This is a genomic window from Novosphingobium flavum, assembly GCF_014230315.1.
Lineage (GTDB): Bacteria > Pseudomonadota > Alphaproteobacteria > Sphingomonadales > Sphingomonadaceae > Novosphingobium > Novosphingobium flavum.
The window spans coordinates 1-57671 of the sequence record NZ_JACLAW010000015.1 but is presented as its reverse complement, the minus strand read 5'-3'; the positions used below and the strand labels follow the sequence as shown (position 1 = coordinate 57671).

The window sequence follows — 57671 nt, the reverse complement described above, 5'->3', positions numbered from 1 at the left end:
GCCCCAGCACCATGTACATGATGCCGATCTTCTTGTGATCGACGCTGGTGAACCATTCCTTCCAGAGATAGGTCCACAGCTTGAAATAGGTCAGCGCGCCGAGCACCACCAGGCCGCCCAGAACCACGGCGGCGAAGGTCGCCAGGACGATCGGTTCGGTGGGAATGGCATCCCACCACAGGCGGCCCAGCAGCGGGCTCCAGTGCGAATGATCTACGGCTTCCATGTCGTCAGTTCCGGGAAATCAGGAGGGTGTGCGCCGGCGCGGCGGGGCCGGCGTGATCGCGGCTGTCGTCAAGCGTGATCGATTGGGGGGCGCTCAGACCGGCGCCGGTCAGCGACCTCATGGAGGCCGGGGCCGCCACGGTGTTGTCGGGGGCCATGCCGGGCTGCTGGTTGCACAGGGCGCGGACCCAGGCGAGTTCGCGCCGGGTGGCGGCGTCGGGGTTGGCATTGGCGGCGGCCGACGCCTGCCGGCCATATTTGTCATAGGACAGCATGGCCACGTTGCGGATGCCGGCCTTGCCCAGCCCGCCCCGCGCGTCGATCGCCATCATCTCGCTGCGGCACATCTTGCCCGGCTCGACGCACATGTCGAGCACGGCGCCATAGAGGTCAGGCTCGATCGCAGCATAGTGCGCCACGGGATTGTTCTCGCTCGGCTTTTCCAGATCGAGATAGGCCGCGCGGTCGAGCATCCCGGTGGCGCCGGACTTCACGCGGGCCGTCCAGCCGGCAAAGTCAGCCTCGCTGACCGAGCGGGTGGCAAAGCGCATGCCCGAGAAGCCCGCGCCCGAATAGTTGGCCGAAAAGCCGGCAAAATCGCCCGTCCGGTTCATCACGGCGTGCAGGCGCGTTTCCATGCCGGGCATGGCATAGATCTGGCCGGCCATGGCGGGCACGAAGAACGAGTTCATCACGCTGGATGACGTCAGCTTGAACTGGAGCGGCCTGCCCTGCGGCACGACCAGTTCGTTGACCGTGGCGATGCCTTGTTCGGGGTAGATGAACAGCCACTTCCAGTCGAGCGCGACGACATCGACCTCGAGCGGGCGGACATTGCCAGCGACCGGTGTATCGGCATCGATCCGGCCGATCGTGCGGTAGGGATCGAGCAGGTGCGTCCCCACCCAGGTCAGCGCGCCAAGGCAGATGATGATCAGCAGCGGCGCGGCCCAGATCACCAGTTCGAGCTTGGTCGAGTGATCCCAATCCGGCTGGTAGGTCGCCTCGGCGTTCGAAGCCCGATAGCGCCATGCGAAGAAGATCGTCAGGGCCATCACCGGAACGATGATGAGCAGCATCAGCATGGTCGACCAGACGACCAGGTCCCCCTGCTGCCGCGCAACATCCCCGGCGGGATCGAGCACCACGCTTTGGCAGGCCGAAAGCCCGCCGATCAGCGCAAGGGCGGAGGCGAACCGCGCAGAGCGGCGGACATCTGCCGCATTTCGAGGACGAAAGGGAGGACGCAGGAGCATCTCGGGAGACTCGGTGGAACTCATGACTCGCGCCTAGGCTCATGCTGCGAATGCGAACATAGGACATTTTGCCCAATGCCCTTGACCGCAATCAATGACAAAAGGGAGCGGAGAAACCGGGCGCGCCGCGCGCACCGCAAACGATTCGGTCCTGGCCGGGTAGCCCGGACCACAGACGAAGGCCGCGAACGACAGATGACCAGCACCTCCCCGACCGGCGACAGCACCGGAGAAGGCATCCGCGGCGCGCTCGGCCTGCCCCTGCTCACCGGCCACCACGAGCCCTCGCCCGGCGAAATCGCGATCGGTGTGATCATTGGCCGGACGTCGGAATTCTTCGACTTCTTCGTCTATGCGATCGCCTCGGTGCTGGTCTTCCCGAAGTTGTTCTTTCCCTTCGTCGATGCCCTGACCGGCACCCTCTATTCCTTTGCCATCTTCGCTCTCGCCTTCGTCGCCCGGCCCGTCGGCTCGCTGGTCTTCATGGCGATCGACCGGGCTTATGGCCGCGGCACCAAGCTCACCATCGCGCTGTTCATGCTCGGCGGATCGACCGCTGCGATCGCCTTCCTGCCCTCCTATGCCGATGCGGGCATGACCTCGGTCTGGCTGCTGTCGCTGTTCCGCCTCGGCCAGGGCTTCGCGCTGGGCGGCACCTGGGATGGGCTCGCTTCGCTGCTGGCGCTAAATGCCCCGGAAAACCGCCGCGGCTGGTATGCCATGATCCCGCAGCTGGGCGCGCCGTTCGGGCTCATCGTCGCCAGCGCCCTCTTCGCCTACATGATCACCGCCCTGCCCGCCGCCGACTTCCTTGACTGGGGCTGGCGCTATCCCTTCTTCGTGGCTTTCGCGATCAATGTCGTCGCGCTGTTCGCCCGCCTGCGCATCGTGGTGACGGCCGAATTCGAGCATCTGTTTCACAGCCGCGACCTGCAACCGGTCAGCGTGACATCCACCATCCGCAACGAATGGCGCACGATCGTCGTCGGCTCCTTCGCCCCGCTGGCCAGCTTCGCGCTGTTCCACATGGTCACGGTGTTTCCGCTGTCGTGGGTGTTTCTGTTCACCGATGAGACCCCTACCCGCTTCCTCCTGATCGAAGCCGTGGCCGCCGCCTGCGGCGTTGCCTCGATCATCGCCTCGGGGCAGTTGGCCGACCGTTTCGGCCGGCGGCGCCTGCTGGGCGCCTGCGCGGTGGGGATCGCGGTGTTCTCGGGCTTCGCGCCGCAATTGCTCGACGCCGGCACCTTCGGCGAAATCGCCTTCATGGTCTTCGGCTTCGTCCTCCTCGGCCTGTCGTTCGGCCAGTCTTCGGGCGTTGTCGCCTCGACCTTCGCGACCGAGCACCGCTACACCGGCTCGGCCCTCACCAGCGACCTGTCGTGGCTGCTCGGCGCCGGCTTCGCACCGCTTGCCGCGCTCCTCCTGTCGGTCAACTTCGGCCTGATCGCTTCGGGCGCCTACCTGCTGTCAGGCGCTGGCGCCACCCTCGCCGCGCTGGCGCTGAACAAGGGTCTTGCCAGCAGGAACTGAGCGCCGGTTCTCCTAGCCGATCTTCACGCGCAGGCCGCCCCATACGGTGCGGGGCGCGCCGAGGTCGATCGAGCCGGCCTGGTTGCGGGTGAAGACCATGCGGTCGGTCAGGTTCTCGGCCCGGAAGACCAGCGCCACGCCGGAGCCGAGCGGCAGTTCGGCATGGGCGTCCAGCGTGGTCGCGGCGGGCAGGACGTCGGTCTGGAGGTCGTCCTCGTACTGGGCGCCGACGTGCTTGAGCGTGAGCGAAAGCGCCCAGTTCCGCGCGGGATGCCAGCCGAGCGTGGCGCTGGCGGCGACCTTGGGGGTCTGGGCCGGGCGCATGCCGTTCAGCGCGGCCGAGGTGCCGCTGGCCTCGACCTTGGCGTCGGTCAGGGCGAGCGAGCCATCGAGGCTGACCTTGCCGAGGCGCAGCGCAGCGGTCGCTTCGATCCCGCGCGCGTGGATTGCATCGACATTGCGACGCTCGCGCAAGTTGGTTGCAATGGTGACATTGGCGATGGCGTGGCGCACTCGGTTGTCGAAGGCGGTGAGGCCGAGGGTGAGCGCCGGGATCGGGGTGAGGTCGAGCCCGACCTCGAAGCCCGCGAGCCGCTCGTTGCCGAGCGCGGCATTGGCGCGGGTCACGACCGGAAAGACCGTGAAGGGGCGGTACAGCTCGTTCAGCGTCGGCTGGCGGGTGCTGGTGTAGGCCGAGCCGCGCAGGGCGATGGTCTGGCTCAGGTGGAGCACGGCCCCGCCGCGCGCAGAGAGATCCCAGCCGGTGCGCGGGGCATAGGCGTTGCTTGTGGTGACCAGCCCGGCGGCATTGCTTTCGGTGAAGTTGCCATCCTCCACGGCCCAGCGGTCGGCGCGCAAGCCCGCGGTGAGGACCAGCACACCGAGCGTCCAGTCATCCTCGGCGAAGAGGCCAAGATCGGTGTTGCGCCCGCCGATCGCGCGGCGCGATGTGACCGCGCCGGTCGTCGCGTTGAGGCTGGCCTCGAAGGCCGTGCCCGAGGCTGCGCGCCAGTCCGCGCCGAGGCGCAGCAGGTGTTCGGCGGAAACGGGCGGGCGCAGTTCGAGCTTGCCGCCCCATCCGGTGGACGGGGTGGCATACTGGTTGAGCGAGGGGCGGAAGGTGGTCGAGGAGACGACGATATTGGTGAAATCGCGCGCCTGGAGATAGGCCAGCGCCTCGAAGCCCCAGCGGCCGCGCCCGACGAGACGCAGGCTGGCGTCCTGCCCGAGCGAGGTCGTGTCCGCCCCGGCAAAGCGCAGGGTGCGCTTGTCGCCATAGGCGGAAACCCGCGCCTGCAGTTCGATCTCGGGCGTGAGCGGGGCGACGGATCGCAAGCCGGCCGTCCAGTTGCGATAGGCCGCCTTGACGCTGGCGGGTACGCGCTGGCTGAGCGGCGTGGTCCAGAACCCCTCGCCCCGGTCCCACTGGCCCGAGACGACGGCGAAGCCTTGTCCGAGGCGCGGGGCGAGGCTGGCCGAAAGGTCGGTGTCGCCCCGGTCGTCGGCGAGGAGGGAGCCCTGCGCGACGCCAAGTTCATCCGGCCCGGCGCTGAGCAGTTCGATCGTGCCGGCGACGGCCCCGGCGCCGAAGCCCCCGGTCCCCCCACCGCGCGTGATCCGGGCGGCCGAGAGCAGCGAGGGATCAATCGCCGAGAGGGGGATATAGCCGAAGAACGGATCGGCCTGCGGCACCCCGTCGAGCAGGACGAGGGTGCGGCTGGTGGCATTGCCGCCCAGCGCGCGCAGGGTCACCCCTTGCGCCGAAGGATTGGCCGAGCGGCTGTCCGAGCGGCGGAACTGCTGGAAGCCGGCGACGGCAGACAATGCATCCTCGATCCGGCCCGAGCCGGTCTGCTCCAGCCGCTCGCGCGGCAGTTCGACCCGGTCATAGGCCGCCGCTGCCGGCGGAAGGTCAAGACCGCGGCCGGTGACGACGATGGTCTGATCCGCTCCCGCCGCGGCATCGCCTGCCGTATCGGCAAGAGCAGGCGTGCCGGCAAGGCCGGACCACGCCACGGCAACCAAGGACACTGCGAAAGCGGAACGATCAGGCAAGACTCTATCCCCAACAAGCATTGCTGCCGATTTCGGACCGCCATATCGCAGGCTGCCTGAGAATGGCCAGAACCATTCCGGAATTGCCGATGGCCGGTACGACCACATCACCCCCTGCCGAGCGGCGCTCCCGCAGACAGACGAATGGCCAGGCGAACCATCGCCTGGCCATTCGCATTCCGGATCGCGCCGACCTGTCGGCGCGCCGCGGTCAGAACTTCACGCGGACCGAGGCGTAGTAGGAACCGCCCTGAACGTCGAGGCCCTGGCCAACCTGCTCGTAATTGGCGACGCCGGCAAAGACGGTCTCGGCCGGGGCGCGGTTGGGATAGGCGTTGAACAGGTTGTTCGCCCCGAGCGCCACGCGGATGCGGTCGGTCGGGTTGGCCGACAGCTCGAGGTTGGTCTGCCAGCGCACGTCGTTGTGGAACGGGTAGAACACGGTGATCGAGTTGGCATTCGGGCCGGAATAGAACTGGCGCTGGGTCCACGAGGGGCCCCAGCGGATTTCCTGCAGATTGATCCCGAACTGGCCGAGCTTGGCGTTCATCCCGAAGACGAACTTGTTCTTCGGGAAATAGGTCGAGATGTAGGCAGCGGTCTGAGTGTTGAGCAGCGGCGAGCCCAGCAGGTTGTTGTAAACCTTGAGCACGTCGGTGTGGTTGAAGTTGGCCGCGACGCTGAAGTCGATCGAATTGCCCGAGCCCAGCGGCAGGTGGTAGGAGCCGGTGAAGTCGAGACCACGGGTCTTGGTGTCCGCCGCATTGGTGAAATAGCTGACGGTGACCGCGGTCGAGCCGGCGTTGACCTGGATGCCCTGCGCCGCAAGCGCCGCGATGGCCGTGGCGCCGCTGACCGTGCCGGCATTGACGATGCGATTGCGGATCGTGATCTCGTAGGCATCGACCGCGAAGTGCAGGCGGCTCGACGGATTGATCAGCAGGCTGGCGCTGTAGTTCATCGACTTTTCGGGCTTGAGCGCGGGCGCGCCGAGCAGCTTGCCGCCCGGGGTGCTGTAGCCCAGGGTGCCCGAGGCACCGAGCGAGGTCACGCCGACCTTGGTGAAGTACTGTTCGCCCATGCTCGGCGCGCGGAAGCCGTTGCTGACCGTGCCGCGCACGGCAAAGACCGGGCTGAAGTCATAGCGCAGCGAGGCCTTGCCGGTGAGGACGTTGCCCGAGATCGTGTAGTCTTCGTAGCGACCGGACAGTGCGACCTGCAGGTCTCTCAGCGGCTTGGTCGACACGTCGACATAGGCTGCCTTGACCGTGCGGCTGGCGCTGACCGCGTTGCTCGGAGAAAGACCGGAGACGCCGTCGGTGCCCGCGCCGTAGTAGGAGTTGGGGTCGCCCGCCGTGGTGCGGTACCAGTCCTTGCGGTACTGACCGCCGACGGTGATCGAGAGCGGAGCGGCAAGGCCGAGGTCGAAATTGCGGCGCAGCGAGGCGTCTGTAGTCCACTGCTTGGTCGCATAGCCGGCGACGTAGAAATAGAACGGGGTGGAACCGGTGGCCTTGTAAAGCGACTGGTTCATCGAATCCTGCAGGGTGTAGTTGTTCCAGTCCCCGCCGTAGGTGGAGCTGATATCCCAGGCCCAGTCACCCATCTCGCCCTTGATCCCGGCGGTGATGCTGAAATCGTCCTCGAGGTCCTTGACCAGCGGGTTGAGGCCATTGGGGATCAGCGCCGGGGCCTGAGAGGGCAGGCGGTAGTTCTGGTAGGATTCGCCGTAGCGGTGGCCGAAGGTGCCGAAGGCATAGGCATGGATGTCAGACGAAAGGTCGTAGCCGGCGTTGAGGCCCAGGGTAATGCGGTCAGACGCGGGCATGCCGAAATAGCGCGAGACGTCCTTGCCGACGCGGGTGTCGGTTTCCGAGCGGTTGGTATGGTCCTGGTGGCGGTATTCCGCGCTCAGGCTGACGAAGCCGCCGGCGCCGAGCTTCATCCCGTAGTTGACGCTCTCCGACGAGCTGAAGCCATCGCCGCGGTAGTAGAGGCCGTTCTGGGCGTTGAATTCACCGCCTTCGGAGTTCGACTTGAGGATGATGTTGATCACCCCGGCAATCGCGTCGGACCCGTAGATCGCGGCGGCGCCGTCGAGCAGTATCTCGACATGGTCGATCGCCGAGGTCGGGATCATGCCGAGGTCGACCGGCGAGGAACCGTTCTCAATGCCGGGGGTGTCGGCAACGACCGCCGTGGTGTGGCGGCGCTTGCCGTTGACCAGGATCAGGGTCTGGTTCGACGAGAGCGTGCGCAGGTTGATCTTTTCGACGAGGTTGCCGGCACCGTTGGAAATGCGCGGGCGCGTGATCGAAGGGGAGAGCTGGACCAGCGCATCCTGCAGGTCGGCCTTGCCGGTCGAGCGCAGAGCATCGCCGCTGACGACCGAAATCGGGCTGATCGAGTTGCGCACCGTCTGCGAAGGGTCGCGCGTGCCGGTCACCACGATGACGTCCTGGCTGTCTGCGCCGTCCGTGGCCTCGGCCGGGGCGGTCTGGGCTTGCGCATGGCCCGGAACTGAAAGCGCGGCGGCCGCAGATCCGAGGAAAAGCGCAGTCATTCGGTTGATTCGCACGGTGGAAACCCCTTCGATGAAGATTGTTGAATACAATATTCGTATGAGCCGGGTGTCAAGCCGCTTTTCGCAGGTGCACGAAATGCCCCTGCCCCGTGTCGCGCAGGACACAGGCGATGAACATGGTCGCCCGACTTTGGCCATAAAACCAAGGATTCACGTCATTTCTGATCGTTGCGGCTGGCACGCCGACGCGAAGACACAGGTTGCCAACAGAGGATGACAAGCCTTGTCCTGACCTGATCGACCCGGAAACAGTTCGATACAATCAGACAATTTACGCAGGGCCGGACAGATTGTCGCTACGCCAGCGCTATCTATATGGTATTATATCATTTTACAGGACGACCCAGCCATCACGAGGTGTTGGAAGGTTGCCCGACCCCTCACCTTTCGCGCCGCGGCCTCGCTGCCGATGGGCGATCGGACGGCAGCCGCCCCAGCTGGCAGGGGGATCGCCATCCCCTTAAAAAAACCGCTGATTCGTTGCGCTTTTTGAGCGCAATCCCGCCCGGAGAACAAATTACCGAACCGGGCTTGACGCCTTTGTAATACTGTATTCAACTTTTCCCGCAGCCATCCAGCGGGAAAGTCGATTCGTGATGCACAGCGGTTTCAGGGCTTTTCCGGCATGGCGCGCGATCTTGCGAACCGCCGCGCTGGCCCCGCTCGTGGCAGCCGGACTCTCGGCCGCGCCCTTCCCTTCCGCTGCGCAGGTTGACGACCGGGCGATGGTTGAAGCTGACCGAAGGCCGGGCGAATGGATGGGTTATGGGCGCACTTACGACGAGCAGCGCTTCAGCCCGCTCGACCAGATCAACGCGGGGAATGTCTCTGCGCTGGGCCTCGCCTGGTATGCCGATCTTGGCTCTACCCGCGGGCTGGAGGCAACGCCGCTGATGGTGGACGGCGTGGTCTACACGATCCAGCCGTGGAACATCACGACCGCCTTCGACGCGCGCACCGGGCGCAAGCTGTGGCAATACGATCCCAAGGTGCCCGAGAGGTTCGGCCGGCTCGCCTGCTGCGACATCGTGACGCGGGGCCTCGCCGCGTGGAAGGGCAAGATCTACCTCGCCACGCTCGACGGGCGCCTGATCGCGCTCGATGCCAAGACCGGCGCGCCCGTCTGGTCGACCGAGGTGTTCGACGACGGCCAGCCCTTCGCCCAGGTGATCACCGGGGCGCCGCGCGTGTTCGACGGCAAGGTGCTGATCGGCAATTCCGGGGCCGAGGCCGCCGCGCGCGGCTATGCCACGGCCTATGACGCCGAAACGGGCAGGAAGCTCTGGCGGTTCTACCTGGTTCCCGGAGATCCGGCCAAGCGCGGGGCCGAGCCGGCCAACCAGGCCGCAGCCGACGCAATTTCGGCACCGACCTGGCGCGGCAAGTGGTGGGAGTTGGGCGGCGGCGGCACGCCGTGGGATTCGATCGTCTATGATCCGAAGCTGCGGCTGGTCTACATCGGCGGAGGCAACGGCGGCCCGCGCGTGTGGAGCTATCGCAGCCCCGGCGGCGGGGACAACCTGTTCCTCGCCTCGATCGTGGCGGTCAACGTCGATACCGGGGCCTATGTCTGGCATTACCAGCAGAACCCCGGCGAGGAGTGGGACTATACCGCCACCCAGCCGATGATCCTGGCCGACCTGAAGATCGGCGGGCGCCTGCGCCATACCCTGATCCAGGCGCCGAAGAACGGGTTCTTCTACGTGCTCGACCGGGCGACGGGGAAGCTGATCTCGGCCAAGCCCTATGCCCCGGTGAACTGGGCCAGCGGGATCGACATGAAGACCGGGCGGCCGATCATGAACCCGGCGGCGCGCTATGGCGAGAAGCCGTTCCTGCTGACACCCAATGCCGCGCACAACTGGTATCCGATGGCGTTCAGCCCGAAGACCGGCCTCGCCTATTTCCCGGTCACCGAGAACTACCGCATCCTCGCGGTCGACCCGGCCTTCAGGCTGGAGCCGGGCGAGATGTCGCAGATCGGCACCAGCCTGGGCGGGCCGGCGAACGCGGAACTCGCCCGCCAGCTCGAACAGACCGGCCGGGCGAACGTCAAGTCCTACCTCCTCGCCTGGGACCCGGTGCGCCAGCGCGAGGCCTGGCGCGTGCCGATGCGCGGCGCCAGCAATGGCGGGACGCTGGCGACGGCGGGCAATCTCGTGTTCGAGGGGACCAGCAGCGCGACCTTTGCCGCCTTCGATGCGCGCAGCGGAGCGAGGCTGTGGGAGATGCCGGTGCAACAGATCCCGATCGCCGCGCCGATCACCTACGCGATCGACGGGGTGCAATATGTGGCGATCAATGCCGGCTATGGCGGCGGAGTGGCGCACGACAACCTGAGCGGGCCAAGCGTCAGGATCGGCGACTATGGCCGCCTGCTCGTGTTCAAGCTGGGCGGGACGGCCAAGCTGCCGCCGCTGGTGGACGTGCCGACCACGCTGAGCCCGCCGCCGGACATGGCCTACACCATGGGCGACGTGAAGGCCGGCGAGGCGTTGTTTGCCCAGAACTGCGCCGTCTGCCACGGCGACAACGCGCGCGGCGGGATCAAGGACCTGCGCAAGATGTCGCCCCAGACCCACGCCGAATTCCTCGACATCGTGCTGGGCGGCAAGCGGGCCAAGAACGGCATGGCCCCCTTCACCGACAAGCTCACCCCGGCCCAGGCCCAACTCGTTCACAAGTACCTTGTGGCCCGGGCGCGCGAGGACTGGGCCGAGATCAAGCGGGAACCCGCGCCATGAGAGCCCGAAAGCCCGCTTTGCGCCCAAGCCCGAACTGTGATGTGATCCCCCAATCCCCCACGAGGATGCGCCGATGAACCGCGACGAGAGACCCACGGTACTGGATTCGGCAGGTTCGTGGTACGTGCTGATCCTGCTGACCACCTCCTATGCGCTGGCCTATGTCGATCGGCAGTTGCTCAACCTGCTGGTCGATCCGGTCAAGCGCACACTCGACATCAGCGATACCCAGTTCAGCTTCATCCAGGGCTTCGCCTTCATTTCCGCCTATATCGCGGCTGCCCCGCTGTTCGGGCGGCTGGTGGACGTGACCAATCGCCGCAACATCCTGCTGGGCGGTGTGACGGTGTGGAGCCTGTGCACGGCCCTGTGCGGCATGGCCGACAACTTCTGGGAACTGGCGATAGCCCGCTTCGGCGTGGGGGTGAGCGAAGCCTGCGTCTACCCCGTCGCCATGTCGGTCATCCCCGAGCTGTTCTCGACCCGGCGCCTGCCCCGCGCGCTCAGCCTGTTCGCGCTCGGCACCCAGATCGGCGGAGGCTTCTCGCTACTGGCCGGCGGCGCGGTGATCACTTTTGCCGCCAGCGTCATCCTGCTGATCCCGGCCCTGTCCTCGCTCGAGACATGGCAGCTTTCCTTCGTGCTGGTTGGCCTGCCCGGCCTGCTGCTCAGCGCCTTTCTGCTGAGCGTGCGCGAGCCGCCGCGCATGGCCTCGGCCACGAAGAAGGCCCGGCCCTTCACCCTGCGCGAATGTGCGGCCAAGCTGCACCGGAGCCGCGCGTTCTATGGCCGCCTCTATCTCTATGCCGCCTGCAGCGGGATCGTCTTCCTGTGCATCCCGGCCTGGTATCCGACCTACCTGATCCGCGTCTTCGGAATGCCGGCGGCAACAGTCGGCTGGCAGGTCGGAGCGATCACGCTGCTGTTCGGCGGAGTGGGCACGCTGGCTGGCCCCTGGGTGGCCGGAATGCTGACCCGGCGCGGCTATGCGGACGGGGCCCTGCGCGCGGCCTGCTGCGCCGTGGTCGGTTCTTTCTCGCTGTGTCTGGCCATCCCCTTCGCCCAGACGCCGATAGTGGCGCTGGCGATCATCGGCGGGATCATCTTCTGCTGCGGCCTGCCGACCAGCCTGATCGCCTTCAGCCTGCAGCGGGTGACGCCGGGGGCGATGCGCGGGATGACCGCCTCGCTTTATACCCTGACCGTGCAGGTCGTGGGCTATGGCGTGGGGCCGACGGCGGTGGCGCTGGTGACCGAGAAGGTCTTCGGCGGGCCGATGATGGTTGGCCATTCGTTGCAGGTGGTGTGCAGCACGGCGGCCTTCGTGGGCTTCTGCGCGCTGATCACCAACCTCAGGCATTTCCGCGAACTGCTGGCCGAGGTCGAGAGCGGCGTTCCGGCCGAGCCGGAGGCGGAGCCCGAAGCCGGCGTCATCCGCGTGGTGCCGGCCAAGGCGTAAGCGTGTAACGCCCGCCTCGCCATCGGGACAAAGCAAAGGCCGCGCGGCGATGCTTCACCGCGCGGCCATTTTTCTGCTGCCGTGGAGCCGGATCAGTCGCGCGCGGCGACCACGATGATCTCGACCTTATAGTCCGGCGTGGCCAGCTTCGCCTCGCCGGTCGCGCGGGCGGGAGCGTCCTGTCCGCCGACCCATTCGTCCCACACCGCGTTCATCTCGGCGAAGTCGGCCATATCGGCCAGCCAGATCGTGGCCATCAGGATCTTCGATTTGGCGCTGCCGGCCTCGGCCAGCAGAGCCTCGATCTCGGCAAGGATGGTGCGGGTCTGCTCGGTCACGCTCTCGCCCGGCTCACCCACCTGGCCGGAGAGATAGACGGTGTTGCCATGGATCACGGCCTGGCTCATGCGCGGGCCCTGTTGCAGTCGTTCGATGGTCATGGTTGCTCCTTGGAAGCCGGCTTGAAAAATCAGGTGCCATAGCGGCAGATGCCGAGATCGGCCGTCTCGATCTCGGGCTGGCGGTCCGAGATGATGTCGGCGATGACCTGGGCCGAGCCGCAGGCCATGGTCCACCCCAGCGTGCCGTGGCCGGTGTTGAGATAGAGGTTGTCATAGGCCGTGCCACCGATAACCGGGGTGCCATCGGGCGTCATCGGGCGAAAGCCCGACCAGTAGGTGCCCGCCGAAAGGTCCGACACGCCGGGAAACAGGCTGGAAAGTGACATTTCCAACGTTTCGCGCGGCGCCGGCCGCAGGCGCGGATCGAAGCCGGCGATCTCGGCCATACCGCCGACGCGAATGCGGTCGCCAAGGCGGGTGATCGCGATCTTGTAGGTTTCGTCCATGATGGTCGAGACCGGCGCGCGCGGCTCGTCAAGGATCGGCACGGTGATCGAGTAGCCCTTGACCGGGTAGATTGGCAGCTTGATCCCGAGCGGGCGCAGCAGGTGGGGCGAATAGGAGCCGAGCGCGACGAGATAGGCATCGGCGCGCTTGACCCCGCTATCCGTCCGCACACCGTTGATGCGGCCGCGCTCGACCTCGAGCCCGTCGATCCCGGTGTTGTAGGTGAACTTCACCCCCATCGCCTCGGCCAGGGCCTGAAGCGCGTTGGTGAACTTGAAGCAGTCGCCGGTCTCGTCGCCCGGCAAGCGCAGGCCGCCGACGAAACTGTCCGCCACGCCGGCAAGGCCGGGCTCGGCGCGGATGCAGCCTTCGCGGCCCAGCACCTCGAAAGGCACACCATCGGCCTTGAGCACGGCCACGTCCTTGGCGATGCCGTCAAGCTGGGCCTGGGTCCGAAACAGTTGCAGGGTGCCCTTCATCCGCTCGTCATAGGCAAGGCCGGTATCGCTGCGCAGGGCCATCAGCTTGTCGCGGCTGTATTCCGCGATCCGTACCATCCGCGCCTTGTTCACCGCGTAGCGCGCGTCGGTGCAGTTGCGGAGCATCCGGGCAAGCCAGACCAGCCGCTCGGGATCGAGGCCGGGCCGCAGGATCAGCGGCGAATGCTTCGACATCATCCACTTGATCGCCTTGAGCGGGATGCCCGGCGCGGCCCACGGCGAGGCATAGCCGGGCGAGATTTCGCCGGCATTGGCGAAGCTGGTTTCGAGCGCGGGACCGGGCTGGCGGTCGATCACTTCCACCTCGTGCCCGGCGCGGGCGAGGTACCAGGCCGAGGTGACGCCGATCACGCCGCTGCCGAGAATCAGGATCTTCATGCAATTGCCTCCAGAACGGGCCGGGAGCAGGTCGCCGGGACATAGGTCCGGCCGAACCGCGCACCGAGGCTGGTGAGAATTTCGTAGGAAATGGTGCCGGCAGCCGCCGCGAGATCGTCGACCCGCTGGTTGGCCCCGATGATCTCGACCAGATCGCCCTCGCTCAGGGCGCCGGGAGCGAGATCGCTGACGTCGACCGTCATGCTGTCCATCGAAACGCGGCCGACGATCGGCAGGCGCACGCCGCCGAACCACGCCGCGCCGCGCCCCATCAGGCTGCGCGGCAGGCCGTCGGCATAGCCGATCGCGAGGGTGGCAAGGCGGCGCTCTACCGGGGCGATCCAGTCGAGCCCGTAGCCGACGCCGGTTCCGGCGGGCACGGTGCGCAGCTGGATCACCCGCGCATCAAGGCGCACGACCGGCCGGAACGGCTCGGCCAGGTCCTCGGCCGGATCGGAGCCATAGAGCGCGATCCCGGCGCGGGCGATCTGGCCGCGAAACGCGGCGCCAAGCAGGCAGCCGCCCGAATTGGCAAGCGAGCGCGGCGCGCCCGGAAACAGCGCAGCCAGCTCGGCGAACTGGGCATGCTGGCGGGCATTGGCCGGCCTGCCCGGTTCGTCGGCGCAGGCAAGGTGGCTCATCACCGCGCGCAGCGGCACGCGGGCGCGGAAATCGAGATCGGCAGCGAGCGTCGCCGCGTCCGCAGCGGAAAGGCCGAGGCGGGACATGCCGCTATCGACCTGGACCACGGCGGGCAGCGGGCGGCCCCGGCGCAGCGCCAGATCGCGCCAGCGGTGCGCCTGGCCGAGCGAGTTGAGCACCGGCACAATGTCGGCGCCGGCACATGTCGCCTCGGCGCCGGCAACGAGGCCGTTGAGGACATAGAGCGCGCTGCCCCGCGGCACATGGTTGCAGATCGCGAGGGCCTCGCCGAGATGGGCGACGAAGAAGTGGCGGCATCCGGCCGAAACCAGCGCGGGCACGATCTCGGCCGCGCCCAGCCCATAGGCATCGGCCTTGACCACGGCGGCGAGATCGGCGGGAGCGACGCGGGCGGCGAGGCGCCGGTAATTGGCAACCAGCGCCGAAAGGTCGATCGTCAGCAGCGCACCAGCGATATCGTCAGGACAGTCCATGCGGCGGATCCTTCATCAGCTGCCGCCAAGGCTATCCGCAGATGCTTCGAATGTTCTGCGCAAGTGGTGCAGAACCTGCCGGGGAAGCCCCTAATTCGGCAGAAATCACGGCGTCGCCACGCCTATCCTGCGAAGGCCATGGACAAGATCGACCGCAACATCCTCCGCCTGCTTCAGCTGGACGGGCGCATGTCCAACCAGGCCCTGGCCGAAGCGGTCGGCCTTTCCCCGTCGGCCTGCCTCAGGCGGGTCAAGCTGCTTGAGCAATCGGGCGTGATCCGGGGCTACAGCGCGGTGATCTCGGTCGGCGAGGATGACGAGGGCACGGTCGCCATCGTGCGGATCACGCTGGAGAAGCAGACCGAGGAATACCTGCGCCGCTTCGAACACGCCGTGCGCCAGCATCCCGAAATCCGCGAGTGCTACCTGATGACCGGGGACGCCGACTACCTGATGCGGGTTTCGCTCAGCTCGGCCGGGAAATACGAGGAACTGCACACCAACGTCCTCTCGCGCCTGCCCGGCGTGGCACGGATCCATTCCAGCATCGCCATGCGCAACGTGCTCAGGGCCGGGACCGGCTCGCACGCCGGGCATCACCGGGGCTCTGCCGGGTAAGCACCCCAAGTCCGCACAGCGGCGCGCCGGCCCGGCGGCAATCGGCAGAAAATTTCGCCGCGGATCGGCACAATCGGCCTGTGCCCGGCAGTGATCGGGCCTTTCCCATGGAGGAACCGATGACCTTCCGCTTCAAGACGATCCTCGCCTCGGCCGCGCTGGCCGGAGCCATCATCGCACCGCAGGCCCGCGCGGCCGAACCGGCGCCGGGCGCGGCCCTTCACGACGCACGCGAACAGGCTCCCGCCGCCCTGATCGGGACCTGGAAGGTCGACCTTGCCGCCTCGACCTACACCGGGCCCAAGCCGCAGGCCGCGATCCGCAGCTTTGCTTATACCGAGGGCGGCAAGATCCTCGTCTCGTTCACCACGCTGACCGCAAACGGCGCGCTGACTTCGGGTCACTGGGCAGCGCAGGTCGATGGCACCCCGGCGATCGAATATCACAGTTCAGCAGGTGCCCTCGCCTTCAACGTGGTATCGCTGACCAAGGCCAACGACACCACGCTCAACCTCGTCGTCAGCCGCAATGGCAAGGTCAGCCTCAAGGCGACCTACAGCCTTTCCGCCGACGGCAAGGTGCTGACCTACAGCTATGACGGCAACGTCATCATCTACCGCCCGTGGAATCTGGTGAACTGATGAAGCGCCCTGCCCTCACCCTGTCGCTGGTGGCCGCGCTTGGTCTCATCGCCCAGCCGGGGCTGGCCCAGTCCGCCGCCGACGGCAAGACCGCCTTCGCCACCTGCGCGGCGTGCCACGGCACGAAGGCCGGCGAGAAGAAGGTCGGCCCGACGCTTGCTGGCGTGGTCGGGCGCAAGTCCGGCTCGCTGCCGGGCTTTGCCTATTCGCCGGCCCTCGCCAAGGCAGGCAAGGTCTGGAGCCCGGCGCAGCTCGATGCCTTCCTGGCCGCGCCGATGAAGGTCGTGCCCGGCACCCGGATGGTGATCGCCGTTCCCGATGCCAAGCGCCGGGCGGACCTCATCGCCTATCTCGCCACGCTCAAGTAGCCGCTTCCCCCTCGGCGGCTCAAACTGAAAGGGCCGGTCTTCGGACCGGCCCTTTTTTCGTGTCGGGAGATTGGCGAGGTCAGGCCACCGCTGGCTGCGGCCTGTTGCGGCCGACCCAGAGATAGATCCCGAAGCCCAGCACGTTCCACGCCAGGAAGAAGAGCTTGGTCAGCTCGGGAAGACTCCAGAACAGGTAGAGGCAGCCCAGGATCGCCAGCGGCCCCACCACCCACGGCAGCGGGGTCTTGAAGATGCGCGGACGATCGGGCTCGCGCCGGCGCATGATCATCATGCACACGGCAACCGCGATGAAGGCCGCCAGTGTGCCGGCATTGGCCAGCGCCGCGATCGCATCGAGCGGGACGAGGCCGGCGAGGACCGAGACGATGACAGCGGTGATCATCGTCATCCGCACCGGGGTACCGCTGCGCTTGCTGACGCGGGCGAGGCTTTCGGGCAGCAGCCCATCGCGGGCCATGACGAAGAAGATCCGGCTTTGCCCGAAGAGGAAGGCCAGGATCACCGTCGGCAGGGCAACGATCGCGGCGGCGCCGATGATCGCCGCCACCTTGCCCTGCCCCAGATTGCGCAGGATCAGGGCGAGCGGCTCGGGGCTGTTGGCATATTCGGTGAAGGGCATCGAGCCGACCGCGACGGCCGCCACGCCGACGTAGATCACCGTGCAGACCAGCATCGAGCCGACGATGCCGATCGGCAGGTCGCGGCCGGGATTCTTGGCTTCCTCGGCCGCGGTGGAAATGGCGTCGAACCCGTAGAAGGCGAAGAAGATGATCGCGGCGGCCGCCATCACGCCGTGCTGCGTGCCGTTCACCTCGCGCGGGGTGAAGCCGTAGGGCATGAAGGGATGGAACTGGGCTGCGTCGAAATGCGGCAGGGCGACCGCGATGAACAGGGCCAGCGCGACAACCTTGACCAGCACGAGGATAGCGTTGACCGTGGCGCTTTCGCGCGTGCCGAGGGCGAGCAGGCCGGCGACCGCGAAGACGATCAGCACGGCGGGCACGTTGATGATGCCGCCCGCGTGCGGCCCGGCGCTGATCGCCAGCGGCAGGGGAACGCCAAGCGAGGTCAGGAAACCAGTCGCATAACCCGACCAGCCGACGGCGACGGCGCTGACAACCAGCGAATATTCGAGGATGAGGCTCCAGCCGACGATCCAGGCAATCAGCTCGCCGATCACCACGTAGCTGTAGGTATAGGCCGAGCCCGAGGCCGGGATCGCCGTGGCGACTTCGGCATAGCACAGCGCGGCGCAGGCGCAGACCAGCCCCGCCACGCCGAAGGACAGGATGACGGCGGGCCCGGCGAGGTTGGCGCCGATCCCGACGAGGGTGTAGATGCCCGTGCCGACGATGGCGCCGACGCCGAGGGCGACGAGATGCCACCAGCTGAGCGTGGGACGCAGGCGATGATGCGATGCGAGCGCATCGAGCTCCACCGGCTTGCGGCGGTTCCAGTTATGCATTGAATATCCCCGGTTTGGGATGAAAAAAGGGCTGGAAATCCAGCCCTTCCCTCACGCATCTCAGATTTGTTCGTAGAAGCCGAGCTGGCGTTGTTCGAGCTCGCGCACGGCGCGGAAGGCCTCGTCGATCGCCGTGCCGGCGGTGGAAACGCCGCCGGCATCGGCATTGGCGATCGTGATCCGGCCGTAGGGCGCGCGGGCGATCTCGGTGGGCGAGGTCTTGCCGACCTGGTCCGCCTCGAACAGCTGGTTGCGCCCGGTGGTGAAGCCGTGCGCCCAGCGATTGACCGTAATGGCCAGAATGTCACGGGCGGGATCGAAACCCGTGCCCGAGAGGGCCGCCGCTGCCTGGCTGCGCACGGCCCGCTCAAAGTGCTCGAAAGGCGTTTGCAACAGTCCTGCACGGGCCATGCGGAACTGGTCGTCGGCCGGAGTGCCCGGCTCGGGCGGATTTCCGCCGGTCAGTTCGCTGAGCATCGTCGTATTGGAACAGACCCCCGAATTGGCCCCGGTGCCGAACGAGACCACGATCGGTTCGGAAGGCACGCGCGACGGCACGAGGTCACCGAAGTAGCGCGGGGATGGCAGGCTCATCCGTCCGTAGAACGTGCCCGGGAAAGCGATCGAATTGGTCTTGAGCCTTGCGAACGCTTCCCAGTTGCGGAAGAGGACGTTGGTTTCCTGGTTCACCGCGCGCACCGCCGCGTGAAGGGCAGTCTTCTGCTCTTCGGGCAATTCCGGGATCAGGTAGGGCACGATGTTGTTCATGCAGGCCATGATCACGTTCTTGCCGTGAACCAGACTGGCCTTGCCCCCGTTCATGTAAGTGACTTCGCATTCGCTGTTGTCGGGGTCGAACAGGCGGCCCGCCGTACCAACGTGGCGAACCTTGATCGCAATGCTCGACAGGCGGATGCGGGTAGGCTGCTCCCGGTCAAGCGCGGCATAGTTCACCCGCTTCGTTTCGACCGCGGCGAAATCGCCGGGGGCGAGCGCATCGGGGATGAGCGCGCGGACGATCAGCCGGGCAACGTCGCTGTTGCCAGCGGGCATGACGAAATCGTCGGCCTTGTGCTCCTCGCTTTCGGGCGAAAGCAGGGGCAGCTCAAGGCCAAGCCCCTGGAAGCCGGGACGCATTCGGAAAAAGGCGAACCAGGCGGTCCCCATGTCGGCGCCAAGGCACCACATGCCCTGCATCAGCGGGACGACGTCGGGATGGACCTTGGCGACGTTGAGCAAATAGTCGCGGTAGCTCATGGCCTGGAGCTTCGCCGTTTTCTCGGCCGCGCTCATTCCGCTCATGTAGTCGATCTTGGCGGTGGTGATGCGCAGCAGATCGTCGCGGACGCGCTGCGAAAACGGGGTCTGGGCCAGCCACTCGGGCGTGGGGCTGGTGGGGGTCCCGCCCAGCAGCAGCTTGTCCTTACCGTAGACCTGCTTGCGGAAGAAGGTGGACGACTGCATCCCCAGCGAACGGTAGATGTTTCCGTCGACCCGGTCGCTCGGATGGCCGCGACCAATGCCCAGCTCGCGGATCAGCGAAATCGATTCGTAAGTCCAGCGGGATGGGGAAACGAGATAGGAGGAGCCGCCGTTGGCCAGCAATTGCTTGCCGTTGTAGACGAACTCGTTGCGCTTGGCATGGCCGCCGAAATCGTCGTGATTGTCGAGGATCAGGATCTTGGCATTGGGCCCGGCGCGCTTGCGGAAGAAGTAGGCGGCCGCCAGGCCGCTGAGCCCGCCGCCGACCACGACCAGATCGTAGCGCTCTCCGGTATCGACCGCGCCGGGGAAGCCCTGCCCGTCGCGCAGGGCGTGGGCACCTTCGAACGCGCCGGGGTGCTGCCCGCGCATGCCGGTGCGCATCGGCGGATAGTTCGCCGCCGAGACCGGCCCATCGGAATTGGCAAATGCGCTGCTGCCCGCCTTGGCCATGACCGGGCTGGCCGAAGCGGCCGCGGCGCCGCCGACGCCGACCGCCACGCCCTGGATGAAGTCCCGGCGCTGGATCAGCCGACCCATGCCCAGATCCTTGTCGATGGTCATGTGCAATTCCTTCGCCTCAAGAGAAAGATACCATCGTTCGTCCTGCGCGCCCAGTTTACGGGAAGGTCGGTGGGCCCAGCCGCATGGCTGATGTCCCGCTCCCGCGGCCCGCTTTCGGGTCCTTGCGCGGGAGCCCGGCTTTCCCTGAGCTACGACGAGGAGGCTAACAGGGCCCCTGCCCGGTTGTTTGCCGAAAGCGGGCCGAACCAAAGCATATTATGCCGAAAAGGAACCGCCCGAGGCGGCGGGTCAGGCGAGCTGGTCCCGGATCGGCAGGCGGCGGATGCGCTTGCCGGTGGCGGCGTAGAGGGCATTGCACAGGGCCGGGGCGAAGGGCGGCAGCGAGGGTTCGCCCATGCCCGAGGGCGCCTCGTCCGACGGCAGGATATGCGTTTCGATCCTGAGCGCCGCGCGGTCCATCCGCATCATCTCGTAGCTGTCGAAATTGCGCTGCTGGACCACGCCGTCCTTCAGCGTGATCTCAAGGCTGAGCGCGGTGTTGAGCGCATCGTTGATCGCGCCCTCGTTCTGCATGGTCACCCCGTTCGGATTGATCACCAGCCCGCAGTCGATCACGCTGACCACGCGGTCGACCGAGAAGGCCCCGCCCTCGCCCATCGTCACGTCGACGACGTGGCCGACATAGCTGCCGAACGAGAAATGTGCGGCCATTCCGCGCCCCTTGCTGCCCGCGCCGCCCTTGCCGACGCGGCGGCCCTGCCAGCCGGACCGCGTCTTCAGTTCCGCGATGACGCGGGCGAGACGCTTGACGCTGTAGCGGTCGCGGTCATTGCCGAGCACGGCATCGCCGGTGAGCATGGCGAGGCGGAAATCGAACGGGTCGGCCCCGGCCGCCTCGGCCAGTTCGTCGACGAAGCACTGCTCGGTCCAGCCGTGGATATTGGCGCCGGGCGCGCGCCACGACCCGCGCGCGACGGCGCTGAAGATCGGGGCATAGCGATAGGCCCGGTCGGCCACCAGCGCGCCGGGGGCATCGAACACCGGCACTTCGCCTTCGGACAGGCCCTTGTCGCTCTGGTCGTCCGAGCGGCGGTAGCGCCGGGCCTGAGTGGCGACATCGTGCTGCCAGGCGACGATCCGCCCGGACGCATCGAGCCCGGCCCGCAGGCGCTGGGCGCTGCCGTTGCGATAGACGTCGGTGGTGATGTCGCACTCGCGCGTCCACAGCAGCTTGACCGGCACGCCGGGCATGGCCTTGGCGATCAGCACGGCCTCGGCCACCTGATCGGCCGACAGGCGCCGGCCAAAGCCGCCGCCCGAACGCACCGCGGTGATCTTGATCCGGTCGAGCGGCAGGCCGGTGATGGCCTTGGCCGTGGTCGCGCAGAGTGACGGGCGCTGGGTTGGCGTGACGATCTCGCAGCGCTCCGCCGTGACCAAGGCAATGGTGTTCTGCGGCTCGAGCGTGGCGTGGGCGACCATCGGCGCATCGTAGCGCGCCTCGACCACCTTGGCCGCGCGGGCGAAAGCGGCACCGGCATCGCCGGCGGCACCGACCGGGACGGCCCCGGCACCGGTCAGCCGGGCATAGCCGGCCTCGACCATGGCGGCGCTGTCCTCGCGCAAGGCAGGCTCGGTCCACGTGACCTTCAGGGCATCGCGCCCCTTGAGCGCGGCCCAGTGACTTTCGGCCACCACCGCCACCGCGGCGCCAAGCGGGCTGTTGTCGTAAAGCGCGCCGGGCGCGATCGCGGGCAGGCGGATCACGGCCCGCACACCGGGCACCGCGAGGGCCGCCTTGTCGTCGACCGTGGCGATCTGGGCATCGACCACTTCGGGGCGCAGGCAGACCGCGTGCAACATGCCGGGCATCGACTGGTCGATCCCGTAGAGCGGCTGGCCGGTGATGACGGCGCGCGCCTCCTTCTGCGGCTGCGGCGTGCCGATGATGCGGAACTGATCCGGGCTCTTGAGCGGCGGCGGCCCCTTGGGCAGCGGCCGGACGGCAGCGCCGGCAGCGAGCTTGCCATAGTCCACCCGGCGCCGGGGTTGCTGGCGATCGAACACCTGCCCCTCGGAGGTGGCCAGCCGATCAAGCGGGAGGCCGAGCACGGCTGACGCTTCGGCCAGCAGAAGCTGCCGTATGGTGGCGCCGACTTCGCGCGCCGGGGCATAGCTGCGGCGCACCGCGTTCGATCCGCCCGCGCCTTCATAGAAGATCCCCGGGGGCAGCGGCCCTTCCATCCCCTCGCGCATCTGCCCGGTCATCATGCCGACGGTAACCTTGTCCCAAGCCACGTCGAGTTCCTCGGCGATAATCATGGGGATCGCCGTGCTGGTGCCCTGCCCGATCTCGGTGGAAGGGGTGCGGATGATCACTCGCCCGTCGGGCCGGATGCGCACGAACAGGCCGATGGCCGCGCCGTCTTCCACAGGGCCCGCGATCACGGCGAGGGCCTGGCGCGGAACGGCGAGGACGAGGCTGCCGGCAACGGCCGACAAGCGGAAGAAGCTGCGCCGGTCGATCGCCGCGGTCATGCCTTGGCCCCTGACCTGGCGGCGCGCTGGATGGCGCGGGCGATGCGGACATAGGTGCCGCAGCGGCACAGGTTGTTGATCGAGGCGCGGATCGCTGCCTCGTCGGGCGAAGGATTCTGCTGCAGGAAGTCGATCGCGGCCATGATCTGCCCCGGCTGGCAATAGCCGCACTGGGCAACGTCCTCGTCCAGCCAGGCCTGCTGGACCGGATGGAGCGCGCCGTCCTTGCCGATTCCCTCGATCGTGGTGACGGACTTGCCGTCGACCGCCGCCATCGGGGTGACGCAGGAACGCTGGGCCGCACCATCGACATGGACCGTGCAGGCGCCGCAGCTGCCGATGCCGCAGCCGAATTTCGTGCCGACAAGTCCGGCATCGTCGCGGATGAACCAGAGCAAGGGCTGATCGGGGTCTCCCGACCAGGCACGCGGTTGTCCGTTGAGCTTGAGTGTGATGGGCACGGCCGATTCTCCTGCGAAGCCGGTTTTAGCCGATATTTTCGGCAGGAGATTCCGAATTGATGCGCCTGCCCGCGCGCGATGCCTGCGCGACAGGCTCCGGCCGCGCGGTTTGCCCCATTCGCCGCGCCGCCGCCCGCTCGCTTCGCCCTGTCGCATGGCCCACGACTGGCATATTCTGCCAGCGCCCTGTCAAAAAACGGCAACACTCCCTCGGAACCGAATCATATCCTCCGGGTCATGGGGCGGAAAAGCCCCGGGTCCGCCAGAATAGACAAGCATCGGGTGCAGGCGGGCCGGAGAGGACACTCGAACATGGGGGTTCAAATGACGCGTTTCGCCAGAATTATCTGCCTCGCCACGCCTTCCCTGCTCGCTCTGAGCGCTGCAGCCCCTGCCCTGGCCCAAGCCGGTGCTCCGGCTGCCGAAGCCACCGAAGAAACCGCCGACATCGTCGTGACCGGCGTGCGCGGCGCCTCGCGCACGGTGCAGGATTCGCCGGTTCCGATCGATCACTTCGGCCAGGGCGAAATCGAGAAGATCTCGAACACCGACACGGTCAACGTCATCCAGACGCTGGTTCCCTCGCTCACCGTCTCGCGCCAGCCCAACAGCAGCACCGGCACCTTCATCCGCCCGATCACGCTGCGCGGCCTGCCCGAAGACAAGACCCTGCTGCTGATGAACTCGAAGCGCCGCCACAAGTCGGCCAGCGTCGCGATCAGCGGCAACGGCGCCCAGGGCCCGGACTCGGCGGTGATCCCCTCGCTCGCGCTCAAGTCGGTCGAAGTGCTGCGTGACGGCGCGGCGGCCCAATACGGCTCCGACGCCATCGCCGGCGTGATCAACTTCATCCTCAAGGACGCCGACCACGGCGGCTCGATCACGGCCCAGGCCGGACAGTACTACCGCGGCGACGGCGACAGCGTGATGCTCGCCGCCAACATGGGCATGAAGCTGACCGACCGCGGCTTCCTCAACGTGACGGCGCAGTATTCCAAGGACGACTTCACCACCCGCGCCAACCAGTACACCAGCACGACCTTCGATGCTGCGTCCTATGCGGCGGCCAATCCGGCCTATGCGGCGCTGATCGACCTCAACACCCCGTTGCAGAAGTGGGGCCAGCCCAAGAGCCAAGCGTTCCGCGCCGTGATCAACTCGGGCATCGACGTGGGCGACAGCGCGCAGGTCTACGCCTTCGGCAACTTCTCGAGCTCCAAGGGCTCGGCCTATGCCAACTATCGCTATCCGGCGAACGCCCAGCCGGTGAACGGCATTCCGGTGCGCCTCGCCGACGGTACCCAGTGGTCGTTCACCGAGGTCTTCCCGGCCGGTTTCAGCCCGGTCTTCTCGGGCCTGGTGACCGACTGGAGCGCGGTGGCCGGGATCAAGAGCACCGGATCGAGCGCCTTCACCTATGACATCAGCGCCCGCTATGGCTGGGACAAGCTGGCCTACGAGATCGAGAACACGGTCAACGCCTCGCTCGGCGCCAGTTCGCCACGCTCGTTCAAGCCGTCGACCTATGTAGAGGGCGAACTCTCGCTCAATGCCGACATGTCCTACACCGTGCCGGCCGGGATCTTCGCGTCGCCGCTGGTGATCAGCTTCGGCGGCGAATACCGCGACGAGCGCTACACGATCCGCCCCGGCGACATCGATTCCTACCGTGGGGGCATCTACGCCAACGCCGATCCCTATGGGTTCTGCAACGCCACCACCCACACGCTCAACGCCGGCGCGCCGACCAACAAGGGCATCAACTGCGCCAACTACCTGTCGACCACGGCCGACGGCTTTGCCGGGATCGACCCGGTCTACAACGTGCTGCCGGTGGGCTCCAACGGCGTGACCGGTGTGCCGCCCTCGGCCTCGGGCACCTGGGGCGTGAAGAGCGAGTCGGCCTATCTCGAAGCCTCGACCGACGTGGTGAAGGGCCTGTTCGTCGACCTCGCCGGCCGGTTCGAGCACTTCTCCAACTTCGGCAACGCGGTGAACGGCAAGGCCGCCTTCCGCTATGAGTTCGTGCCCGGCTTCGCCATGCGCGGCTCGATCGGCACCGGCTTCCACGCCCCCTCGCCGGGCGTGATGAACATGACATCGGTCTCGATCCGCACGGTCAACGGCGTGTTCACCCAGGCCGGCCTGTTCCCGGCGACCAATGCGGTGTCGCGCTATCTCGGGGCGAAGGACCTGAAGCCGGAGAAGTCCACCAACTATACCCTCGGCATCGCCGCCACGCCGCTGCCGGGCGTGAGCTTCTCGATCGACGGTTACATCATCAAGATCCGCGATGCGCTCTATTCGACCCGCGCCATCACGGTGACCGATGCGATCAAGGCCCAGATGGTCGCCGCGGGCGTGGTCGGCGCCGACAGCATCGCCAGCGTCAACTTCTTCCAGAATGCCTTCGATTCCGACACGCGCGGCTTCGATGCGATCGTGACTTACGATCACCGCTGGAACAACGGAATGAAGACCAACCTGTCGGGCAGCTTCAACGCCAACTGGTACAAGATCGAAAAGCTCAAGATCCCGTCGCTGTTCAGCGTCTACCAGGACTTCAACTTCCGCAACGCCCTGCCCCGCTGGCGCGCCACGGTCTCGGCCTTGCACACCGTCGGGCCGTTCAGCGCCATGATCCGCGGCAACATCTACGGGCCCTACACCGCGATGGCCACAGCCCCTTCGGAAACGGCGGCCAACCCGACCCAGCACTTCAACGTGCAGGGCACGGTCGACATCGAGGGCAGCTACACCTTCGACGAGGCCCTCACGGTCTCGGTGGGCGTGCGCAACCTGTTCAACCACTACCCGGCCGCCGACCTGCTCCAGCCCACGGCTGGACGGATCTACCGGACGGACTCGGTGGTCGATTGGCAGGGTGGGTTCTACTACGCCCGTCTCGGCTACAAGTTCTAAGGTTCCACCTGGAAACTGGCCCGAAGCGAAAGCTTCGGGCCTTTTTTCTTTCAGGCTACTTCATTTCAGGACCGGGCCCATGACTTCTTCGCCCCCGTTTGCCCCGACCACCCGCCGCGCCCTGCTTGCCGCCGGCCTTGCGGGCAGCGCCGCATCGCTTGCCGGCAAGGCCGCGGCCCAGGTTGCCGTGCGCCCCGGCGCCCCGGCGATCAATCGCCGCCTGCCCGACGTTGTGGTGGTCGGCGCCGGAGCCTTTGGCGGCTGGACCGCGCTCGCCCTGCGCGAGGCCGGGGCTCGGGTCACGCTGGTCGATGCCTATGGCCCGGGCAATCCCCGTGCTTCATCCGGCGATGAAAGCCGGCTCTTGCGCCTGTCCTATGGCACGCGCGACATCTATACCCTCTGGGCCCAGCGCGCCGCAGCGCTATGGGACCGGCGCCAGCAGGAATTCGGGCGGCGGATGTACTATCCCAACGGCAGCCTGAGGGTGATGCACGAGGCCGAACTGGCCGCCCAGCGCGCCGTGTTCGACCGGCACGCCATCCCCTACGAGGTGCTGGGACCCGACGAGATGCGCAAGCGCTGGCCGCAGCTGAACTACGACGACACCCCGCACGTTTTCTACGAGAGCACCGGAGGCGTGGTGAAGGCACGCGAGAGCATGATCGCGGTCTCGGAAGTGTTCATGCAGAAGGGCGGCGAAGTGCGGATCGGCCATGCTCGCCCCGGGCCGATGAGCGGCGGCGCGATGCAGCACCTGCTGGTCGACGATGCGCCGCTGCCGGCCGGGCTCACCCTGTTTGCCTGCGGGCCGTGGCTGCCCAAGGTCTTCCCGCAGCTGCTCGGCGACCGGATCCGCGTGCCCCGGCGCGAGCTGTTTTACGTCGGTTCGCCGATCGGCGATCATCGCTATCGCTGGGAACACCTGCCCAACCTCGCCGACCTCGACACCTATACCGCGTCCGACGTCGACTACGGGATCAAGGTGGCCTCGCGCCTGCCCGACACGCCGATGGACCCCGATTTCGGTGCGCGGATGCCGACCGAGTTCCTGCGCCAGCAGGTCGAGGACTATGTCGCGCGGCGGATGCCGGGCCTCAAGGGCCAGCCGATCGTCGCCACCCGCACCTGCCAGACCGAGTACAGCGACAACAGTCACTTCATCATCGACCGTCATCCCGAGGCGGCCAATGTCTGGATCGCCGGGGCCGGGTCAGGCCATGCCTTCAAGATGGGGCCGGTGCTGGGCGACTATCTGCGCGATCGCCTGCTCGGCCGGCCGACCGATCCGGCCGAGGACGCGCTGTTCACGCTCGCCTCGCACAAGTCGGCGCTGGCGGGCGGCGCGGGCGGCGGCGCCTGACCGGCCCGCCGCCTCTTGTCAGAATACCGGCTGGCCGTTCGGCACGGCGCTGCGCGGCGTGAGCAGGATCACGTTGCCCGCCGTGTCCTTCGCGCCAAGAATCAGGATCTCGGACTGGAACCCTGCGATGTTGCGCGGGGCGAAGTTGACGATGCAGCTGACCTGCTTGCCGATCAGTGCCTCGGGCGCATAGCTGGCGATCTGGGCGCTCGACCAGCGGGTGCCGAGATCACCGAAATCGACCTGGACCTTGTAGGACGGGTTGCGTGCGCGCGGGAACGGCTGGACGTCGACGATCGTGCCGATGCGGATGTCGACCTTCTGGAAATCGTCGAAGCCCGCCTCGGACTTGCACTCGGGAACAGTGGTTTCGGACATGGAACTCCCTTTCACGGGCCATCCTTAGCCGCTGGGCAGCGGCCGCACAGCCCGATTGCCGGAGAAGCCGCGCAATCTTGTTCCGAACCCCTCGCCAAATTCGAAGCGATATGCTGCACGGCTGGTCTATCGAGCAGGACACCCCGGCCGATCGGCCCTAGTCAGGGGACCAATACAGGAGTTGCGCAACGATGAATTCTGCTGCGAACGCCGCCGGCGTGGCGAACCTCACCCGGCCCGAACTGCTGGTCCAGCAGGCCCTGATCGGAGGCGGCTGGACCGGGGCCGAGGACGGCACCGTGCTGGACGTGACCAATCCTGCCGGCGGCGCGCGGATCGGCACGATCCCGGCCTGCGGCGCGGCCGACACCCGCAAGGCGATTGCCGCGGCTAATGCCGCCCTGCCCGCCTGGCGCGCCCTGCCCGCAGGCAGCCGCGCCGTGATCCTCGAGCGCTGGCATGGCCTGATGCTCGCGAACATCGACGATCTTGCGCGGATCATGACCGCCGAGCAGGGCAAGCCGCTGGCCGAGGCCGCCGGCGAGATCCGCTATGCAGCGACCTTCATCAAGTGGTTCGCCGAGGAAGCGCGCCGCGTCGGCGGCCATGAAGTGGCAGCGCCAACGGCCGACCGCCGGATCTTCGTGCGTAAGGAGCCGATCGGCGTCTGCGCCGCGATCACCCCGTGGAACTTCCCCGCCGCAATGATCACCCGCAAGGGCGCGGCGGCGCTGGCCGCCGGCTGCACGCTGGTGGTCAAGCCTTCCGAACTGACCCCCTATACCGCCCTGGCCCTCGGCCTGCTGGCGCAGGAAGCCGGGATGCCGGCGGGCGTGCTCAACATCGTGACCGGCCTGCCCGAAGGGATCGGCGGCGAGCTGACTTCCAGCCCCATCGTGCGCAAGCTTTCGTTCACCGGCTCCACCCGGGTCGGCGCCCTGCTGATGAGCCAGTGCGCGGGCACGATCAAGAAGCTCAGCCTTGAGCTTGGCGGCAATGCCCCGCTGATCGTGTTCGACGATGCCGACCTCGACATTGCGGTCGAGGGGGCCATGGCGAGCAAGTTCCGCAATGCGGGCCAGACCTGCGTCTGCGCCAACCGGTTGCTGGTCCAGTCCGGCATTCACGATGCCTTCGTCGAGCGGCTGGGGGCGGCGGTGGCCGCGCTCAAGGTGGGCGACGGCACGGCGCCGGGCACCACGATCGGGCCGCTGATCAACGAGGCCGCCGCCGCCAAGGTCGCCTCGCACGTCGCCGACGCGCTGGGCAAGGGCGCGACGATTGCCGCTTCGGCCGAAACGCCGGACGGCTTCGTCCAGCCGGTGGTCCTCACCGGGGCGAGCGAAGACATGCTGCTGGCCGAAGAAGAGACCTTCGGCCCGGTCGCCCCGATCTTCCGCTTCGAAACCGAAGAGGAGGCCCTGCGCATCGCCAATGCCACCCCGTTCGGCCTCGCCTCCTATTTCTTCACCAGCGACATGGACCGCGCCTGGCGCGTGAGCGAGGCGCTCGAATTCGGGATGGTCGGGCTCAACACCGGTTCGCTGGCGATGGAAGTGGCCCCCTTCGGCGGGGTCAAGCAATCCGGCCTCGGCCGCGAGGGCGGGCAGGAAGGGATCGAGGAATTCCTCGAGACCAAGGCTTTCCACTGGGCCGGGCTGAAGGCCCGCTGAGACGAGAGTGACGACGACGATGACACGCCAGTACAAGATCGCGGTGATCCCCGGCGACGGGATCGGCAAGGAAGTGATGCCCGAGGGCATCCGCGTGCTCGAGGCCGCGGCCAAGGCCTATGGCTTCACGCTGGAACTCGAGTGGCACGACTTTGCCTGCTGCGAATACTATGCCGAGCACGGCCAGATGATGCCGGACGACTGGAAGGAGCGCATCGGCGCGGTCGACGCGATCTATTTCGGCGCGGTCGGCTGGCCCGACACCGTGCCCGATCACGTTTCGCTGTGGGGCTCGCTGATCCAGTTCCGCCGCGAATACGACCAGTACGTCAATCTGCGCCCCGTGCGCCTGATGCCGGGCGTGCCGTGCCCGCTGGCGAACCGCAAGCCGGGCGACATCGACATGATGATCGTGCGCGAGAATACGGAAGGCGAATATTCCGCAATCGGCGGGATCTCCTTCCCCGGCACGGCGCGCGAAGTGGTGATGCAGGAAACGGTGATGACCCGCTTCGGCACCGACCGCATCCTGCGCTATGCCTTCGACCTGGCGCAGAAGCGGCCCAAGCAGCACCTGACCTCGGCCACCAAGTCCAACGGCATTGCCATCACCATGCCGTGGTGGGACGGGCGCGTGGAAGAGATGGCGGCGAGCTATCCCGAGGTCCGCACCGACAAGTACCACATCGACATCCTTGCCGCGCAGTTCGTGATGAACCCCGACCGGTTCGACACCGTGGTCGCCTCCAACCTGTTCGGCGACATCCTGTCGGACCTCGGCCCGGCCTGCACCGGCACGATCGGGATCGCCCCTTGCGGCAACATCAACCCCGATCGCTCGGTCCCCTCGCTGTTCGAGCCGGTCCATGGTTCGGCGCCGGACATTGCCGGCAAGGGCATTGCCAACCCGGTCGGCCAGATCTGGTGCGGGGCGATGATGCTGGAGCACTTTGGCGAGCAGGACGCGGCCGATGCCGTGGTCCGCGCGATCGAGGCCACGCTTGCGCAAGCGCCTCTGCGCACCCGCGATCTTGGCGGCAGCGCCAACACCGAGGAATGCGGCAAGGCCGTGGCCGAGCGCGTGGCCTGATCACCAGTTTTCGGGTCGCACCGACAGGAAAGCCCGGAACCGCGAGGCTCCGGGCTTTTTTTGGTGCCTGAAGGATGGGATGGCCCGGCGCTCAGCGCCCCGGCACGTGCAGCTTGACCGGGGGCTGCCCGCGCACGACGGACGACTTGATCACGATGTAGGAGAAGTACTTCGAGACGCCGATATTGCTCTCGAGGATGTCCTCCATCATCTCCTGATACTCGGCAATGCCGCGCACCACGAACTTGAGCAGGTAGTCGAACCCGCCGGAGACGAGGTGGCATTCGACCAGTTCCTCGAACTGGGCGATCTTCTGCTCGAACTTCACGAAGTCCTGACGCCGATGATCGCCCAGCGTTACCGAGGTGAACACGATCTGGCTTCCGCCGATCTTGGAGAGGTTGATGATCGCGCTGTAGCCGGAGATGTAACCCGCCGTTTCCAGCCGCTTGACCCGCGCCAGGCAGGGGCTCGGGGATAGCCCGACCTTGTCCGCCAGTTGCGCGTTCGTGATCCGGCCGCTGCGCTGCAGTTCGGCCAGGATGTTGATGTCGATGCGGTCCAGTTTCGGCGTGTTGATCATCGGTGTGCTGCGACCCCCCTTGGCTCAGCCGTTGCGCAGTTCTTCCTGGTGTGCCTTCGCCAGATCAGCCATCGAATTGAAGCGGAAGTCAATGTTGGGCATCGATTCCGGCGTCATCGTCGCGCCGTAGCCTTCCTGGGCGTGGCGGCGATAGATCCAGCAAGTGGCCAGGCCATGGCGGTTGGCCGGCAGGTGATCGTGGAACAGGCTCTCGGCCGTGTGCAGCACTTCGTGCGGCTCGATACCGAGATCGGCAAGATGGGCCTTCATGTAGTCGAAGTTCTTGTCCGACGGCTTGTAGGCGCCGATGTCCTCGGCCGAGTAGATCGCGTCAAACTCGACCTCGAGCCGGGCATTGCTGTGGCTGAAGGTGCGGTTGTCGACGTTGGAGAGGATGATCAGCTTGTAGAACTTCTTGAGGTACTGCAGCGCGCCCGGGCTATCGACGAAGGCCGGCCAGTTGCGGACCGAGAGCCCGTATTCCTCGCATTCCTCGACCGTGACCGAAACGCCCCACTGTTCGGCGAGCCGCTTGTACACGATCGGCAGGATGTCGCGGTAAAGCTTGCCCGGGGTCTGGGCCTGGGCCTCGGATTCGTGCCGGGCATGGGCCTGGAGGATCTCGTTGCGCGACAGTTCCTTGCCGACCCGCGACGTCAGGCCGCTCAGCGCTTCGATCATGCCCGATTCCCAGTCGATCAGGGTGCCGTAGCAGTCGAAGGACAGGGCTTTGAATTCAGTCAACCGCATCGCGGATCTCCTTGATGGTAAGCAGTTCGTCGAGGCTGGCGCGGAAGCGCTCGATCAGCAGATCGGTCTCGTCGCGGGTGATGCATAGCGGCGGGGCGAAGCCGACGATCCCGTCGCCGAAGGCCCGGAAGATGACCTTGTTGTCGTAGCCGATCCGGGCGAGGTGTCCCGGCAGGTTAAGCGCCGCGTCGGGCCGGGTCTTGGCCGTCTTGCTGGTCACCAGCTCGACGCCGGCGAGCAGGCCGAGCGAGCGTACGTCGCCGACCAGCGGGTGATCGAGCAGGGTCTTCAGCCGTTCGCCGAAGTAGGCGCCGACCGCCTGGCTGTTGGCGAGCAGGCCGCCTTCTTCGTAAAGCCTCAGGACCTCGAGGGCGACGGCAGCGCTGACCGGGTGGCCAGAATAGGTCTGGCCGTGGCCGATCGGCTGGCCGGCCGAGCGATCAGCGATGGCGCGGTAGATCCGGTCCGACATGAACATGGCGCCCATCGGCGCGTAGCCGGCGGTCAGGCCCTTGGCCACGGTCATGAAATCGGGGGTCACCCCTTCGTGTTCGCAGGCGAACAGCGGGCCGGTGCGGCCGAAACCGGTGATCACTTCGTCAACCACGAACAGGATGTCCAGCTCGCGGCAGGTGGCCTGCATGGCCGACAGCCAACCCTTGGGCGGAACGATCACGCCGCCCGAGCCAATCACCGGCTCGGCGAAGAAGGCCGCGACGTTCTCGGCGCCGAGTTCCTCGACCTTGGCGCGCAGGTCGGCGACCGACCGGGCGATCAGCTCGACGTCGCTCGCGGCGTCGGAACGGTAGGGATAGGGCGGCGCGATGTGGTGCTGCATCGGCGCGGGGGCATCGAAATGGAGATGGAAGGCCGGGAGGCCGGTGAGCCCGGCGCCGGTGCTGGACGAGCCGTGATAGCCGCGTTCGAGCGCGATCATGTGCTTCTTCGCCGGGCGGCCGGTGATGTTGTAGTAATAACGGATCAGGCGGATCGCGCTGTCGACCGCGTCCGAACCGCCGAGACCGAAGTAGACGTGCTTGAGATCGCCGGGCGCGCGGTCGGCCAGCTTCTGGGCGAGCAGGATCGCCGGTTCGCTGCCGAAGGAGAAGTAGCCGGTGGCATAGGCAAGACGGCGCATCTGCTCGGCGGCCGCCTCTACAATCGAATCGTGGCCATAGCCGACATTGACGCACCACAGGCCGGCAAAGCCGTCGAGTAGCTCGTTGCCTTCGATGTCGGTGAGGTAGACGCCCTTGCCCGAACGCAGCACCGTGACGCCGCGCTGCTCATGGTCGTGCCATGAGGAAACGGGGTGAATCCAGTGTGCGCGATCTGATTCGATCAGCGAATTGACGGTCATTCCAATCTCCTTCGAACGCCGTCTTTCTAGATCACCCGCGATAGAGCGTGCTGCGCTTGTGCCGGAGCGGGCCGAAAATTCTATTGTTTTGCGAAGCGGTCGGAGCGGAATCTGCTGCCGCCCCGAGATACCGCCGACAAGGGGGAGCGGATTCTGCTGCCGCGGTGCATCGCGGCTGCAACGCCGCTGCAACGGTACTGCAACGCGCAGGCAGGGATCAGCGGCGCAGGAGCTTGGGGAGCGCGACGGCCGGATCGGCCAGTGCGGCCGGATCGACCTCGATGCCGGACTGGATCAGCTGCTGGCTCGGCCGGTTGAGACCGCCCTGGTTGACCAGCGTGGCACCGACCACGCGGCCGCCGATCATGTGAAAGGCGGCGAAGCGATCCTCGGCCGGATCACCGCGCAGGACGAGGCTGGTCGCCTCGGTCGGTGTGCCGGTGACCTGGATATTGATCCCGAACTGGTCGCTCCAGAACCAGAACGGCGGGGCATAGGGCTCGGCCGTGCCGGCCATGGCCCGGGCGGCCGCCTTGCCGTGGTTCTGGGCATGTTGCCAGGTCTGCCAGTGGACATGGCGGCCAAGGCCGGGGTGATAGAAACTGGTCGCATCGCCCGCCGCGCTGATCGCGGGATCGCTGGTCACGGCGAAGGGATCGACGACGATGCCGCTGGTGACCTCAAGCCCGGCATTTTGCGCGAGTTCCAGGCTGGGCCTCAGGCCGATGCCGGCGACGACGACGTCGGCCGGGTGAGCCGTGCCGTCCGCCAGCAGGACCGCAAGGCTGCCGTCAGCGCGGGGCTCGATCGCGGCGACGGCGACGCCGAATTCGAGGGTGACGCCGTTGCGGCGGTGGAGGCCGGCGACATAGTCCTGCATCGCGCGGTCGAGCGAGCGGGCCATCGGCCCGGCCTGCGCTTCCAGTACGGTCACCGCGCAGCCGAGCTTGCGGGCCGAGGAGGCGACTTCGAGGCCGATCACCCCGGCGCCGACGATGACCACCCGCGCGCCGGGCGTGAGATCGGCCTGAAGGCGGCGCGCATCGTCCAGCGTGCGCAGGGTGCGTGCGTGTTCTCCGCCGGGCACCGGCAGTTCTCGGGCCGTGCCGCCGGGGGCGAGCAGGAGACGGTCGTAGGCCAGCCCCTCCCCTTCGGCGAAGACGAGGCGGGCGGCGGCGCGATCTATCACGGCGACGCGGCGGCCGAGGGCAAGGTCGATTTCCGAGGCGGCGAAGGCGTCGGCCGCGTGAAGGCCCTGCGGCTCGGCCCCTGCCGAGACCAGCAGGTCCTTGGAGAGCGGGGGACGCTCGTATGGCAGGTGAGCCTCGTCACCCACCAGCACCACCCGGCCTTCCCAGCCGGCCTTGCGCAGTTCGATCGCGGCCATGGCCCCAGCATGGCCGGCGCCGACGATCACGGCCTGCTGCGCGCTCATCCCCTGCCCTCCCCGCGCGATCAGAACCAGCGGTTGTCGAAAGTCCGGCCGCCGAGATCGCGCAGCATCGGACGCATCTGGCGGCTGATCAGGCCGACATCGGAAGCAAGGCCGACCATGCGGAAGCCCTGTTCGGCGCGAGCGAGGATATCGTCATTGTCCATCGCCATGATGCCGCTGGAAATCCCGGCCTCGCCGGCGAGACGGACCATGCGCAGGATGTCCTCGGCCACGCCCGGACCTTCCCACTGGCCGAGGTAGCCCCGGCTGGAGGAGAGATCGGCCGGGCCGATGAAAATGGTCTCCAACCCATCGACCTTGAGGATCGATTCGATGTTGTCCGAAGCATCGGCGGTTTCGATCAGCGGGATGATCATGGTCTCGCGGTCTGCAACCTCGAGATATTCCTGCAGCTTCATCGACCAGCGCATCGAGCGTTCACCGCCGATGCCGCGCACGCCGCGCCCCGGATAGCGGCCATATTTCATGCCCTCTTCCAGTTCCTCCGCCGTGCGGATCAGCGGGAGGAGCACGCCGTCGGCACCAAGGTCGAGCACGCGCTTGATCGTGTCGACCCGGGTGGCGGGAACCCGGACCAGGACCGCCGTGTCGCTGCCCTTTACCGCGCGCAGGTGCTGGACTACATCGCTGTAGTCGAGACAGCCGTGCTCCATGTCGATCGTGATCCAGTCGACCCCCAGTTCGGCGGCCATTTCCGACACGGTCGGGGAATCGAGCGTGACCCACAGGCCATAGGCCGGGCGATTGCCGGCGGCAGCGCCCTTGAGCTTGGCACGGAGCGGATTGGTGAAGTCTGGCAGAGGCATGGCGTGTCCTGATCGCGTTAGGAAATGCGGCAGCGGGCTGAGAGCCGGGGCTTCAGCCTTCGACCGTGTTCTCGATGAAGCCGATCCCACTGATCTCGACGCGGACCACCTCGCCGCCGGCGAGGAACTTGGGCGGGGTGAAGCCGATCCCCACACCCTCGGGCGTACCGGTGGCGATCACGTCGCCCGGCTGGAGGGTGATGCGCTTGGAGATGGTCTCGATCAGGGTCGGGATGTCGAAGATCAGGTCCGACACCTGGGTATCCTGGCGCAGCTCGCCATCGACCCAGGTGCGCAGGCGCATGGCGCCGACCCCGCCGAGTTCGCTCTCGATCTCGTCAAGCGTGACCACGGCCGGGCCCATCGGGCAGAAGCCGTCGATCGACTTGCCGAGGAACCACTGCTTGTGGGAGGCCTGCAGGTTGCGGGCGGTGACGTCGTTGACCACCGTGAAGCCGAAGACGTGGTCCATCGCCTCGGCTTTGGTGATGCCGCGGCCGCCCTTGCCGATGATCACGGCCAGTTCGCCTTCGTAGTCCACCGAATTGGTTTCGTCGAGGTAGCCGGGGATCGGGTCGAACGGACCGCTGATTGAGGTGGCCGCCTTGGTGAAGACGATCGGCGCATCGGGAATCGCGGCCGAGCCGGCCGAGCCCGCGTCGAAGCCGCTCTTGTGGAATTCCTGGGCGTGGGCGTAGTAGTTCTTGCCCACGCAGAAGACATTGCGGCGCGGCGCGTGCAGCGGCGCCAGCAGGGTGACGGAGGCGAGGTCGATATCCCCCCCCGCGTTCGCGGCAGCGGCATTCGCGGCAGCGAGTGCGGCAGGACCGGCGGCGATGATGTCGACCAGATCGGCATCGGCCGAGAGTGCGGCGGGCAGCGGCGCGATGCGCGCACCATCGGCGCGCAGCAGTCCGAGAGCGGGCGTTCCACTTTGCCCCGCATAGCGAACGAACTTCATTCTGTACTCCCTTGGCTGATTGCCATTTTGAATACAGTATTCCCGAACACTGTCAACGCGCGGTGCGACCAAGCGAGAATCTTGGCATAACCTGCGGAATCCGGGAATTTTTCAGCATTCTCGTGCCGCCAGGAGGACCGGTTCCTGACGCGGAATCGCGGTTTTTCAGGGTCGAGGGCGGCGATCGCGATTCTGCCGGGTTCCCGTCCCCAGCGCGGAGCAGGGCATCCTGCGACTGCCCGATATTCCGTTCAATAGACTGTTATTACGGTTCTTTATGTCAATATGGCACGGCCATTCGGGACCCTGCGGCGAAAAAACGTCCGCTGCTGCTTTCGCGTTGACACACCCGGTTTTGGGAATATTGTATTCATATTAGCTCTTCAGATTCGCACAGCAAGGGGCACGATCTCATGCGCGTCAGCGTCAACTGGCCTACTACCGACTATTCGCGGGTTCCCTACTCGATCTACCACGACCCGGAGATCTATGCGCTCGAACAGGAGCGCATCTTCAAGGGCAAGGCCTGGAACATCCTCTGCCTCGAAGCGGAGATCCCCAATCCGGGCGACTTCCAGATCTGCCATGTCGGTGACACGCCGGTCGTCGTCAACCGCGACGAGGATGGCAAGGTCTATGCCTTCGTCAACCGCTGCGCTCACCGCGGGGCCGAGATCGTCCGCGAGCCGCGCGGCAACGGCACCGACCACACCTGCATCTATCACGCCTGGTGCTACAGCCGGAAAGGCGAGCTGACCGGCGTTCCGTTCCGCCGCGGCGCCAACGGCAAGGGCGGGATGCCCGCCAGCTTCGAGCCGAAGCAGCACAACCTGCAGACGCTGAAGGTGGAATCGTTCAAGGGCTGCCTGTTCGGCTCGTTCGACCACGACATCGAGCCGCTGGAGGAATACCTCGGCCCGCTGATGGTCGACCACGTGGGCGGCCTGCTCGACAAGCCGATCAAGATCCTTGGCTACCAGCGCCAGCGCATCAAGGCCAACTGGAAGCTCTACCCCGAGAACATCAAGGACGCCTACCACGGTAGCCTGCTGCACGAGTTCAACCGCACCTTCGGCCTCAGCCGCCTGACCCAGGTGGCCGGCGGCTACATGGACGAGAAGCACCGCCACTCGATCCTGTTCCAGTTCTCGGGCAGCGACAGCGACGAGGTGGCCCTGCGCGCCTATCGCGAGGCGGGCGTGCAGCGCGGCGAGCTGATGAAGCTCAACGACTACGACATGGTCCGGATCATCCCGGAAAACGACAAGGGCATGTCGACCCGCGTCATCAACCTCTTCCCCAACGGCTTCTTCCACCAGATCGCCAACACGCTGGCCATGCGCAAGCTGCGCACGCTGGGCGTGGACGAGTTCGAGCTGACCTGGACCCTGTTCGGCTATGAGGACGACACGCCGGAGATGACCGAGCACCGCCTCAACCAGGCCAACATGGTTGGCCCGGCGGGCCTCATCTCGATGGAGGACGGCGAGGCGCTGGAGCTGGTGCACCGCACCACAAAGACCGCACAGAACGAATATGCCGTGATCGAAATGGGCGGCGTCGGCCCGATCGGGGACCGCGACACCCGCGTCAACGAGGTCACCGTGCGCGGTTTCTGGGCCTATTATTCGCAGCTGATGGGCATCGCGCCCGAGGGGGCAGAACAGTGAGCGTGGAACTGATGGAACGGACCGCAGCGATGACTTTTCCGATCGAGACGCGCCTCCTGGTCGAGGACCTGATCACCCGGAGCGCCATGCTGATCGACAGCGACGCGCTGGAGGAATGGGTGGCCAGCTTCGAGGAGACCGGCCGCTACATCGTGCTGCCGCGCGAGAACCGCGACCTTGGATATGCCATCGCCCTGATCAAGTGCGAAAAGCGCGCGATCCTGGAAGACCGGCTGACCGTGCTGCGCGCGGCATCCAAGTTCAACCCGCACGTCGACCGGCACATCCTTTCGCGCCCCTGCTACATGGGCATCGAGGGGGACATCGTCTCGGTCCAGACCAATTTCACCATCGTCCAGTCGTCCCTCGACGGCGTGTCCAAGCTGTTCTGCGCGGGCGTCTATGAAGACCGCATCCGGGTGAGCGGCGACGGCGCCACCTTTGTCGAGCGTGTCGCGGTGATCGACACCTTCTCCGTTCCCAACCTGATCGCCACCCCGATCTGAAGCACGAGCACTCAATCATGGCTTATTACGTCAAGCGTTGCGAATTCCGGAAGCTCGCGCCCGAGCGGATCGAGGCCTGGAAGAAGATCGCCACGGCCACGGCTTCGGACTGCATGAACCGGTCCAACGGCATGTCGGGGCGCATCCGTCCGATCCGGCTGGGCATGAAGATCTGCGGGCAGGCCCGCACGGTCCAGTCGATCTATGCCGACAACTCGATGATCCACTATGCCAATTCGACCGCCAATCCGGGCGAGGTCGTGGTGGCCGATGCCGGCGGCGTGACCGACGTGGCGATGTTTGGCGGGGTCACCGCGCTCGAAGGCATCCGGCGGGGTCTGGGCGGATTCGTGATCGACGGCGCGGTGCGCGACATCGCCGAGGCCATGGCGCTCGACTACCCGGTGTTCAGCGCGGCGATCACCCCCAAGGGTCCGCACAAGGCCTTTGGCGGGGCGATGGACATTCCGATCGCCTGCGGCGGGGTCTCGGTGAAGCCGGGCGACCTGATCTTGGGTGATGACGACGGCCTCGTCGTCGTGCCGCTTGAGCGCGAGGAGGAGATCTTCGCCAAGGCGCTCGATCACCGCAAGAAGGAAGACTACTGGCTCACCGTCTTCGACGGACCGGACCCGCTCTACAAGGTGCTGGGCATCCCCGACCCGGAATTCATGGACTGAGGCGCGGGCACGCCGGTCCCTACCCAAGATAAACACACAACAATTCGCAGGAAGTACGATCACATGACAATGGCTGCCGTTCGTTACGAAAATCCGGAAGGATCCAATCCGGCGCAGGGGCTCTATTCCAACGTCGGCTACGTGGAAGACGGCCGCATCCGGATGGTCGCGGGCCAGCTGGCGGTTGGCGCCGAGGGCGAAGTGGTGGGCGTGGGCGATTTCGATGCCCAGTTCCACCAGGTGTTCGACAACCTCGAGGCGGTGATCCGCGGCATGGGCGGCACCATGGCCTCGGTGCTCAAGTTCTCCACTTTCGTGACGGACCGGGCCTATATCGAGCCGTTCATGCGCCTGCGCGCCGCGCGCTTCCCGAGCTTCTATGCCGACGAGGTCTATCCGCCCAACACGCTGCTGATCGTGCAAGGGCTGGTGAAGCACGAATTCATGATCGAGGTCGAGGCGGTGGTCGCCATCTAGGGCAGCGCTCAGGCCGATACCCAGGAATGCCCGGACATGGCAGAACTCCTTAACCGCTCGCTATCCGCCGATCCCTTTGATAGGGCTTCGGACATGAATGAACTGTCAGCGGAAGGGACCACCGCATTCCCGACTTCGGTCGTGGCGATGCTGTGTGTCGAGATCAAGAAGAGCATCCTGACCGGCAAGTACAAGCCGGGTCTGGTGCTGCGCCAGGAGGACCTGGCCCAGCAGTACGACGTCAGCCGGGTGCCCTTGCGCGAGGCCTTTTCCAAGCTGGAGGCGGAGGGTTACCTGACCCTGCGCCCCCGGCGCGGTTATGCGGTCTCCTCGCTCAACCCGGATGAAATCTCGGAGGTGTTCGATCTGCGCATGCTGATCGAGAGCCATGCCGGCCAGATCGCGACCAAGAACCGGACCGAGGAGGACGTGGCCGAGGTCTTGGCCATCGTCGAGACGATGGACGCGATGGACCCCGCCACGGAGGGCTATCACGACCGCTGGTGCGACCTGAACCGGCAGTTCCACGCGCGGCTGATCCGCTCGTGCCGGCGCCCGCGCCTGCTCAAGCTTTCGCAGCAGCTGCGCGATGCGGTCGAACCCTATATCCGCCTTGAATCCAGCATGACCGGCTATTCGGCCGAGCCGGACAGCGATCACAAGGAAATCGTCGCCGCCTTCGCCGAAGGCAATGCCGAGCTGGTGGGCGCCCTGAGCGCGGCGCACTGCGGCCGCACAGCCGCCCGCCTGCTCAAGGTCATCCGCGAGAACGAGGCCGCCGAGGCCGCCGGAAAGGTCGAACGCCCGGCTCGCAAATCGAGGAGTTGATAGAGCGCATGTGGGTCAAGGTTCTGGACAGCAGCGAACTGGCGGATGGCGAGATGGCCGGGGCGCAGGTTGGCGAACTGGCCTTCGCGCTGTTCCGCGTCGATGGCGCGGTGTTTGCCACGTCGAACATCTGCACACACCAGTATGCGCTGATGACAGACGGCTATTTCGATGGCGCGCTGATCGAATGCCCGCTGCACCAGGCGCTGTTCGACGTGAAGACCGGCGCGGTGATCGAGGGGCCGACGGACAAGGCGCTGACATGTTTCCCCGCGGAAGAGCGGGAAGACGGCATTTACGTCCGTCTCGACTGAATATCCGGCGTTGAAGATCGCGCCCTGAACGGCTGCAATAGCGCGGCATCGGCGGAAGGATCGGGTTTCATGAGGATCGGGAAGACAGCGCTGCTCCTTGCGGCGGCGGTGATCTGCGCGCCGGTTGCACCGGCCTTTGCCGCTCCGCTGGCCTGCGCGATCTCAGGCGGTTCTGCCCCGGGGCCAATCGCGGCCGAGGCAGCGGCGAACGGGGTGCGGCTCGATTGGGCCGGCACCGGGACCGACCGGGTGAGCCTCAGCCTCGCCATAGCGGATGGGGTGCCGCGCATCGCCCTGCTCTCGGTCAACGGCACGCCGGTGCTGCGCGATGCGGGGTTGCGCTTCGAGGTGACCAGCGGACTGCGCCGGATCAGCAACCAGCAGCTCGAGCCGCTGCGCAAATTGGGCGTGGCGATCACCCCGGCCGAGGTGGACGAACACAAGTGGGATGCCTTCTGGGACGCCCCGCTCGACCTCGCCAAGCCGGACCAGCGCAATGCTCAGGAAATGGCCAATATCGCCCCGGTCGAGGGCATTGCCGGCCAGCCGGGCCTGCCGCGCGCTCCCGCCGAGATCGAGCGGGCGTCGGCGCGCTATGCGATAAGCGCCTGCACGGTGACCCTGACCCCGGCCCGCGCGGTGGTGCGCCTTTCCGGAGTGACGGCGGGGGTTTTTTCCGGGGCGCTGGAGCTGACCGCCTATGCCGGGACCAACCTGATCCGCGCCGCGCTGATGGCCGCGACCGACAAGGCTTCGGTGGCCTACAAGTACGATGCGGGGATCGAGGGCGTGGCCGTGGGCCCCGGGGTCAGGGTTTCGTGGCGCGACACGACGGGGGCAGAGCAATCCTCGGTGCTGACCGGCAAGCCCAATGCGGGGCCGGTGCCGGTGGTCGCGGCGAACCGGCTGATCATGGCCGAGACCGGCAGCGGCGGGGCGTTGGCGGTGTTCCCCGCGCCGCACGTCTATTTCTGGTCACGCGAGATCGAGACCAATGTCGGCAACAACTGGTTTGCCCATGATGCCAGCGGCCGCCTCTCGCTCGGCATCCGCCAGGCCGACAAGGAGGTGCGCGAGGAGTTTCGCGCCAACTGGGCGCTTTACAGTGCGCCGCCGGGATCGGTGCAGGCCATGGCGCTCTACCTCTATCCCGCCGCCGGAACGGCGGAGACGGCGCGGCAGGGCGCCCTCGCCTTCACCCGGGGGGACCACTATGCCGCCCTGCCCGGCTACAAGGTCATGGCGCACCATTTCCACCTCGGCATGGGCGAGCGCCTGATCGCATCGGGCAGCGTCGATACCCGGCTGCGCGACTTCGAGGCCCTGCGCGGGGCCGGGGTCGACATCGTCAGCGTGACCGACATATTTCCCGACCAGCGCAAGCCCGGGGGGCCCAGGCGGCTGGAGGTGATGCAGGCCTATTTCGAGGGCGCGGCGCGCAGCAGCGACGCGAATTTCCTCGTCCTGCCCAATGTCGAGGCGATCAATATCCTTGGCGGGCACTGGGACGTGCTGCTTGCGCACCCGACACTGTGGCTGGAGCACCGGGCGGCGGACGAGCCGTTCATGACCAAGCTGCCCGACGGCACGCCGGTCTATCATCTTGGCGGGGCGGACGATGCGATCCGGATGATCCGCGAGAACGGGATGCTGGTCTATATGCCGCACCCGCGCACGAAGGGTTCGACCCATTACCCCGATGCGATCAAGGCCAGCGCGGCCTTCAATGCCGACTTCTATCGCGGGATCGGCTGGCGCTGGGGCATGGGCTCGGACCTGTCGGAGAAGCGATTGTCGGAAAAGCGGGTTCTGCCGCTTTACGACGAGATCAACAACTGGATGGCAGCGCGCGGGCAGCGGCCCAAGTCCATCCTTGCCATTACCGAGACCTTCGACAAGGAGCCGGGCGACGATATCTACGCCAACAACCCGGTCAACTACCTGAAGCTCGACCGGCTGCCGCAGGGGCAGGATTACAGCGCGATCAACGCGGTGCTGGACCGGGGCGACTATTTCGTGACCTCGGGCGAGGTGCTGATCCCCGAGGCGCGGCTGGAAGGCGGCGAGCGCAATGATGGCGGCAAAGCTGCGCGCCTGATCGCCGAGGTGCAGTGGACCTTTCCGCTCGACATGGCCGAGGTGATCTGGGGTGACGGGCGCAGGACCGGGCGCAAGGTGATCGACACGAGCGACCTGCCGCCGCTGGGCAGCCACCGCTTCGAGATTCCGCTGGAAGCGGCCAAGGCGCGGTGGCTACGCTTCGCCGCATGGGATTCGGCCGGCAACGGGGCGATGACGCAGGTCTTTGCCGCCGCGCCAGGCAAGTAACGGGAACAGGATAGCGGGATGGGACAGGTATTGAAGGGCGCAATCGACGAAGGCGCTCCGCCGCGCGCGCGGCGCTGGTATCGCACGCTTTACGCGCAGGTGCTTATCGCGCTCACGCTGGGCGTGCTGCTCGGCCATTTCGCGCCGGCCACCGGCGAAGCGCTCAAGCCGCTGGGCGACGGTTTCATCAAGCTGGTCAAGATGGTGATCGCCCCGGTGATCTTCCTGACCATCGTTACCGGCGTGGGCGCCATGCGCGACCTGGGCCACCTTGGCCGGATCACACTCAAGGCCTTCGCCTATTTCCTGTTCTTTTCCTCGCTGGCCCTGCTGGTGGGCATGGCCGTGGCCAACATCGTGCGCCCCGGCGCGGGGCTGAACGTGGACCCGGCCAGCCTCGATGCGGGCAAGGTCGCCAATTTCGCCGAAAAAGCGCACGAAAGCAGCGTGACGGGCTTCCTCGGTGCGATCATTCCCGACACTTTCGTATCGGCCTTTACCGGCGACAACATCCTGCAAGTGCTGCTGGTCTCGGTCCTGTTCGGGCTGGCCCTTTCGGGCGCGGGGGCGCGGGGCGAGCGGGTGACCGCGCTGCTCGAGGACGTTTCGGGCGTGTTTTTCCGCTTCGTGGGGATCGTGATGAAGGCCGCGCCGATCGGCGCCTTCGGGGCCATGGCCTTCACCATCGGCAAGTATGGCGTGGGCACGATCGCCAATCTGGCCTATCTCGTGGCGACGTTCTACCTGACCTCGGCGCTGTTCGTGGTCTGCGTGCTGGGGATCGTGGCGCGGCTGGCGGGATTTTCGATCCTGCGCCTGATCGCTTACCTCAAGACCGAACTGGTGCTGGTGCTGGCCACCTCGTCCTCGGAAAGCGCCCTGCCCGCGCTGATGGAAAAGCTGGAGGATGCCGGCTGCGACAAGGCCGTGGTCGGCCTCGTCGTGCCGACCGGCTACAGCTTCAACCTTGACGGCACTAACATCTACATGACGCTGGCCGCGCTGTTCCTGGCCCAGGCCTGCAATGTCGAGCTAAGCCTTGGCCAGCAGTTCCTGCTGCTGGGCGTGGCCATGATCTCTTCCAAGGGCGCGGCCGGGGTGACCGGGGCCGGGTTCATCACGCTGGCCGCCACGCTTTCGATCGTGCCGGCGATCCCGGTGGCGGCCATGGCCCTGATCCTGGGGATCGACCGTTTCATGTCGGAATGCCGCAGCCTGACCAATTTCATCGGCAATGCGGTGGCCACGATCGTCGTGGCGCGGTGGGACGGGGCGCTGGACCGGGAGCGGCTGAAGGTAGCGCTCGCCGCCTGAGGGCAGGCGCTGACTTCACGTATTCGCAGCATTCGATTTTATGACAGAAGTGTGCCGCCCCACTACTGGTTTGCAGGCGCAGACACCCCGTGAAAATGGCCGATTTTCAACAAAAACTGGGAAATTGGCATGGGTTTGAATATGTGGTGCCGTATTTGAATTTGATCTGCGACGTCAGATCGGTCCACTATCTCCATCATAGAAAAGCCTGCCAGGAAAGGCAGGAGCGTTCGCCGCGGCGGACGAGAGGAGCATATCTCGACACCCGCCGACGGGGCGATCGAGAGCCGGTTTTGCGATCGGATGGAGGCCAGTGTGAACCATCAGTCCAACGCGGCCAGCGCGGCCGCCGACGCCAATCCGGAGACAGCACAGGACGGACAAAAGATGTTCGACGACGCCCCGCTGCCGCACACCCTCGGCGGCACGGACGACTTGCCCTATGCCAACGTGCCGGGCCTGTCACAGCTTCGCGCCTTTGCCTCGGTTGCCGAATCGCGCAGTATTTCGCGCGGGGCGGCCGACCTCGCGCGGTCGCAGCCCGCCGTTACCCAGTCGATCGCCAACCTCGAGGCCTCGTTCGGCGTGCCGCTGTTCCTGCGCAAGCGCTCCGGCCTGATCCTGACCGACGCGGGGCTGATCCTGCACGACCGCGTTCGCCGCTATTTTGCCGAGGTGCGCGGGGCCCTGATGGAATGCGGGGCCGATCGCAGCTGGTCGGGAGCGCGGGTCGATGTGATCGCCAGCCGCCTGACCCGGCCGCTGACCACCACCCTTCTGCTGATCGACGAGTTCGGCTCGATCCCCCGTGCCGCGCAGTTGCTGCACCAGCGCGAGGCGACCCTGCGCAAGGCGATCGCCAGTCTTGAGGCGGAGCTGGAGGTCAAGCTCTTCAACCGCGATTTTCACGGGATCACCACCAATCACAAGGGGAAGATCCTGGCCATGCGGCTGCGCCTTGCCATGCGCGAGCTTGAATCGGCGCGGGAAGAGGTCAATGCCCGGCTCGGCATCGAGAACGGGAGGATCCTGGCCGGGGCGATGATGCTGGCCGGCAACCAGCTGCTGACCTCGGTGCTCGAGCGCTTCACCCGGCTGCATCCGCAGGCCAGCGTTTCGGTGATGAACGCCAGCTACGACGTTTTGCTGGACCGGCTGAAGCGCGGCGCGATCGATTTCGTGGTCGGCCTGCAGAACTGTCCCGCCGCCGAAGAGAACGTGGTCGAGCAGGTGATCGCCTCCGATCCGTTCGTGCTCGCCGTGCGCAAGGGTCACCCGCTGACCAAGCGGGCCGCAATCCGCAAGGCGGACCTGCTGCAGTACGACTGGGTTCTTTCGGCCCCCGGCGCCGTGCGGCGCCACGCCTTCGAGCTGCTGTTCGCCAACATGGCCAAGCCCGTCGGCCGGGTCGAGACGCACTCGATCGTGACGATCCTGTCGCTGCTGGCGAACAGCGATGCGATCGCGATCCTCACCCAGTCCGAGCTGATCCTCGACCAGCGGCTGGGCGGGCGGCTGGCGCCGCTCGACTTCGGCCCGATCGAACCGGATTCCAGCATCGCCCTGACCACCCGGCGCGGCTGGCTGCCGACGCATTTGCAGAAGGCTTTCGCGCGCTGCCTGCTCGACCTGTCGGACGCGCCGCAAACGGCACCGGCGGCCGATCCGCTCAGGGGTGGATAAACCGCCGCGAGGGCAAAGTTATTTTCCCGCCACGAGTTCCAATTCGACGGCGCGGACGCCCGAATGGATAGCATGAAACCGGCAAGACGCCGCTACGACCACGGCTCAAGATCCGGCCGGCAGACCGGACCGGCGCACAGGCACCACGGGACAGGACAGGACAGCAGATGAATTCCGCCAGCAAGACGATCCGGTGGGCCCCGGCCGCCCTGTTCGCCAGCGCGCTGATCGCCGGTGGCCAGGCCGCCACGGCCCAGAGCGCGCCCGCGCCAGTGCCCGAAATCGCCTTTGACGCGCAGGAATTCCTCAAGCTGCCGGAGGGGACCAACCTCGGCGAAGTGGCCGGCGTGGCAGTGGGCAAGACGGGCCACGTTTTCGTGTTCCAGCGCGGCAACACCTCTGGCCCGGCCTATGGCGCTGCGGCCGCGCAATTGCTGGAGTTCGACGCCGCGGGCAAGCTGCTGCGCGAGATCGGCAAGGGGCTTTACGCCTGGTCATTCGCCCATGCCGTGCGCATCGATCCGCAGGGCAATATCTGGGCCGCGGACAAGGGCTCGGACATGGTGATCAAGTTCGATCCCGCCGGCAAGGTGCGGATGGTGATCGGCCGCAAGGTCGAGGCCAGCGCGCCCGAGGCCAAGCCGCTCGAGAAGCTCATCCCGCGCCTGCCGGCGATCGACGGCTATTTCCGCCAGGTCACCGACATGGCCTGGGATTCCAAGGGCAACACCTACATTGCCGATGGCTACATCAATTCCCGCGTGGCCAAGGTCGGCCCGGACGGGCGCTGGCTGAAGTCGTGGGGTTCGTTCGGCACCGAGCCGGGGCAGTTCGACCAGCTCCACTCCATCGCCGTCGATGCGCAGGACCGGGTCTTCGTCGCCGACCGGACCAACCGCCGCATCCAGGTCTTCGACACCGAGGGCAAGCTGCTCAAGATCATCACGATCAAGGTGCCCTTCCCCGCCGACGCGCCGGTGCCGATCGGCAACCGGCCGACGGAGGCCAGCCCCGGCTATCTCCTGCCCGGCGCTCCGTGGGCGCTGTGCATCACGCCGCCCGAGGCGGGCAAGCAGGCCCTGTTCGTGGCCGATGTCTGGCCGGGCCGGATCTACAAGCTCGACATGGAGGGCAACGTGCTCGGCTGGCTGGGCGGTGCGGGCAAGCAGCTCGGGCAGTTCGGCTGGATTCACGAAATGGCCTGCCCCACCCAGAACCAGCTCTACGTCGCCGAAGTGCTCAACTGGCGCGTGCAGAAGCTCACCCTGCACGCGGCGAAGTAAAGGCACGATCATGGCAACTGCAGCAAACGAAAGCGGCGTTGAAGCCATTGCGGCGCCCGCGCCGCACATGGGGCTGGTGGTAGGCGCCTCGGCCGCGGCCAGCGCCTTTGAATGGTATGACTTCTACATTTTCGGCACCCTGGCCCCGGTCATCTCGGCCAAGTTCTTTGCCGGGCTCTCTCCCACGGCGGGCTATATCGCCGCGCTGGCCCTGTTCGGTGCCGGCTTCGCCTTCCGCCCGCTGGGCGCGCTGGTGTTCGGGCGGCTGGGCGACCAGATGGGGCGCAAGAGCGCCTTCCTGATCACCGTGCTGATGATGGGCGGGGCAACCTGTGCCATCGGCCTGCTGCCCACTTACGGGCAGGTCGGGCTGGCCGCCTCGGTGCTGGTGATCCTCGCCCGGATCGTGCAGGGCATGGCGCTGGGCGGCGTTTACGGCGGAGCGGCCATCTCGGTGGCCGAACATGCCCCGCGCCATTCGCGCGGCTATCTGGGCGCCTTCGTCCAGACCTCGGCTCCGATCGGGCTGCTCGTGGCCCTGCTGATGGTACTGTTCCTGCGCACGGTGATGGGCAACGACGCCTTCGATGCCTGGGGCTGGCGGCTGTGCTTCCTTGCCTCGGCGGGGCTGCTGGCGGTTTCGGTCTTCATGCGAATGAAGATGACGGAGAGCCCGCTGTTCGCCGCGCTCGAGGGCGAGGAGGATGGGCCGGCCCGGTCCGTCTACCGCGAAACCTTCGGCAACTGGCAGAACCTGCGCCTGATCCTGCTCGCCTTCTTCACGATGATGTGCGCGCAGGGCGCGGTCTTCTACACCGCCTATTTCTACGTGCAGGTCTTCCTCGAGAAGTCGCTGCGGCTCGACCCGAAGATCGTCAGCTTCCTGCTGATGGCGGTGGTGGTGGTGAGCGCGCCGATGTTCGTCGTGGCCGGGCGCCTGTCCGACCGGTTCGGGCGCAAGCCGGTGATGCTGGCGGGGATGCTGATTTCGCTGGTGGCCTATTTCCCGGCCTTCCACGCCATGCGCGATGCGGCCAATCCCGCCCTTGCCGCCGCTTCCGAGGCCACTCCGGTGGTGGTCGTGGCCGATCCGGCTGACTGCGTCACCCAGTTCGACCCGATCGGCAAGACGAAGTTCACCTCGTCCTGCAACATCGCCAAGAGCTTCCTGACCAATGCCGGCATTTCCTATACCGAGCGCGCTGCGCCGGCCGGGACGCTGGCCCGGATCGAGGTGGGCCCGGCCCAGGTGCCGTCGGTGAACGGCGCGGGCCTTGCCGCCGCGCAGCTCAACGCCGCCGAGACTGAATTCGCCGCCGCCGCCGGAGCCGCTCTGACCGCAGCGCACTACCCGGCAAAGGCCGATCCGGCGCGGGTCAACAAGCCCGCCCTGTTCGTCCTGATGCTGGTGTTCGGGATCAGCGCGGCCCTGCTCTACGGCCCGCTCTCGACCGCTGCGGTGGAGCTGTTCCCGACCCGCATCCGCTATACTGCCATGTCGGTGCCCTATCATGTGGGCGTCGGCTGGGTCGGCGGCTTCCTGCCATTCACCGTGTTCGCGATCGTGACCGGCACCGGCAACATGTTCGCCGGGCTCTGGTACCCCTTCGTGTTCACCGCGATCAGCTTCGTTTCGATGCTGTTGTTCCTGCCGGAAACAGCGCGGCGATCGCTCGACTTCTGAAGCGCCACCACACAAAATACGACGAGGGGACAGATGGGACTTACCACCGACCGACGCTACACCAACGTGGCGATAGCCCTGCACTGGATCATTGCGGCCTGCATCGTGTTCAACCTGTCCACCGGGCAATACATGGAAGGACTGAAAGGCGAGCCCAAGCACCTGTGGGTCAGCCTGCACAGTTCGGCCGGGCTGACGGTCCTCGTGCTCAGTTTCGCGCGGGTGGCCTGGCGCCTGACTCACCGCCCCCCGGCGCTCGACGAGCACCTGACCCGGCTGGAGAAATTCGCCGCCGAGGCGGTCCACGGCCTGCTTTACGTGCTGATGATCGTCGTGCCGCTGGCCGGCTGGTCGATCTCTTCGGCCAGCACTCGGCCCGGCGCCGGGGCGGAGCTCTATTTCCTGATGTACGTCCCCAAGATCTGGCTGCTCAAGGCCCTGCCGATGGCCGAGAAGATCGCGGTTCATGACCAGGCGGTCTGGCTCCATATGGTCAGCGCCTGGACCATGTGTGCCCTGGTCGTGGGCCATGTCCTTGGCGCGCTCAAGCACCAGTTCTTCGATCGCCAGCCGCAGTTCGCGCGGATGTGGTTCGGCCAAGCCAAGCCGGAAGCCTGAGCGATGAAGCGCAGCCTCGCCTCCGCCGCCGCCGCCATGGCCCTGATCGGGTATGGCGGCGGCGCCATGCCGGGCGCCGCGGCGCAGCCCGCGCCGAGCAACGTCGCCACCGCCCAGCCCCCGGCGGCCGAGGAAGGCTACCGGCCGGTGGAGGGCCCGCACACGCTCAACCCCGGCGAATGGCCCGCGCACTATCCCTTCGCGGACCGCAGCGAGGCCGCGATCGCGGCGCCCGAGGTGCACAGCGTCCGCTATGTCGATGCAAAGGTGCGGCTGGTCGAGGTCGGCTATTTCCCGGGCGTGGTCGGCAATGTGCACGGCCACCCCTTCCCCTCGGTCTTCGCCGTGGACGCCCCGGTGCCCAAGAGCACCAACACCATGACCGACCCCAAGCGGAACATGATCGCCGCCGTGGGACAGGCGCCGGAAGGCGCGGCCTATCCGATCTGCCGCGCCGCGACGCCGCAGTTTCCGCACCACGAGACGAACCTCGACACCTGGCCGCACCATTTCCTCCGGCTGGAGTTCAAGCGGATCGACGGCAAGGGCCTCGCCGCGCGGTGGCGGGACTGGTACCGCTATACGCAGGTCGGGCCGGACGGCACCCGCCTGCTCTATGAGGACGATCACGCCCGCCTGGTCGAGGTGCTAGTTCGCCCCGGCGAAACCCGGCGGGTGCCCGCCAGTGCTTATCCCGCCGTGATCGCCTATGACATCGCGGGAACCCCGGCTCCGGTGGCCAAGGGCGGCCATGCGAGCCCGCCGCTGAGCGCGTTCGAGACTTTGGGCTGCGCCACCACCGGCCCCGCCCCGGTGCAGACGACCCGCAACACCTCGGCCGTGCCGATCCACTACTACCGCATCGAGTTCAAGCGGATCGACGGGGACGGCCTCAAGGACCACTGGCAGGAATGGTATCCGTGGATGAAGGTCCTCGAGGACGCCTACGAACGCTCGCCCAACCCGCGCAACTTCTGAAGCCGGAGAACCTTTCGACATGAACAAGCCCACCACTGCCCTTGCCGCCATGGCCATGGTGCTGCCCCTTTCGCTGGCTCCCGCGATCGCGCGGGCCCAGGCGGCGGAAGCCGCTCCCCGGCGCGATGCGGTGTTTATCGAACAGGGCGATTTCGCCAAGGCGCTGGCGGCGCGCGCCAGCGGCAAGGGGATGAGCGCGGTCGGCGCCGTGCGCGCCGGCAACGACCGGATCAACGTCGACGTCCTGCGCCGCGACAACCTGGACGAGCTGCCGACCAACCACAAGATCGTGACCGAGATCTACTACATCCTCGAAGGCGGCGGCGATTTCGCCACGGGCGGCAAGATGGTCGATCCCAAGCCGATGATTACGGGCGGCAAGCCGGTCAACCCGGCCAGCATTGGCCCGAGCGAGAAGAGCGAGAAGGTGATCGGCGCTTCAACCCGCCATGTGCAGGCCGGCGACGTCGTGATGATCCCGCCGGGCGTGGTCCACAATTTCACCCGGCTTGACGGCCACGTCACCTACATGGTCGTGCGGGTCAATCCGGGCTACGAAAAGGGCAAGTGACGCTGCGCGTGAGGCGGCGGATTTCCTCCTAAACCAATGCGCGGAGACCTTTCCGAATTATCAAATTTCCGCGCGATCCGCCATCACCACCTTCAGCTGCAACACCCTGAGCAGCCGAGATAAAATACTGACCGGAGGTGCCATGAAAAAGAACTTCGCCTGTGCCATTGTCCTGCTTGCGCTGGCGGGCACGCCGCTCTCGGCCAAGGCGCCGATCCCGGCGCCGGACTTCGCCGCCGATTTCAAAGCGGTCGACACGGATCACGACGGAAAGCTGAGCTGGGCCGAGTTCCTGGCGGGCCGCAAGGAGCGCGAAGGCCGCAAGCACGGCGAGGACGCCCGCAAGCCCAGCTACCGCTGGACCCTGCACTACGTCCAGCGCTTCTCGCAGATGGACCTCGACGACGACGAGGTGCTGACCCTCGACGAATATTCGCGCGGCCGCCTGCTCAACGAGGACAATGACGGCGCGATGCGCTACGTCCAGCCGAACCCGCCGCTTCCCAAGGCCGTGGTCGTCGTCAAGGAACGGCTGCCGATGGTCCACCCGGAGATCACTCCGGCACCCAAGACCCACAAGTCGGATTTCGCGCAGTCGGACATCAATCACGATGGCAAGCTAACCTGGGCCGAATTCCTGGCCGGCCGCGAAAAGCGCGAAGGCGAGGATCACGGCGAGGAAGCGCGCAATCCCACCTACAAGTGGATCCGGCACTACGTCGAGCGCTTCCAGGCGATGGACTTCGATGACAACGAAGTGCTCAGCCTGAACGAGTTCATCCGGGGCCGCCTGCTCAACACCTACAACGACAATACGCTGCGGTTCATCCAGCCCAAGCCCTATGCCAAGAAGCCGAGCAGCTGAACGCGCGTCGGCGCCGGGTCCCGCTGCGGCGGGGCTGGTGCCCGCGGGTTGCCGAAACGAAAAGAACCGGGTCGGAGGTCAGCCTCCGGCCCGGTTTTTCGTGTGACTGGCGGCCGGCCCATCGGGGGCCGTGGAGCCCCCTTTCCGCGTTCAGCGCAGCGGCACCTTGGCCATGGCTTGTTTCGCGCAGGCCTCATCCCCCCCGCCGGGCAGACCGGTGATGGCCAGCGTGCCGATCAGCTCGCCGCCGCTCATCAGCGGGAACGCACCGAAGCGCGCTTCACCGATGTTGGGGTTGAGCGCCAGTTCCCGCGCCAGCTTGGGATCGGTTCGCGCCTTTTGCTTCACGTCGCCGGACGGCGCGCGGTACTTGACCACGGTGTAGGCCTTGGTCTGGGCGATCAGCTGGCCGCGCTCTCCGGCGCCGTCGCCCGACAGCAGCACGATGGGGACGGCGGCTGAATCGGTGACGAGGAAGCTGACATTGCCGCCCTTGGCGCCGCACGCCTCGACTGCGGCGAGAGCCAGATTGATGGCGGTCTGCAGGCTGGGGCCCTTTGCGCGCGGCGTGTTCATCGGCATGGCCGCGATCCGGGCAGCGAGCGACGGCTGGTAAGCGGCCGCCTCTTCTGCCGAGGGTGCCTGGGCCAGGCCGGGACAGGCGGCGCAGGCGGCCAGCGCGGCGATCAGTACAAGTTTCATGGGGATGCTCTTCCTCTCCGGACTATCCGAATTCCGCCGGCCAAACGCCCAGAGCCCCGGGCCGAATGACTTGCATTCGCCCCGGGGCTCCGATGCCGATTGGCACGCTGGATCTTACCTGGCGATCCGCACCCCAACGGTGAAATACCGCCCCATCGGGCTATCGCCCACGGGGAAGCCGTCGCGCAGCCCCGCGCGTGTTCCGTTGGCCGTGTAGGCACCGATCGGCGGATGGCGATCGAAGATGTTCTGGACGTTGAAGTACATGGTCGCCTTGCCGCCCATCATCTGCGTGTCGTAAGTCAGATTGAGGTTGGTCGTGGCCCAGCCCGACGTCTCTCCCTGACCGGGGGCGAAGATGTCCGTCGCCACGCCGCTGATCTTCAGCCCGTCATGCCACCGTTCCATCAGATCGATCCCGATCTTGTCGGTCAGCTGATACCGGGCAAACGCCGTGACGCTGGTCTTGAAGCCCGCGGCAAGCGCGTCCGGCCCCCAGCCCACCCCGCCGTTGTCGATCGTGTCGTTGCCGGGCTGGCGGATGTAGATGTGCGGCTGATAGGCAGCCAGAACGCGGGTCGCCAGAGGGCGCCCGAACAGTCGCGTGGAGAAGTTCAGCTCGAAGTCGAAGCCGTAGCTCTCCTGCTCGGCCACGTTCAGCGCGTAGCCGTAGAACGCGGTGACGGCATAGGCCGGATTGCCGAGGACCGCGGCCGGATTGGCGTTCTTGGCGGCGATGGCATCGGCCACGCTGCCGTTGGCCCGAAGCTGCAGGTCGCAGAACGGCGAGGAGCCGCCGCTGGCGTAGCACTGAAGCTGCGAGGCGGTCGAGCGGCCATCGATGCTGGCGAGCGCATCGCTGATCCTGATATGGAAGTAATCCAGGCTCACGCTGAATTTCGGGGAAGGTTTCCAGACAAACCCCGCAGTGAACGTATCACCCTTTTCCGCCCTCAGGCTGGTATTGCCCCCGCCGCCCCGGCTGACGAGGGTGTAGGGAAGCCCCGTGAGCAGGTCGGTGCCCGAAATATTCGAGGGATTGGGCGGAGCGAACAGGTCGAACACGTTCGGCGCGCGAATGTCGCGCGACCGCGTCGCGCGGAACCGCAGGGCATTCGAAAGGCGCAGGTCGGCCCCCACCTTCCACGTCACGTAGTTTCCGCTGTGCTCATAGCTGGTGTAACGGGCTGCGCCGTTGACGTCCAAACCCCAGCCGCCCTCGTGACCAAGGATCGGCGCGCCGACTTCATAGGCGCCTTCCCACACCGTTTCGCTGGCCTTGGGAAAGTCGGAAATCGCCAGGTCATAGAGCCTGGCCGCGTTGGTGCAGTTGAACGTGATGCCCGTGCAATCGAAGGGCGTGCTGGACCCGCTCGTACTCGTCGCCGAGAAGGTAACCTTGCGCCATTCGCCCGACAGCGCCATGTTGACCGGCCCGGCCGGTAGCGCGAAGGGCGAGCCTGAGATATGCGCCGTCACGTCGGGCATTTCGGTCGTGCCACGCCAGTCGGTGTCGTCCTGGATGTAGTCGTAGGCCGCCGCGCTGCCAGCCGTGGGCCCGAAGGGGTTGAGCGGGATACAGCCATCCGCCACGCCGGGATTGGTCGTGGTGACCCGGCACACGATCTGGCCGTTTGAAACAACCGGGTCGAGGGCAGCCGCCAGCTTCTGGAAGTTGAGGTTGTGACCCAGAATGGTATGCATCTTGGTCTTGCCGTATTCGGCGTCGACGCCCCATTCGAAGCCACCCAGGTTGCCCGCGAAGCCCAGCCGGTAAATCCGCTGGTCGACGTTGGAGATCGGATCCTCGCGCGGCGCGTTGCTCAGCACTTCCGACAAGCGGAACGTCGTCCCCGCGGCGGAGAAGGCTTGCTGATACGGCGTAGACAGGAAGGGGTTGGTCGACCGCAGGGTGACGTTGGTGAGCCGGACCCAGTCCGCATAGGCATGGTTCGTCTTGATGTTGCCCAAGATCTCGGCGTAGAACTTGACGTTGTCGGTCAGTTCGAAGTCGAAACGGCCAAAATACTGGTGCGACCGCATGGGCGACAGCAGCGATCCATCATAGTAGGCGCCATCCCCGCCGGCTTCGATTGCGGGGACGCCGGGCGCCGCCGCGCCGTGGGCAAATTGACTGAGCACCCCATCGGTCTTGAAAAACTGGCCATTGTAGATACCGCCGCCCGTGGTGATCAGTCCGCCGAAGGCATAGTTGGACTGGCGAGCATTCTCGATCAGCACGAACGGACTTTGGGTGGTGCCAAGGCCGGTAATGCCTGGCTGGCGCAGCCAGTCGCGGGACGATCGGTACAGGACGCCCCTTTCGTTGCGGAACTCGTAACTGGCCTCGAAATGCCCGCGGCCATCCGCGAAGGATGTGCCGAAGGCCGCGCCAAGATCGGTTTTCCAGCCATCGCCGCGGCTGGAAACGCCCTCGCTGGCTTCAAGCTTGATGCCCTTGAGGGTCTTGTTGAGGATATAGTTGACCACGCCGGAGACGGCGTCTGACCCGTAAACCGCCGAAACGCCGCCGGTCACCACGTCGACCCGCTGCACCAGCATCTGGGGGATCAGGTCGACGTCGACGTTGCCGTTGAACATGGTCGGCGGAATGCGCTGCCCGTCAAGCAGCGGCAGGGTGCGCTGGGCGCCGAGATTGCGCAGGTTGAGCACGTTGCCGGCGCCATTGCCGCCGGTCGTGTTCCCGGTCGAGGACCCGTTGCTCGACGAACCGCGTCCCCCGGCGAAGACCGGCAGGACAAGCAACGCGTCGTTGAGCTGGCCGGGCTGGACCGTGAGCAGCTCCTGCGACGAAACGATCGTCGTGGGCGAAGGGCTGTTGTTGCCGTTCTTGATGACCCGCGAGCCAGTGACCACGATGTCCTCGGCGGATTGCGGACCTTCCTGCGCAAAGGCACTCGTCGCGCACAGGAGTGTGCCGATCGCGGTGATGCAGCAGAGCTGCCCCTTGGTGATCCTCCCGAACGGAGCCCTGTGTTGAAATTCTGCTCGGCGCTTGCCTGCTGGTACGGACATCGGCTTCCATCCCCATTTTATCTGTTTCTGATTTTCCTGACCGCCAGTCATCACAATAAACAGCGGCCAGACTTTTCGCCATTTCAGGAATTGGCTGTGAGTATTCCGGCAATCCAATGGCCTGCAACCACGGTTCATGCCATGACGATTGGATACTTCCGAAATACCGTGAATTCACGATTCCTTCCGGTCACATGCAGAAGACAACAAGTCATCCGCCAGGTACAATCCAATCTTCTGGGAGAAATATTCGATAGACTGCCACGGATCGGCTCTTTGCCGGTAGCGGCGCGGCTTTCCCGCGCCGCCCGCCCGCTCAGCCGATCGCCGCCTTCATCTTCTCCGTGTCGAGCGCCCCTTCCCACTTGGCAACGCCCATCGCGGCAACCGCGTTGGTGATGATGAAGGTGGGGCTGAAGCCTTGCGACATGAGACGGTGAATGCCCAGCATCAGAGCCACGCTCGCCACCGGGATGGTGTGGTCCATCGCGATGGTCGCCGTGAGCACGACGAAGGCCGCCCCGGCAATGCCCGCCGCCCCCTTCGAGGTGATCGCCATCAAGAGCAGCAGGCCCAACTGGTGCCACAGGTCCATCGGCGTGTTGGTTGCCTGCGCGAGGAAGATCGCGACCATGCCGAGGTAGAGGCAGGCCCCCGTGAGATTGAATGAATAGCCCGCCGGAACCACGAAACCGACCAGCCCCTTCTCGCAGCCGATGTCGGTCAGCTTGGTCATGATCCGCGGCAGCACCGTTTCCGACGAAGTCGTGGCCACGGTGATGAGCAGTTCGTCGCGGAACAGCCTGATGAACTTGTAGAGGCTGAACCCGCACCACCAGGCGATCGGCATGGCAGCGACGAAGACGAACAGGATGCAGACCAGATAAAACTCGCCGATCAGGGTTCCAAGCGAGGCCAGGGTGCCGACGCCGAACTTGCCCACGGTGAAGGCGATCGCGCCGAAAGCGCCGAGAGGCGCCACCCACATCACCATGGCCACGATCCGGAAGATCATCTGCAGCACGGCATCGAGGACGTCGAGCAGGGGGCGAGCCTTCTCGCCCATCCAGATCAGAGCCGCGCCGCTGAACATCGCCAGGAACAGCACCTGCAGCACGTTGCCCTGAACGAAAGCGCCGACGAAGGTCTTGGGAATGATGTTGAGCAGGAACGCGCTGAAGCCGAATTCCTCGGCCTTTTCCATGTATTCGCCAAGGTTCGCCCCGCCGTGCAGGGCCGCCGGGTCGATGTTCATGCCCGCGCCCGGCTTGAGCACGTTGGCCGCCACCAGCGCGAGGATCACCGCGCCCAGGGTCATGACCTCGAACACGACCAGCGCCTTGACCGCGATCCGGCCGACCCGGTGCATATCGGCCATGTTGGCGATGCCGTTGACGATGGTGCAGAAGATCAGCGGCCCGATGACCATCGAGATGAGGCGAATGAACGCATCGCCCAGTGGCTGCATTTTCACCGCCGTCTGCGGCGCGAACATGCCGAGGATCACACCGATGACCATCGCCGCCAGCACCCACAGCCAAAGCTGCTTCCACAGATTTGGCCGCGCGCGCGGTATGTGAAGGTCGGCCGTCGCTCCGCCGTGTGCCATCACCGCCATTGTGTTCCTCCCCTTGGATGGGTCATTTTGTTATCGTCAGGCGGCAAACGGGGACCGTTGCCGGCCCCCGCCGCCCCTCATCAGGCTTCCGGATCGACGAAGAGTTCGTCGATCGACATCCGGCGCGGGGTGAGTTGCTGCTTGAAGGCAGTTTCCTCGAGGGCGCGGATGGTCGGGAGGTTGGCTTCGAGGCCGTAAGGCAGGGGGTCGGGCCCGACGATCGCGCGGACCGCGGCGTAGCGCTTGTCGGTGGCGTTGGTGAGCTCGCCCTGGTCAAGGCCGGCCAGCCACTGATCCTTGGCTTGCGAGAAGGCCTTGAACAGCGACTTCGCGACCC

The 57671-nt window shown here is 66.4% G+C and carries 47 protein-coding genes and 1 pseudogene (1 of these 48 running past the window's edge); 26 read left to right on the top strand and 22 right to left on the bottom strand.

Features of this window, described 5'->3' with window-relative positions:
* A protein-coding gene (cyoB, locus tag H7F51_RS16725) for a cytochrome o ubiquinol oxidase subunit I (RefSeq protein ID WP_185665461.1) crosses the window boundary here: on the bottom strand, positions 1-226 show its 5' end (the start). Its footprint begins 1781 nt before the window's first position; 226 of the gene's 2007 nt are visible here — the first part of the coding sequence; the start codon lies at positions 224-226; the stop codon falls past the left edge of the window.
* A 4-nt stretch (positions 227-230) separates the two neighbouring features.
* The gene (gene cyoA / locus H7F51_RS16720) at positions 231-1505 is read right to left on the bottom strand and encodes a ubiquinol oxidase subunit II (RefSeq protein ID WP_425491043.1); all 1275 of its coding nucleotides are present in this window, start codon (positions 1503-1505) and stop codon (positions 231-233) included.
* 171 nt (positions 1506-1676) lie between these two features.
* On the opposite strand from cyoA, the gene H7F51_RS16715 reads away from it, so the two are divergent.
* Positions 1677-3014, top strand: coding sequence for an MFS transporter (locus H7F51_RS16715; RefSeq protein WP_185665460.1), 1338 nt, complete (start codon positions 1677-1679; stop codon positions 3012-3014).
* Positions 3015-3026: 12 nt separating this feature from the next.
* On the opposite strand, the gene H7F51_RS16710 is transcribed toward H7F51_RS16715, so the two are convergent.
* A complete protein-coding gene (locus H7F51_RS16710; protein WP_246448661.1) occupies positions 3027-5069 on the bottom strand; it encodes a TonB-dependent receptor in 2043 nt (680 codons plus the stop codon).
* Positions 5070-5280: 211 nt separating this feature from the next.
* Positions 5281-7632, bottom strand: a complete 2352-nt coding sequence (locus H7F51_RS16705) for a TonB-dependent receptor plug domain-containing protein (protein WP_185665458.1) — start codon at positions 7630-7632, stop codon at positions 5281-5283.
* A gap of 31 nt (positions 7633-7663) precedes the next feature.
* Between H7F51_RS16705 and H7F51_RS16700 the strand changes: the two genes are divergently transcribed.
* From H7F51_RS16700 to H7F51_RS16690, 3 genes are all read left to right on the top strand, one after another.
* Positions 7664-7870, top strand: a complete 207-nt coding sequence (locus tag H7F51_RS16700) for a hypothetical protein (protein WP_185665457.1) — start codon at positions 7664-7666, stop codon at positions 7868-7870.
* Positions 7871-8249: 379 nt separating this feature from the next.
* Complete coding sequence (locus tag H7F51_RS16695) at positions 8250-10397, top strand: PQQ-dependent dehydrogenase, methanol/ethanol family (protein ID WP_185665486.1); 2148 nt, start codon at positions 8250-8252, stop codon at positions 10395-10397.
* Between the two features lie 73 nt (positions 10398-10470).
* Entirely contained in the window at positions 10471-11856 is a 1386-nt protein-coding gene (locus tag H7F51_RS16690) for an MFS transporter (RefSeq protein WP_185665456.1), read from the top strand.
* 92 nt (positions 11857-11948) lie between these two features.
* On the opposite strand, the gene H7F51_RS16685 is transcribed toward H7F51_RS16690, so the two are convergent.
* Genes H7F51_RS16685 through alr form a run of 3 tightly spaced genes read right to left on the bottom strand, consistent with a single transcriptional unit; the run spans position 11949 to position 14718 of the window.
* The gene (locus H7F51_RS16685; RefSeq protein ID WP_185665455.1) at positions 11949-12296 is read right to left on the bottom strand and encodes a RidA family protein; all 348 of its coding nucleotides are present in this window, start codon (positions 12294-12296) and stop codon (positions 11949-11951) included.
* A gap of 29 nt (positions 12297-12325) precedes the next feature.
* A complete protein-coding gene (locus H7F51_RS16680) occupies positions 12326-13582 on the bottom strand; it encodes a D-amino acid dehydrogenase (RefSeq protein WP_185665454.1) in 1257 nt (418 codons plus the stop codon).
* Positions 13579-14718 (bottom strand): alanine racemase, encoded by a 1140-nt coding sequence (gene alr, locus H7F51_RS16675; protein ID WP_185665453.1) that lies wholly within the window; start codon positions 14716-14718, stop codon positions 13579-13581. The genes H7F51_RS16680 and alr overlap by 4 nt, the downstream gene beginning before the upstream one ends.
* Before the next feature lie 138 nt (positions 14719-14856).
* Between alr and H7F51_RS16670 the strand changes: the two genes are divergently transcribed.
* The 3 genes from H7F51_RS16670 to H7F51_RS16660 all read left to right on the top strand — a co-directional run bounded on the left by H7F51_RS16670 (position 14857) and on the right by H7F51_RS16660 (position 16345).
* A complete protein-coding gene (locus H7F51_RS16670; RefSeq protein ID WP_185665452.1) occupies positions 14857-15336 on the top strand; it encodes an Lrp/AsnC family transcriptional regulator in 480 nt (159 codons plus the stop codon).
* Positions 15337-15455: 119 nt separating this feature from the next.
* Positions 15456-15977, top strand: a complete 522-nt coding sequence (locus H7F51_RS16665) for a hypothetical protein (RefSeq protein ID WP_185665451.1) — start codon at positions 15456-15458, stop codon at positions 15975-15977.
* Complete coding sequence (locus H7F51_RS16660; protein WP_185665450.1) at positions 15977-16345, top strand: c-type cytochrome; 369 nt, start codon at positions 15977-15979, stop codon at positions 16343-16345. Before H7F51_RS16665 ends, H7F51_RS16660 begins: the two co-directional genes overlap by 1 nt.
* Positions 16346-16424: 79 nt before the next feature.
* On the opposite strand, the gene H7F51_RS16655 is transcribed toward H7F51_RS16660, so the two are convergent.
* From H7F51_RS16655 to H7F51_RS18755, 4 genes are all read right to left on the bottom strand, one after another.
* A complete protein-coding gene (locus H7F51_RS16655) occupies positions 16425-17831 on the bottom strand; it encodes an amino acid permease (protein ID WP_185665449.1) in 1407 nt (468 codons plus the stop codon).
* A 60-nt stretch (positions 17832-17891) separates the two neighbouring features.
* Positions 17892-19877 (bottom strand): flavin monoamine oxidase family protein, encoded by a 1986-nt coding sequence (locus H7F51_RS16650; protein WP_185665448.1) that lies wholly within the window; start codon positions 19875-19877, stop codon positions 17892-17894.
* A 249-nt stretch (positions 19878-20126) separates the two neighbouring features.
* Positions 20127-22376, bottom strand: coding sequence for a xanthine dehydrogenase family protein molybdopterin-binding subunit (locus H7F51_RS16645; RefSeq protein ID WP_185665447.1), 2250 nt, complete (start codon positions 22374-22376; stop codon positions 20127-20129).
* Positions 22373-22837 carry a (2Fe-2S)-binding protein gene (locus H7F51_RS18755; RefSeq protein WP_343061316.1) on the bottom strand — a complete coding sequence of 155 codons (465 nt, stop codon included), beginning with the start codon at positions 22835-22837 and terminating at the stop codon, positions 22373-22375. Before H7F51_RS18755 ends, H7F51_RS16645 begins: the two co-directional genes overlap by 4 nt.
* A 324-nt stretch (positions 22838-23161) precedes the next feature.
* Here H7F51_RS18755 and H7F51_RS16635 point away from each other — a divergent pair, with 324 nt between their 5' ends.
* Together H7F51_RS16635 and H7F51_RS16630 are read left to right on the top strand one after the other, a co-directional pair.
* Positions 23162-25759, top strand: a complete 2598-nt coding sequence (locus tag H7F51_RS16635; RefSeq protein ID WP_185665445.1) for a TonB-dependent receptor plug domain-containing protein — start codon at positions 23162-23164, stop codon at positions 25757-25759.
* 79 nt (positions 25760-25838) lie between these two features.
* Positions 25839-27122, top strand: coding sequence for an NAD(P)/FAD-dependent oxidoreductase (locus H7F51_RS16630; protein ID WP_185665444.1), 1284 nt, complete (start codon positions 25839-25841; stop codon positions 27120-27122).
* An 18-nt stretch (positions 27123-27140) separates the two neighbouring features.
* Here the strand turns inward: H7F51_RS16630 and H7F51_RS16625 are convergent, their stop codons facing one another.
* Complete coding sequence (locus tag H7F51_RS16625) at positions 27141-27500, bottom strand: tRNA-binding protein (RefSeq protein WP_185665443.1); 360 nt, start codon at positions 27498-27500, stop codon at positions 27141-27143.
* Between the two features lie 191 nt (positions 27501-27691).
* Here H7F51_RS16625 and H7F51_RS16620 point away from each other — a divergent pair, with 191 nt between their 5' ends.
* Positions 27692-29173: an NAD-dependent succinate-semialdehyde dehydrogenase gene (locus tag H7F51_RS16620; RefSeq protein WP_185665442.1), complete on the top strand. Its 1482-nt coding sequence runs from the start codon at positions 27692-27694 to the stop codon at positions 29171-29173.
* Between the two features lie 19 nt (positions 29174-29192).
* Positions 29193-30263, top strand: a complete 1071-nt coding sequence (locus tag H7F51_RS16615) for a tartrate dehydrogenase (protein WP_185665485.1) — start codon at positions 29193-29195, stop codon at positions 30261-30263.
* 91 nt (positions 30264-30354) lie between these two features.
* On the opposite strand, the gene H7F51_RS16610 is transcribed toward H7F51_RS16615, so the two are convergent.
* The 6 genes from H7F51_RS16610 to H7F51_RS16585 all read right to left on the bottom strand — a co-directional run bounded on the left by H7F51_RS16610 (position 30355) and on the right by H7F51_RS16585 (position 36179).
* Positions 30355-30846, bottom strand: a complete 492-nt coding sequence (locus H7F51_RS16610) for an Lrp/AsnC family transcriptional regulator (protein WP_185665441.1) — start codon at positions 30844-30846, stop codon at positions 30355-30357.
* Positions 30847-30870: 24 nt separating this feature from the next.
* The gene (locus H7F51_RS16605; RefSeq protein WP_185665440.1) at positions 30871-31596 is read right to left on the bottom strand and encodes a haloacid dehalogenase type II; all 726 of its coding nucleotides are present in this window, start codon (positions 31594-31596) and stop codon (positions 30871-30873) included.
* Positions 31583-32956, bottom strand: coding sequence for an aminotransferase class III-fold pyridoxal phosphate-dependent enzyme (locus tag H7F51_RS16600; RefSeq protein ID WP_185665439.1), 1374 nt, complete (start codon positions 32954-32956; stop codon positions 31583-31585). Before H7F51_RS16600 ends, H7F51_RS16605 begins: the two co-directional genes overlap by 14 nt.
* A 217-nt stretch (positions 32957-33173) precedes the next feature.
* On the bottom strand, positions 33174-34391 hold the full coding sequence (locus tag H7F51_RS16595) for an NAD(P)/FAD-dependent oxidoreductase (RefSeq protein ID WP_185665438.1): 1218 nt from the start codon (positions 34389-34391) through the stop codon (positions 33174-33176).
* Between the two features lie 20 nt (positions 34392-34411).
* A complete protein-coding gene (locus H7F51_RS16590) occupies positions 34412-35218 on the bottom strand; it encodes an HpcH/HpaI aldolase family protein (RefSeq protein ID WP_185665437.1) in 807 nt (268 codons plus the stop codon).
* 52 nt (positions 35219-35270) lie between these two features.
* Entirely contained in the window at positions 35271-36179 is a 909-nt protein-coding gene (locus H7F51_RS16585; protein WP_185665436.1) for a fumarylacetoacetate hydrolase family protein, read from the bottom strand.
* 413 nt (positions 36180-36592) lie between these two features.
* Between H7F51_RS16585 and H7F51_RS16580 the strand changes: the two genes are divergently transcribed.
* The 15 genes from H7F51_RS16580 (at position 36593) to H7F51_RS16510 (ending at position 51978) form a co-directional block, all read left to right on the top strand.
* A complete protein-coding gene (locus H7F51_RS16580; protein ID WP_221774193.1) occupies positions 36593-37849 on the top strand; it encodes a Rieske 2Fe-2S domain-containing protein in 1257 nt (418 codons plus the stop codon).
* A complete protein-coding gene (locus tag H7F51_RS16575; RefSeq protein ID WP_185665435.1) occupies positions 37846-38355 on the top strand; it encodes an aromatic-ring-hydroxylating dioxygenase subunit beta in 510 nt (169 codons plus the stop codon). The genes H7F51_RS16580 and H7F51_RS16575 overlap by 4 nt, the downstream gene beginning before the upstream one ends.
* A gap of 17 nt (positions 38356-38372) precedes the next feature.
* Positions 38373-39035, top strand: a complete 663-nt coding sequence (locus tag H7F51_RS16570) for an RraA family protein (protein WP_185665434.1) — start codon at positions 38373-38375, stop codon at positions 39033-39035.
* A 63-nt stretch (positions 39036-39098) separates the two neighbouring features.
* Positions 39099-39512: a RidA family protein gene (locus H7F51_RS16565; RefSeq protein ID WP_185665433.1), complete on the top strand. Its 414-nt coding sequence runs from the start codon at positions 39099-39101 to the stop codon at positions 39510-39512.
* A 93-nt stretch (positions 39513-39605) separates the two neighbouring features.
* Complete coding sequence (locus tag H7F51_RS16560) at positions 39606-40340, top strand: GntR family transcriptional regulator (RefSeq protein ID WP_185665432.1); 735 nt, start codon at positions 39606-39608, stop codon at positions 40338-40340.
* Between the two features lie 8 nt (positions 40341-40348).
* Positions 40349-40654, top strand: a complete 306-nt coding sequence (locus H7F51_RS16555; RefSeq protein ID WP_185665431.1) for a Rieske (2Fe-2S) protein — start codon at positions 40349-40351, stop codon at positions 40652-40654.
* Positions 40655-40723: 69 nt separating this feature from the next.
* Positions 40724-42982, top strand: coding sequence for a CehA/McbA family metallohydrolase domain-containing protein (locus tag H7F51_RS16550; protein ID WP_185665430.1), 2259 nt, complete (start codon positions 40724-40726; stop codon positions 42980-42982).
* A gap of 18 nt (positions 42983-43000) precedes the next feature.
* Positions 43001-44296, top strand: coding sequence for a dicarboxylate/amino acid:cation symporter (locus H7F51_RS16545; RefSeq protein ID WP_185665429.1), 1296 nt, complete (start codon positions 43001-43003; stop codon positions 44294-44296).
* A 315-nt stretch (positions 44297-44611) separates the two neighbouring features.
* The gene (locus H7F51_RS16540; RefSeq protein WP_185665428.1) at positions 44612-45979 is read left to right on the top strand and encodes a LysR substrate-binding domain-containing protein; all 1368 of its coding nucleotides are present in this window, start codon (positions 44612-44614) and stop codon (positions 45977-45979) included.
* A 167-nt stretch (positions 45980-46146) separates the two neighbouring features.
* A complete protein-coding gene (locus H7F51_RS16535) occupies positions 46147-47262 on the top strand; it encodes a peptidyl-alpha-hydroxyglycine alpha-amidating lyase family protein (protein ID WP_185665427.1) in 1116 nt (371 codons plus the stop codon).
* 10 nt (positions 47263-47272) lie between these two features.
* Entirely contained in the window at positions 47273-48946 is a 1674-nt protein-coding gene (locus tag H7F51_RS16530; protein ID WP_246448660.1) for an MFS transporter, read from the top strand.
* Between the two features lie 33 nt (positions 48947-48979).
* Entirely contained in the window at positions 48980-49564 is a 585-nt protein-coding gene (locus H7F51_RS16525; RefSeq protein WP_185665426.1) for a cytochrome b, read from the top strand.
* Between the two features lie 3 nt (positions 49565-49567).
* Complete coding sequence (locus tag H7F51_RS16520; protein ID WP_185665425.1) at positions 49568-50542, top strand: hypothetical protein; 975 nt, start codon at positions 49568-49570, stop codon at positions 50540-50542.
* Between the two features lie 19 nt (positions 50543-50561).
* A complete protein-coding gene (locus tag H7F51_RS16515; RefSeq protein WP_185665424.1) occupies positions 50562-51113 on the top strand; it encodes a cupin domain-containing protein in 552 nt (183 codons plus the stop codon).
* Positions 51114-51255: 142 nt separating this feature from the next.
* Positions 51256-51978: an EF-hand domain-containing protein gene (locus H7F51_RS16510; protein ID WP_185665423.1), complete on the top strand. Its 723-nt coding sequence runs from the start codon at positions 51256-51258 to the stop codon at positions 51976-51978.
* A 150-nt stretch (positions 51979-52128) separates the two neighbouring features.
* Here the strand turns inward: H7F51_RS16510 and H7F51_RS16505 are convergent, their stop codons facing one another.
* The 4 genes and pseudogenes from H7F51_RS16505 to H7F51_RS16490 all read right to left on the bottom strand — a co-directional run.
* The gene (locus H7F51_RS16505; RefSeq protein ID WP_185665422.1) at positions 52129-52680 is read right to left on the bottom strand and encodes a GlcG/HbpS family heme-binding protein; all 552 of its coding nucleotides are present in this window, start codon (positions 52678-52680) and stop codon (positions 52129-52131) included.
* Positions 52681-52794: 114 nt separating this feature from the next.
* Complete coding sequence (locus H7F51_RS16500) at positions 52795-55716, bottom strand: TonB-dependent receptor plug domain-containing protein (protein ID WP_185665421.1); 2922 nt, start codon at positions 55714-55716, stop codon at positions 52795-52797.
* 316 nt (positions 55717-56032) lie between these two features.
* Positions 56033-57334, bottom strand: a complete 1302-nt coding sequence (gene dctA / locus H7F51_RS16495; protein ID WP_221774192.1) for a C4-dicarboxylate transporter DctA — start codon at positions 57332-57334, stop codon at positions 56033-56035.
* An 80-nt stretch (positions 57335-57414) separates the two neighbouring features.
* Positions 57415-57671: pseudogene (locus H7F51_RS16490) on the bottom strand (ABC transporter substrate-binding protein); the annotation flags it as partial.

Bases quoted from the DNA above. Each gene is read 5' to 3' on its own strand.
- cyoA (WP_425491043.1), bottom strand. From the start codon at position 1,505: ATGAGTTCCACCGAGTCTCCCGAGATGCTCCTGCGTCCTCCCTTTCGT.
- H7F51_RS16715 (WP_185665460.1), top strand. From the start codon at position 1,677: ATGACCAGCACCTCCCCGACCGGCGACAGCACCGGAGAAGGCATCCGC.
- H7F51_RS16705 (WP_185665458.1), bottom strand. From the start codon at position 7,632: ATGACTGCGCTTTTCCTCGGATCTGCGGCCGCCGCGCTTTCAGTTCCG.
- H7F51_RS16700 (WP_185665457.1), top strand. From the start codon at position 7,664: ATGAAGATTGTTGAATACAATATTCGTATGAGCCGGGTGTCAAGCCGC.
- H7F51_RS16695 (WP_185665486.1), top strand. From the start codon at position 8,250: ATGCACAGCGGTTTCAGGGCTTTTCCGGCATGGCGCGCGATCTTGCGA.
- H7F51_RS16690 (WP_185665456.1), top strand. From the start codon at position 10,471: ATGAACCGCGACGAGAGACCCACGGTACTGGATTCGGCAGGTTCGTGG.
- H7F51_RS16685 (WP_185665455.1), bottom strand. From the start codon at position 12,296: ATGACCATCGAACGACTGCAACAGGGCCCGCGCATGAGCCAGGCCGTG.
- H7F51_RS16680 (WP_185665454.1), bottom strand. From the start codon at position 13,582: ATGAAGATCCTGATTCTCGGCAGCGGCGTGATCGGCGTCACCTCGGCC.
- alr (WP_185665453.1), bottom strand. From the start codon at position 14,718: ATGGACTGTCCTGACGATATCGCTGGTGCGCTGCTGACGATCGACCTT.
- H7F51_RS16670 (WP_185665452.1), top strand. From the start codon at position 14,857: ATGGACAAGATCGACCGCAACATCCTCCGCCTGCTTCAGCTGGACGGG.
- H7F51_RS16665 (WP_185665451.1), top strand. From the start codon at position 15,456: ATGACCTTCCGCTTCAAGACGATCCTCGCCTCGGCCGCGCTGGCCGGA.
- H7F51_RS16660 (WP_185665450.1), top strand. From the start codon at position 15,977: ATGAAGCGCCCTGCCCTCACCCTGTCGCTGGTGGCCGCGCTTGGTCTC.
- H7F51_RS16655 (WP_185665449.1), bottom strand. From the start codon at position 17,831: ATGCATAACTGGAACCGCCGCAAGCCGGTGGAGCTCGATGCGCTCGCA.
- H7F51_RS16650 (WP_185665448.1), bottom strand. From the start codon at position 19,877: ATGACCATCGACAAGGATCTGGGCATGGGTCGGCTGATCCAGCGCCGG.
- H7F51_RS16645 (WP_185665447.1), bottom strand. From the start codon at position 22,376: ATGACCGCGGCGATCGACCGGCGCAGCTTCTTCCGCTTGTCGGCCGTT.
- H7F51_RS16635 (WP_185665445.1), top strand. From the start codon at position 23,162: ATGACGCGTTTCGCCAGAATTATCTGCCTCGCCACGCCTTCCCTGCTC.
- H7F51_RS16630 (WP_185665444.1), top strand. From the start codon at position 25,839: ATGACTTCTTCGCCCCCGTTTGCCCCGACCACCCGCCGCGCCCTGCTT.
- H7F51_RS16625 (WP_185665443.1), bottom strand. From the start codon at position 27,500: ATGTCCGAAACCACTGTTCCCGAGTGCAAGTCCGAGGCGGGCTTCGAC.
- H7F51_RS16620 (WP_185665442.1), top strand. From the start codon at position 27,692: ATGAATTCTGCTGCGAACGCCGCCGGCGTGGCGAACCTCACCCGGCCC.
- H7F51_RS16615 (WP_185665485.1), top strand. From the start codon at position 29,193: ATGACACGCCAGTACAAGATCGCGGTGATCCCCGGCGACGGGATCGGC.
- H7F51_RS16610 (WP_185665441.1), bottom strand. From the start codon at position 30,846: ATGATCAACACGCCGAAACTGGACCGCATCGACATCAACATCCTGGCC.
- H7F51_RS16605 (WP_185665440.1), bottom strand. From the start codon at position 31,596: ATGCGGTTGACTGAATTCAAAGCCCTGTCCTTCGACTGCTACGGCACC.
- H7F51_RS16600 (WP_185665439.1), bottom strand. From the start codon at position 32,956: ATGACCGTCAATTCGCTGATCGAATCAGATCGCGCACACTGGATTCAC.
- H7F51_RS16595 (WP_185665438.1), bottom strand. From the start codon at position 34,391: ATGAGCGCGCAGCAGGCCGTGATCGTCGGCGCCGGCCATGCTGGGGCC.
- H7F51_RS16590 (WP_185665437.1), bottom strand. From the start codon at position 35,218: ATGCCTCTGCCAGACTTCACCAATCCGCTCCGTGCCAAGCTCAAGGGC.
- H7F51_RS16585 (WP_185665436.1), bottom strand. From the start codon at position 36,179: ATGAAGTTCGTTCGCTATGCGGGGCAAAGTGGAACGCCCGCTCTCGGA.
- H7F51_RS16580 (WP_221774193.1), top strand. From the start codon at position 36,593: ATGCGCGTCAGCGTCAACTGGCCTACTACCGACTATTCGCGGGTTCCC.
- H7F51_RS16570 (WP_185665434.1), top strand. From the start codon at position 38,373: ATGGCTTATTACGTCAAGCGTTGCGAATTCCGGAAGCTCGCGCCCGAG.
- H7F51_RS16565 (WP_185665433.1), top strand. From the start codon at position 39,099: ATGACAATGGCTGCCGTTCGTTACGAAAATCCGGAAGGATCCAATCCG.
- H7F51_RS16560 (WP_185665432.1), top strand. From the start codon at position 39,606: ATGAATGAACTGTCAGCGGAAGGGACCACCGCATTCCCGACTTCGGTC.
- H7F51_RS16555 (WP_185665431.1), top strand. From the start codon at position 40,349: ATGTGGGTCAAGGTTCTGGACAGCAGCGAACTGGCGGATGGCGAGATG.
- H7F51_RS16550 (WP_185665430.1), top strand. From the start codon at position 40,724: ATGAGGATCGGGAAGACAGCGCTGCTCCTTGCGGCGGCGGTGATCTGC.
- H7F51_RS16545 (WP_185665429.1), top strand. From the start codon at position 43,001: ATGGGACAGGTATTGAAGGGCGCAATCGACGAAGGCGCTCCGCCGCGC.
- H7F51_RS16535 (WP_185665427.1), top strand. From the start codon at position 46,147: ATGAATTCCGCCAGCAAGACGATCCGGTGGGCCCCGGCCGCCCTGTTC.
- H7F51_RS16530 (WP_246448660.1), top strand. From the start codon at position 47,273: ATGGCAACTGCAGCAAACGAAAGCGGCGTTGAAGCCATTGCGGCGCCC.
- H7F51_RS16525 (WP_185665426.1), top strand. From the start codon at position 48,980: ATGGGACTTACCACCGACCGACGCTACACCAACGTGGCGATAGCCCTG.
- H7F51_RS16520 (WP_185665425.1), top strand. From the start codon at position 49,568: ATGAAGCGCAGCCTCGCCTCCGCCGCCGCCGCCATGGCCCTGATCGGG.
- H7F51_RS16515 (WP_185665424.1), top strand. From the start codon at position 50,562: ATGAACAAGCCCACCACTGCCCTTGCCGCCATGGCCATGGTGCTGCCC.
- H7F51_RS16510 (WP_185665423.1), top strand. From the start codon at position 51,256: ATGAAAAAGAACTTCGCCTGTGCCATTGTCCTGCTTGCGCTGGCGGGC.
- H7F51_RS16505 (WP_185665422.1), bottom strand. From the start codon at position 52,680: ATGAAACTTGTACTGATCGCCGCGCTGGCCGCCTGCGCCGCCTGTCCC.
- H7F51_RS16500 (WP_185665421.1), bottom strand. From the start codon at position 55,716: ATGTCCGTACCAGCAGGCAAGCGCCGAGCAGAATTTCAACACAGGGCT.
- dctA (WP_221774192.1), bottom strand. From the start codon at position 57,334: ATGGCGGTGATGGCACACGGCGGAGCGACGGCCGACCTTCACATACCG.